Genomic DNA, 57,671 nt, shown 5'->3' with positions numbered 1-57,671 from the left:
CCGCTGGCATGTCCGGCGTCTTTAAACTTGAGGTTCGGCACATAGCCCACAATACGGGCATCGAGGCTAAATTTCCCTTCCAAGGCCAACATTGCAGCCAGCTCGGCAGCAAAAGTCTTCGACACCGACGCCAGACGAAAAACAGTCGCGCTATTGACAGGAAGGTCGGCGTCTACCGCACGTGTGCCCATCGTCTTCAGCGCAACAACACGGCCATCCTTTACAATTGCATAAGCTGCACCCGGGACTTTGTTCTTACTGAATTCCTCAGTAAACTCTTTATCAAACGCCTGCACAACAGCATCGTTCGCCCCCGTTGAACCAGCGGAGAAAAGCGAGAAAATCAAAACGGAAAATAAGATACGCATAACTTTAGAACGCTGTGGCCCTTTATAAATCGTTGGAAAGAAAGCGGTTGATCAATCTTGCTACAAGTTCCGGTTTCTCAGCATGCAGCCAATGACCGGTTCCTTCAACCGTTCGCACTGTAGCCTTTGGAAACAATGCCAAAATTGCCTCCCTATGCTCGGGCTTGATATAATCCGACAAGCTACCGCGCAAAAAAAGTGTTGGGATATCAACGGCTAAACCTGTATTCTCTGCACTGATCTCGCTATATCCGCCGATGATCGCATCAAGGCCAATACGCCAATGGCCTTTGCCATTATTGCCGCGGCGCCAGTTGGTCAGGAGGAAACTGAGTACATCAGGCTCATTGACAAAGTCTGCCAGTATAGCCTCTGCATCAGTACGGCTGACGGCATCACTTTCAGCCACTGTGCGCAAGCCTTGCAAAATGTCACTATGATGATTGCCATAAGACACTGGTGCAATATCGCCTACCACCAGCCGAGAAATCCTGTCGGGTGCGTCAAGCGCCAGCTGCATGGCTGTCTTGCCACCCATAGAGTGGCCAAAAACATGGCACTTCCCTATGTCCAGCTTGTCAAGTATGAGCTTTACGTCTGCCGCCATGGCAGTATAGCTCATTCCCTCCACGTGCGGGCTGCGGCCGTGATTACGAAGGTCAAGGCTGATCACCTTGTAATCAGCCTCAAGATTGCGGGCAATCGCACCCAGATTATCGGCGGAACCAAACAATCCGTGCAGCAGTAAAAGCGGTGGCCCTTCCCCACGTTCCCGAACGAATAGATCCATCAGCCTCGCTCCATGTGAACACGAGCATGACCGAGGGGCCCATGCCCGGCCCCAAATCCTGGCGCAGCCTTGATCGCACGGTGTACAAAGTCGTGGCTGTGCTCCAGCGCTTCCTCTAGAGACTTCCCGCAGGAAAGATATGCTGCCATGGCACTCGCCAGCGTGCAACCTGTGCCATGAGTGTGCAGCGTATCGATGCGGCTGCTTGTAACGATACACTCCCCTTTCAGGTTCACGAGTATATCACTGACATCGGGCCCCACCAGATGGCCACCTTTGACAAGCACAGCCTCCACGCCCGTATCCAGCAGGTCGTAGGCCGCAGCTTTCATCGCATCAAGCCCGGTAATTTTACGCCCGGTCAATGCCTCGGCTTCCGGAATGTTTGGTGTCACGAGGCTAGCATGCGCGATCAATGTTCTAAGCGCATCCACACCATCGTCGCTTAGCAATTTCGCACCCGATGTAGACATCATTACAGGATCAACGACCAAATCACCGCCAAACGCCACGTCATCAATCACAGCCAACACAGTTTCGATCACCGCCGCGTCATGCAGCATGCCGGTTTTGATGACATCTGCACCAATATCGCTGAGCACTGCCCGCATCTGGGCAGCAACCACCCCGGCGGGAACTGTCTCGATACCGCTAACGCCTCGCGTATTTTGCACAGTAACCGCCGTGATCGCAGTTGCCGCATATTGCCCAAGCATCGTAACAGTTTTAATATCTGCCTGAATGCCGGCACCTCCCGAGCTATCAGAACCTGCGACGATCAGGACACGGCCCATGTCTGGCTCCCTCGTCATCGTCCCGCCGCCTCGATTTCGCTGCAGATCGTGTCAACCAGACCGGTGATTTTGCCTTCGTCATCGCCTTCGGCCATCACTCGGATAACCGGCTCGGTTCCCGATTTACGTATAACAAGTCGACCTGATCCGTCCAAAGCACGCTCCGCAGAACGAATACTGGATTTTACTTTTTCATTGTTCAACGGCTCGCCGCCGCCAAAGCGGACATTTTTGAGAAGCTGTGGCACCGGCTCAAACTGACGGCAAACAGCAGATGCTGTCTGTCCTGACTGTTGGATTTCCGTCAAGACCTGCAAGGCAGCTATAAGGCCATCCCCGGTTGTCGAGAAATCACTCAAGACAATATGCCCTGACTGCTCACCTCCGATATTGAAGCCCGTTTTGCGCATGCGCTCAACCACATAACGGTCCCCAACCTTTGTACGTTCAAGCTTAAGCCCATCGCTGACAAGCAACCGTTCCAGACCCAAATTCGACATAACCGTGCTAACAAGCCCACCACCCTTTAGCATACCGCGTTTATGCCAATTGCGCGTTACCAGCGCCATGATCTGATCGCCGTCAACAATGGTACCATGCTCATCACAAAGGATCAGCCGATCTGCGTCACCGTCAAGCGCGATGCCAATATCGGCACCTTCTTCGACAACCCGCGCACACATGGTCTCAGGGTGAGTTGATCCGCATGCCTCGTTGATATTGAATCCATTTGGCGACACCCCGATCGCGATCACCTCAGCTCCCAGTTCCCACAACACAGTTGGGGCCACCTTGTATGCTGCGCCATGTGCGCAATCGAGCACAATCTTCAGTCCATCAAACGTCAGTCCGTTTGGCACTGTTGCTTTCGCGAACTCAACATATCTGCCGCTCGCGTCTTCCAGGCGTGTCGCCCGTCCCAAATCATCCGACGTCACCAGAGCGGCCTGCATGCCACTGTCGACGAGGCCTTCAATTTCCAGTTCCTTCTCATCGGAAAGCTTGAATCCGTCTGGACCGAAAAACTTGATGCCATTGTCATAGTGCGGATTGTGGCTGGCGGAAATCATCACGCCAAGATCCGCGCGCAGGGATTTAACCAGCATGGCTATCGCCGGCGTAGGCATCGGCCCCACCATGATCACGTCCATACCTGCCGCCACAAAACCTGACGCCAAGGCTGGTTCATACATATAACCTGAACGCCGGGTATCCTTTCCAATGACCACACGGTGCACATGGTCACCGCGGATAAATGATTTACCCGCAGCCAGACCGACCCGCATAGCAATATCAGGGGTCATGAACCCTTCGTTGACGCGCCCGCGCATGCCGTCGGTGCCAAAATATTTACGGCTCATATTGCTTCCCCAGAATCAACCTAATAAATTACGTTAAATTGTAACGAGTTCAGAACGCCCCGTCCATAATTGCTGCATCATGAAACGCCTGGTGCAACTTCAACGCTTGCAATGTCTCGGCCACATCATGGACCCTGACGATGTGCGCGCCCAGTTCTGCACATTTAACAGCGGCGGCGACTGATCCGCTGACCCGTTTTTCCGCCTGTTCCTCACCTGTTACAGCACCAATAAAACGTTTCCGCGAAACACCTAGCAGCAACGGACACCCAAGCGTGAGAAACAAGGGCAGGCCATTGATCAATGACAGATTATCCTGCACTACACGCTTACCAAAACCGATTCCCGGGTCCAAAATAAGACGTGCCCGAGATATACCAGCCGCCTCGCACTCGGCCACCCGCTGCGCGAGGTAATCATACACATCATAAAGCACATGGGCGTATGACGGGCGATCCTGCATTGTCTCTGGTGTTCCTTGTGCGTGCATCAGTACAACAGGAGCATCACACGAGGCCACAAACGGCACGCTATCCCCATCATAAGTAAGTGCTGAAACGTCATTGATGATGTGGGCACCGCTATTCAGGGCTTTTTTCATAACAAACGAGTGGCGCGTATCAATTGATAGCGGCACTCCATCACCTCGCAGTGCCTCGATCACGGGCACGACCCGGTCTGCTTCCTCGCCTTCCCACACCGGCGTCGCTCCCGGTCGGGTGCTTTCTCCGCCAATATCAATAATATCGGCACCCTCGGCAACCATCTGCCGCGCACGTATAATTGCCGCAGCAACATCAAGAAACTTGCCCCCGTCGGAGAAACTGTCCGGGGTAACATTCAGCACGCCCATGATACGCGGTCGCGAAAAGGAAAGAGGCAGGTCACGCCCGGGTAAGGCTATGCCCTGAACCGGCATCGATAGGGCCTGCAATTGCTGTTGCAACTGCAACCGCAGTGGCTGAGGAAATTCCTGAATATTTCTCTCCACCTCAGAGGCAGGAATAGTTGACTGCGCAACAATTCCATCATCATTGCGCACCACGATTTTTGCAGCCAAAAACCGCCTTCCGGGCACCCCGATTGGCAACCCAAGAATGCCGCCAGAAACGGAACCGACGGGCACAAGATATGCTCTTGCCCCGTCGGTAAGGTTCTCTAGAAGGTCGTTTGTCACCAACGCCTAGCCTTCTGGCTGAGGTTCACCATGGTCAATCCCTGAAGTCGGCACAGCACTTGGTGCGGCAGGCGGCACATTTGGTGTATTGCCCGGTTTCTTGGGTGTCACGCGAATTGGCTCACCCTTTAGAAGGGCCTTAATCTCATCACCAGAAAGCGTCTCATACTCAAGCAGAGCTCCGGCAAGCGTATGCAGGTCGTCAATGTTATCCTGAAGAATATTTTTCGCCCGGTCATTTGCGCCTTCGACAAAAGCCTTCACTTCTTGGTCAATCATCCGCGATGTGTCTTCTGACACATTTTGCTGACGCGATACCGAGTGCCCAAGGAAGACCTCTTCCTCATTGGCCGCATACTGAAGCGGACCAAGTTTGTCGGACATACCCCAACGAGTTACCATATTGCGCGCAAGGTTCGTCGCATACTGAATATCCGATGACGCACCCGACGTGACCTTCTCATGGCCGAAAATGATTTCCTCAGCCACACGACCACCCATCGCAATGGCGAGGTTGTCGTGCATTTTCTCTCGGCTTTGCGAGTATTCATCCCGCTCCGGCAGACGCATCACCATGCCAAGGGCACGGCCACGCGGAATGATTGTCGCCTTGTGGATAGGGTCAGACGACTTGCAATGCAGCGACACAAGGGCGTGACCGCCTTCGTGATATGCTGTCAGTTTCTTCTCGTCTTCCGTCATCACCATCGAGCGACGCTCAGAGCCCATCATCACCTTGTCTTTTGCCGCTTCAAACTCAGACATCGCCACGATCTTTTTGCCACGACGGGCTGCCAGAAGCGCTGCCTCGTTCACAAGGTTCATCAGGTCAGCACCAGAGAAACCCGGCGTACCCCGTGCAATGGTGTTTATATCCACATCCGGGGCCAAAGGTACTTTCTTGACGTGAACGCCAAGGATTTTCTCCCGGCCGTTAATGTCCGGATTAGGCACGACTACCTGACGGTCGAAACGGCCCGGGCGCAGGAGCGCTGGGTCAAGAACATCTGGACGGTTGGTTGCTGCGAGAATAATAATACCCTCATTGGCCTCGAAGCCGTCCATCTCCACCAGCAACTGGTTGAGTGTTTGTTCACGCTCATCATTGCCACCGCCAAGACCTGCACCACGGTGACGGCCGACGGCATCAATCTCATCAATGAAGATGATGCAGGGAGCGTTTTTCTTCGCCTGTTCAAACATATCGCGAACGCGGCTTGCGCCCACGCCGACAAACATCTCAACAAAGTCTGAACCCGAGATGGTAAAGAACGGCACATTGGCTTCACCCGCGATTGCGCGCGCTAACAATGTCTTACCTGTACCAGGAGGGCCAACAAGAAGCGCTCCTTTAGGGATCTTGCCGCCAAGACGCTGGAATTTTTGAGGGTCTTTGAGAAAATCCACGATTTCCTCGAGTTCTTCCTTGGCTTCTTCAATACCGGCAACGTCGTCAAATGTCACACGGCCCTGCTTTTCCGTCAGCAGACGCGCACGGCTTTTGCCGAAGCCCATCGCGCCACCGCCACCAGAACGGCCCTGCATCTGACGCATGAAGAATATCCAGACACCAATGAGCAACAGAAACGGCAACCAAGAGATGAGTGCACCCATCAGGAAACCTTCATCCTGTTTCTTCACCTGATAAGTGACGTTGTGTTCTTTCAGCGTACGGGTCAGTTCATCGTCATATATAGGTGCGACAACATGGAAACTCTCTCCGGTAGTGAAAACACCGCTGAGGTCTTGCCCTTGTTTCTCGACACGGGCAACTTTGTTCTTTTCAACCTCTTCAATGAATTGGCTGTACGGGAGTTCGGGCGTTTTGCTCGCACCACCCTGGAACATATTGAAAAGCGCCACAAGCAACAGGATGATCAACACCCACACAAGCGCATTCCGCATAAATCCGTTCACTTTTTTGCCTTTCTCAGGTTATCTCCCTAGCGGGTTGTAACCATATTATATGCACTATCCCCTTGGCATGCTTCCCCAAGAGATAAGCTCAAGCGCCGCCCATGCAAGAGGTCAATCGCTTCCAGCCCTATTTTTCGACCGAATAAGCGGTTTCCGCGACAGGTGCAACGTGACATCCTTGAGATCACTATATCCCATCAATGGAAGTGCCCGCAATTGTTGTGCGTCAAAAATACCTGGCTGCACCAGCCGAGCAATATGTGGAACAGATATTCCACGAAGATCAGGCCATTTTGTGACCGCCTGTTTCCAGCCGTCATCACCAAGAACCCCGATTTCAAGGCCCCTAGTATCACCAATGGCCGAAATTTCAAACCGGTTATCCCAATCGCTTCCATCCTGAACATTTGAACGCTCAACACAACTTGACAATTCGCGGCAGATAATTACCCCCTCCGCATCAGGCTTGAAAACGGTTCCAGACAACGTTGCGCCGGCAAAGGCGTCATCCCGCATAGCGTCCAGAAGACGCTCAAGCTTCTCCATCCGGGGCGTATAGTCTGCGCCTGCGAACTGCCGGCAAATGGCTGCCAACCCTCTTAGGACAACATCCTCGGGCGCGGCCGCAAGTGAGGCATAGGAGAGAAAACAGTAAGCTGGCTCTCGTTCCATCACCGACACGCACAACCACTGCCGTTCATAGAACTCCAGCGCTTCACGAGACCGCCGCATCCGCCGTGCTGTTGCTGCCAACCTTTCGACCGAATACCCATCCAGCGGTGGAGATTGCAGAAATTGCCGCACTTTGACCCGCTCGAAGCTACTGTTGAGGTTGCTTGGGTCCTCGACCCATTCCACGCCTGCATTCAGCAGATAGTTGCGAAGCAATGCTTTCGATATCGCGAGCAGAGGCCTCACAAGTGCTATGTCCTCATAGCCCGGCACCTCTGAAATTTCCGGCATGGCGGCAAGGCCATAGACACCACTTCCACGGCCCAACCGCAGCAGAAGGGTTTCAGCCTGATCTTCCTGGTGGTGAGCCGTCAAAAGATAAGATACTTCATTCTCTCGGCACCAGTCCGCCATAAGTCGGTACCGCGCAACCCGTGCTTCGGCCTGTAAATTAGCATTCGGCTTATCGCCGTGCCAGCGCAAGGTCTCGTGACGAAACCCAGCCCTCATCGAAAGTCCAGCGACGTATTCTGCTTCGTGTGAAGATTCTGCTCGCAACCCATGGTCCACTGTCAAGGCGGTCATCAACGGGCAGTCTTTGAGCAGAAGAGCTAACGCCAGACTATCCGGGCCGCCTGACACTGCAACTGCAAGCGGCCCATCAAGAGAAACACCAAGAGCCTGAAGGCGACCCCCAAGCTCTTGTGTCAGGTATGCGGCGATATCGGCCATGTCAATCAGTCGGCGCAACCAGCCGTCTTGGCTGTACGCTGTGCGCGCGCCTTCAGACGTTCGCTGGCTTTGTCCTCGCTACGGCGAAACTCAGACAGAGCATTGCAAGCGTCCTGCGCACTATCCAATGCAATCAGGACGTCTGCAAGATCAAGCAGGGCGTCGGGCCGCTTGTCATGGTTGGGGTGTTCTTCGATCAGCGCGAGCAACTGTTGCGCAGCCTGCGGCATACGTCCCTGCAAGAGATGAATACGCCCAAGCCAGAATTTTGCGTTACCGACCCGTTCATCATCAGGGTTTGCCTTGAGAAACATATCCATCGCTTTGAAGCCGTTTTCCAGATCATTCTTCTGAATGAAATTAAAAGCATAACGATACTGCATAGCAGGATCACCGTCCGGCAATGAGACAAATACCGCCGCATCGTCCGGTACGGACGCGCCGGGGTCCTTGGGAGGAACCGTTCCACCGGATGGTGTGTTGATCTGCGCTTTCATTTCCGCCTGAGCCTGAGCCGTCTCCCGCGCCTGAAGCTGCATTTCTTTCCGGATCAACTCCAAAGCCTCATCCTGCTTGCGTTGCCTGTACTCAAGCTCTTCGAGGCGGCCGTTCATCGCACGGACCTGACGTTCAAGCGTGCCAAATTTGGCGACCAGATCACTCAGTAGTTGAGCATCACCAGCCTGAGGTGCGACACCAGTGACAACTCCACTACCGCCTTGACTATTTCGCAGCCGGTTCTCAAGCGCGACCATCTCCCGCTCAAGACGTTCTACCTTGAGGGCGATTTCTGCACGGCTTTGTGCGCTTGCAGGCGCAGCAAGCAGAAACACCATAAACACAAGAGCCGATAATGCTTTTGTCATCTGTCACACTCCTTCCCTGTTGGTATAATACCGACAAGGTCTACTCTGAAAATCCGCTAAAAAAAGGGCCCCGTCCCGAAATCCCGGGAACGGGGCCACCTGTCCATAATGCGCCGTCAGTATTTACTGAACGACCAAAACCCCGCGACGGTTCTGGCTCCAGGTGCTTTCACCATTGCCAACTACAGCCGGACGTTCCTTACCATAGGAAATTGTCTTCAGACGCGATGCTGGAACACCGCGTGCAATAAGGTAGTTTTTAACTGCTGTCGCGCGACGCTCGCCAAGGGCGAGGTTGTATTCACGGGTACCGCGCTCATCACAGTGACCTTCAACCGCCACGTCAACCCGCGGAAAGTTCTTCAGCCACTCAGCTTGCTTTGCGAGTGTACCACGCGCCTGCGCCGAAAGTTCCGAGCTGTCATACGCAAAGAATATCCTGTCACCGGCATAGTTCATCAGATTGGCTTGCGTCGGAGCCGAACCCATTTTCTGAGCTTCGAGTTCCTCAGCGGTCATCGATGGCGTCGTCGGACGATCAGGCCGGCCGGAAGCGCCGGAGTCCTCAACCTCAGTTGCGGGCGTTGATTTTTCTTCAACAACTTTATCGTTGTTTGAACACGCTGCCAGCATCAGTGCGACAGCAGAAACTATGGCAATATTTTTGCCCAGGCGCTTGGACGTCATTTTCGCTCCCTCCAACGGAATGGGGTTCCCCCGGCTTACATATATAACGCGCCGCCCGTCTCGTGAAATATCTCGAAACTGACAACGTTTGTTCGCGGCAACTATAGAACGCGAATTTCCGATGATCAAGCAATCAAAATAAGGCAAATGTTTGTTATGTCGTGAATTTTTCGTGAATAGGGGCCTGAAACCGGCGTATTTAAAATTTTAGCCAAAGACTGACAATTGTACCCACTGCAAAAAGCCCGATGAGCGCTGCGGAGAAATGGTTAATGAGAACCAGAAATTTATCGTTAACCTTGTCACGCAAATATCGCCCGAAACCGGTCAGGCCTGCCCACCAGAGACACGACCCGAGAAAGACCCCGCTAACAAGGGCAATGGCGTCAGCGTGGGCATGTCCACTTCCTCGCCCAAGGTCGCCAATACCAGCGAGCGCGTAAAGGCCCAAGAAGCCCAAAAAAACGCCGGGGTTGGTTAAGGTCAGAATCAGAGAGCCAACCATGCCACGCTTTACGCCGCCCTCCTGGGGCGTCTGGTCTATATGAGGGTGACTACGCCAGATGTGGACGGCGAAAGCAAACATGATAAGTGCACCAATAACGCGAAGCTCCGTATCATAGCTGTGGATCACGGAGACGAAAGCCTTCAGGCCCAGTGCGGCCAGGCCCGCATAAAATGCGTCACCCATGGCCGCACCAATGCCGATCATGAAACCGTCCCGAGCGCGACCAAAAAGGCTTCGCCTGAGGCATATGATATTTACGGGACCAATAGGCGCCGACAAGGCAAACCCGAAAGCCAGCCCCCAAAATACATATGCAATCTCATTAATCACTATATGTTCAGCCCCATGGCTTAGTCAGCCTTGTCCTGAATAGCGACAAAGCGCCACGAAAGCGTTTCCCCCGCATGGAACGGTGCGATGTGCAACCCTGGAGCTTCAAGTACATCCGGCACGACTGTGTCTTCACGTTCTAGCACCACATAACGCTTATTAAGAGGCAAGCCGTAAAAATTCGGTCCATTTTCGGAGGCAAAGGCCTCCAGATGCTCAAGCGCGCCCTCTTCCTCAAAGGTCTTGGCGTAACTCTCAAGCGCGTATGGTGCGTTGAATATGCCCGCGCAGCCACATGCGGTTTCCTTGCGTTCCACGGTATGAGGTGCGGAATCAGTGCCAAGGAAAAATTTGTTCGAGCCGGACGTTGCTGCGGCGCGCAGCGCAAGCCGGTGCTGCTCACGCTTGATAACCGGCAGGCAATAGAAGTGCGGCTTTATACCACCCACCAGCATTGCATTTCGGTTGTGCACAAGGTGTTGCGGCGTAATGGTAGCCCCCACATTTGGTCCGCAAGCCTCAACGAACGCGGTAGCCTCGGCCGTTGTGATATGCTCAAAAACAATCTTCAGCTCAGGGAAATCGGCTACCACCTGCGCCATGGTGCGCTCGATAAACACAGCTTCCCGGTCGAAAATGTCTACATCATGGTCTGTCACCTCACCGTGTACCAGAAACGGCATGCCGATACGCTGCATCACTTCCAGCACCGGATAGACATTTTTGATATCACTCACCCCATGTGCCGAATTGGTGGTCGCGTTCGCCGGGTACAGCTTGCAAGCGGTGAACACACCTGATTTGAAACCGCTCTCCACCTCAGCAGCTTCAATCGAATCTGTCAGGTAACATGTCATCAGCGGCGTGAAATCCAAGCCCTTGGGCACAGCTTTCAGGATTCGGCCCCGGTACGCCTCACCTGCTGCAACAGTTGTTATCGGCGGCGTCAGGTTTGGCATGACAATCGCCCGCGCGAACTGCCGGGCAGTATAGCCCACAACAGCGTCCAGCATTGCACCGTCACGCAGGTGCACATGCCAATCATCAGGCTGTCGGATCACAAGACGGTTAGGGCTCGCGGCTTTAGGTGTCATTTGGTCAACTCTGTTTCTGGCCTATAAATCTTATGTCCGCAGTTGTAACGGGCTTGGGGCGCGCTTACAACTTGAAAGCCTTCGGTTTATGGTTATCTGTGGGCCATGGAAAACATGTTTTTAAGGAAGTTTTATGACTGATCAGGCTCTAAAGCTCGACACCCGTGCCGTTCTGCGACTCTCCGGCCACGATGCGTGCAATTTTCTGCAAGGGCTTGTGACCAATGACGTGACTAAAGTAGCGGCAGGCCAAGCCGTCTACGCAGCCCTCCTCACGCCGCAGGGCAAATTTCTTTATGATATGATTATCATGGCAGAGGGCGAAGACCTGTTGCTTGATGTGGAAGCTGCGCGCAAGGACGAGCTGTTGCGCCGCTTGATGATGTACAAGCTGCGGGCCGATGTAACAATCACCGACGAGACCAGCCTGTCAGTCTGGGCGGTGTGGGGCAGAACTGACACCGCAAGTGGGCAGGCCCCTGACCCGCGTGACGCGGCACTTGGCACAAGGTTGATCTCGGACAAAAAGCCAGATGCAGAAGACCTCACTACCGAAGACTATGAGGCGAAACGGTTGCGCCTTGGGGTGCCGGACAGCAGTCGCGATATGGCTGTGGAAAAATACTTCTGGCTGGAAACGGATGCCGAACGACTGAACGGAGTATCTTTTACCAAGGGTTGCTTCATTGGGCAGGAACTCACTGCGCGCATGAAACACCGCACCGCGCTCAAGAAAAAACTGGTAGCGGTCACGGCCAAGAAAGGAACGCTTCGCACGGGCCAGTCTCTCACAACGGATGAGGGCAAAACCGCCGGAGAAATCCGCACGACGGATGGCACCCATGCTATTGCCTATTTCCGGCTTGAATTTGCTGACGCTTCCCTTAATGCTGACGGGGTGCCTGTTCAGCTGGCATAACCGGGGGACATTATGACCAAATCTAAAAAACAACGTGAAAAAGAAGCAAACGCTGAGCATGAACGTAACAACCTGTTCACGCTTGGCATTATTGTAGCGGGTGTCCTGATCACCGTACTGGTGCTCGCCAGCTAGACTTTTGGTAACACCTTCTGCGGATGGAAGCCTCCAGCGTGCCCCATGAACGGCGGAAGGATGTTATAGCCAAGCAGCGTTTGCATTTCTTCCGGCATTGTTGCGACAGTTTCCTGAGGAATAGACAGATAAAAGTTTTCCTGTGTCCGCGCCCACGATGCGCAATATTGCGGAAAAAGACCTAGCCGGGAGCCATTTGACCTATTGCCCCCTGCTCGGTGCCACAGGTTACCCAGGAATATCAGCACTGACCCGCGCGGCATCTCCGCTTTAACGATTTCTGCGTTCGCAGGTGAATGCCAACCATCAGCCTGCCCCGGTTCATGCCGCGTGAAAGCGTCGTCCAGGGTCAGCACCCCCTCCGGAGTCTCCTCCTCCGCCCACTTGTGACTATAGGGGATTAACTCCGTCGCGCCATTTTCTGCGGTAAAATCATCCATCGCCCATATAGCGCCAACAGAGAACGCAGGCCGCGGTCGCGGAATGGGGTAAAAGCCGTCATCCACGTGGAAAGCCTGGGGCTGTTCGCCCGGCAATACGTTGGCAGCGAGAGCGGCGGTGATCAGGCAGTCGTCCCACAAAAGCGGGCGGATGATCTTCAGCACATCAGGGTTGGAGAAAAACGGCCACAGGGCCGGGCCTAATTTCGGCAAGGAATAGATGCGCTGGGTCTTAAACCCCTCAAACTGATTCCGCCCAGTGCGCTGGGAGGTAAAGATCGGGTCTAGTATTTCGCGCGCCGCCTGAATGGTCTCATCCGGCAGCAGGTTTTCGATGATGAAATAACCGCGATCCTTGATCGTCTCGATAATATCCTGATGATCCATGCTTGCCTCCCCTACTCACGTGAGAATAGGGCACCGAACACAAAAGAAAAGCCCCGCACGTGCGGGGCTTTGATCTCTAGCCCTTGAGGGCTGCTTGCGCTGCCGCCAGCCGCGCAATTGGCACGCGGTAAGGCGAGCAGGATACATAATCAAGCCCCGTGCGGTGGCAGAACTCAACGCTTGCAGGGTCTCCGCCGTGTTCACCACAGATACCAAGCTTGAGATCAGGTTTGGTCGAACGGCCACGCTCAGCACCCATCTTCACAAGTTCACCCACACCTTCCTGATCGATGGAAACAAACGGGTCCTGCGCGAAGATGTCCTGCTTAACATATTGGTCAAGGAAGCGACCCGCATCATCACGGCTGATGCCGATGGTGGTTTGCGTCAGATCATTGGTGCCAAAGCTGAAAAAGTCAGCCGCGACTGCGATACGGTCCGCGCAGATTGCAGCGCGCGGCAGCTCAATCATTGTACCCACCAGATATTCAACCCGGTGACCGGTTTCCGTGAATACTTCTTCCGCAACTGTTTCCACGTACGCGCGCAGGGTCTCAAGCTCCTTACGGGTGGCAACCAGTGGGATCATGATCTCCGGCACAACAGTGTCACCAGTTTTTTGTTCGACAGTGATCGCCGCTTCAAATATCGCCCTAGCCTGCATCTCGTATATTTCAGGGTAAGTAATACCAAGTCGGCAGCCCCGGTGACCCAACATCGGATTAAATTCGTGCAACTCAGCAGCGCGGCGTTTCAGATGCTCGACATCGGCACCAATTGATTTGGCGACATCTTCAAACTCGTCTTCCTCGCGCGGCAGAAACTCGTGCAGCGGTGGGTCTAGCAGGCGAATAGTCACAGGTAGGCCACGCATGATTTTGAAAATCTCCTCAAAATCGCTACGTTGCATCGGCAAAAGCTTGGCAAGTGCCGATTTCCGGCCTTCAAGGTCATCCGCCAGAATCATCTCGCGCACAGCGACAATACGCTCACCCTCGAAGAACATATGCTCCGTGCGGCAAAGTCCGATGCCTTCCGCGCCAAATTCACGGGCAGTTTGAGTATCATGCGGCGTATCGGCGTTGGTGCGCACCTTCAGCTTGCGGTAGGTATCAGCCCACTTCATCAGTGTGGCAAAATCGCCCGCGAGTTCAGGCTGCAATGTTTTCACCTCGCCCACCATCACTTCACCGGATGCCCCGTCAATCGTAATCGTGTCACCCGCCTTCACTTCACGGCCCGTTGCAGACATGACGCCATTTTTGGCATCAATCCGCAGTTGACCGGCACCGGACACACAAGGACGGCCCATGCCACGCGCCACGACAGCAGCGTGGCTGGTCATGCCACCACGCGCGGTCAGGATACCCTTGGCAGCGTGCATACCGTGGATGTCCTCCGGGCTGGTCTCAACCCGGCACAGGATCACGGCTTTGCCTTCCTTGGCCATTTCTTCGGCAGTGTCTGCATCAAACACCACGATACCTGATGCAGCACCCGGGGATGCGGGCAATCCGCGCGTAAAAATGTCACGCGGCGCATCGGGATCGAGTGTCGGGTGCAAAAGCTGGTCCAAAGCCCCAGGCTCAACACGCAGCACCGCAGTTTTCTCGTCAATCAGCCCCTCTGCTGCCATGTCAACGGCAATTTTGAGTGCAGCTTTAGCTGTGCGTTTGCCCGAGCGGGTTTGCAGCATCCAGAGCTTTCCATGCTGAACGGTAAACTCAATGTCCTGCATGTCACAGTAATGACGCTCAAGCTTGTCAAACACATCGGCAAGTTGGCCAAACACTGCAGGCATGCTCTCTTCCATCGAAGGCGCTGTTGCACCAGCTTCCTCGCGCGCCATTTTAGTCAGATACTGCGGTGTGCGGATACCCGCCACCACGTCTTCGCCTTGCGCGTCAATGAGGTATTCGCCGTAATATTCCTTGTCGCCCGTTGAAGGGTTCCGCGTAAACGCCACGCCGGTTGCCGACGTCTCACCCATATTGCCGAATACCATTGCCTGTACGTTAACGGCCGTTCCCCAGTCTTCCGGGATATTATTCAGCTTACGGTAAACCTTCGCGCGCTCAATGTGCCAACTGGAAAATACAGCGCCGATCGCACCCCATAGCTGCTCTTTCACGTCCTGGGGGAACGGATAGCCCAGCTCTTCCTGCGCCTTCGCTTTAAAGCCCTCGGCGATTTGGCGCCAGTCTTCAGCGTCAAGCTCGGTGTCAAGGTCGACACCTTTTTCTTCCTTGTGCAGCTCAATCAGTTCCTCGAAGTGATAGTGGTCAACACCCAGTACCACGTCGGAATACATCTGGATAAAACGGCGGTAGCTGTCCCATGCAAAACGCGCGTTATCGCTTTGCTTGGCCAAGGCTTCAACCGTCTTGTCGTTCAGGCCAAGATTGAGGACCGTGTCCATCATGCCGGGCATTGAGACCCGCGCGCCGGAGCGCACCGATACAAGCAAGGGGTTCTCTTCGTCGCCAAATCTGGCCCCAACACTTTTTTCAATCGCCGCTACCGCTTGGTTAACTTCGCTTTCCAGCGTATCGGGGTAAGTACGGCCATTGGCGTAATAATAGGTGCAGACTTCGGTGGTAATGGTCAGTCCCGGTGGTACCGGCAGGCCTAGAGAGGCCATTTCTGCCAAGTTTGCGCCCTTGCCACCAAGGAGGTTTTTCATGTCGGCGCGGCCTTCAGCAGCACCGTCTCCAAATCTGTATACCCATTTGCTCATATCAAGCAGTCCTTTACCGCGCCGCCCGTGTCCCCTTGAGACAGCACTGAGTTAGGTCTTAAAAAACCGGGCCCGTATATTGCTTTTGTAGCCCGACACGTTAAATAGTCAGCCTTCAATAAGGCTAAAGTCGGCCACGGTATTGACCGCAGCCCGAATGGAAGCGAGAAGCGCAAGGCGATTAGCCCTGAGCGCCATATCGTCGGCATTAACTGTTACTTTCTCGAAAAAGGCATCAATGGGTGCACGCAGGGAAGACAGAGCAGCCATCGCCTTTTCAAAATCCTCCACCTGCAGTGCAGCTTCCGCATTCTCGGCAGCAGCCTCAAGAGCCTGAGCCAGTGCCTTTTCTTCCACGTCTGCCAGCACGCTGGCGTCTATGTTCTGATCATATGCACGGTCGTCCTTCTTCTCCTCGATACGGAGAATATTGGCCGCACGCTTGTAACCTGCAAGCAGGTTGCTGCCGTCTTCCGTATCTAGGAAAGCCGAAAGCGCAGAGACCCGTGCCAGTACGCGTACAAGATCATCATCACCCTTCACGAACACCGCATCAATGAGGTCATGGCGCATGCCGACATCACGCTGCTGTACCTTCAGGCGATCCGCGAAAAAAGGCAGGAGATGGTCTTCAATTGTCGCCGTCACGTGATGCAGAATGGCCTCTTGCCGGGCATCTTCAGCCACATCGGCAACCATGAGACCAAGATAGGGCTTGAGAGGCTTTGCAGCCATAATCAGCGTACCTGCGAGTTCAAGCCGGATATTATTTTCGGTAATCAGGCGAATGATGCCGAGCGCTGCACGGCGCAGAGCAAACGGATCTTTGGAGCCTGTCGGTCGTTTGTCGATGGCGAAGAATCCCATAAGAGTATCGAGCTTTTCCGCCAGCGCAACAGCCACCGACACCGGCGCCGTTGGACAATCATCATTAGGCCCCGCTGGTGCATAATGATCCCGGATTGCATCGGCGACTGCGTCACTTTCGCCCTGCTCTTTTGCGTAGTAACGGCCCATCACTCCCTGAACTTCCGGGAATTCAAACACCATGCCTGAGACAAGATCGGCTTTCGCCAGCTCAGCCGCACGCTCCGCCTCATCAGCATCACAACCTGGAATAAACTGCGCAAGGTAGCGTGCCAGCGCCTTCATCCGGGCTACCCGATCGGACACGCGGCCAAGCTCAATATGAAATACAATGTCAGCAAGCGCAGGCAGGTTATCCTCAAGCTTATGCTTAAGGTCCTGTTCCCAGAAAAATTTTGCGTCCGACAAACGGGCCGAGAGAACACGTTCGTTACCAGCGGCAACCATAGCACCGCCGTCAGACGGTTCAATATTAGACACTGTAATGAAATATGGTGCTAGCTTCCCGGTCTTTTTATCCCGCGTGACGAAGTATTTCTGATCCTTCTTCATGGTCAGGATCAACACCTCTTCAGGCACAGCCATGAAGGCCGGGTCAAACGAGCCCATCAGTGGCACCGGCCACTCAACCAAGCCCGCCACTTCCGCAAGCAGGCCCTTATCTTCGACCCACTCAACGCCCTTTTGAGACGCCAATTCCCGCGCGCGGTCCGCGATCAGTTTCATGCGCTGAACGGGCGATAGCATAACCTTATGCGCTTCAAGCTTGTTCCGGTAATCCTCAAAGCTCGAGACTTCAAAACTATCAGACGCCAGAAAGCGATGCCCCTTGGTGGAGTTGCCCACCTTAAAGCCATCTAGTTCAAGATCAACAATCCTATCCCCTAAAATACAAAGAATGCTCTGCAGCGGGCGAACCCAGCGAAGGCTGCCCACCCCCCAGCGTTGAGACTTCGGCCACGGGAAGTTACGAATGGTTTGTTCAAGGACCTCAGCAACAACTTCCGCCGTCGGGCGGCCCTTTTTTTCAATGACAGCAAAAAGGAATTTGCCTTTGGCTTCTTCGCGTTCTTCACATTGGTGGCGCGCAACCCTGGCGCCGCGCAAGAACCCCTCAATGGCCTTTTCAGGCGCATCAACGCGTGGGCCGCGACGTTCCTCCCGCACATCGGGAGTAGCCTCAGGCAAACCAGAAAGCGCGAACACAAGGCGGCGCGGCGTGGAGAAGGTTTGAGCCAACTCGCCTTCAAGCCCAGCATCCCCCAGCCCCTTCAGCATCATGGCTTGCAGGTCTTCGGACGCTTTTTTCTGCATGCCTGCCGGAATTTCTTCAGAGAAAAGTTCAATGAGAAGATCAGCCATGACTTATTCCTCCCACCCGTTTTTCTTAATCCAGGCGCTACAGCATCCTTTGGCAAGGTCACGTACCCGGCCGATATAAGCCTGACGTTCCGTTACCGAAATAACTCCGCGCGCATCCAGCAGGTTAAAAGTGTGGCTCGCTTTGATGCATTGCTCATACGCCGGGAGCGGCAGTTCTGCCTCCAGAAGGCTAGCACATTCATCCTGCGCCTTTTTGAAATCGTCAAATAGTTTATCAGTATTCGCAATTTCAAAATTGTAAGCAGATTGCTCACGTTCATTTTCAAGGTAAACGTCGCCGTATGTGGCGCCAGCACCATTGAAGTCGAGGTCATACACATTGTCCACGCCCTGGACAAACATGGCGAGACGTTCCAGCCCGTAGGTCAGTTCACCAGCGACAGGCCGACAGTCATAGCCGCCGACTTGCTGAAAATAGGTGTACTGGCTAACTTCCATGCCGTCACACCAGACTTCCCAGCCCAGCCCCCAAGCGCCAAGCGTCGGGCTTTCCCAGTCGTCTTCCACGAAGCGGATATCATGTAACTTACTATCAATGCCAATTGCTTTGAGGCTACCAAGGTAGAGTTCCTGCATTTCGGCCGGGCTTGGTTTCAGGATTACCTGAAACTGGTAATAGTGCTGAAGTCGGTTCGGGTTTTCACCATACCGGCCGTCCGTTGGGCGGCGACAGGGCTGTACATAGGCAGCCTTCCAGTGGTCAGGACCCAGTGCGCGCAAAGTGGTCGCAGGGTGAAACGTGCCCGCGCCCATTTCCATGTCATACGGCTGCAAAATCACGCAACCCTGATCTGCCCAGTAATTCTGGAGGGCCAGAATGATTTTCTGGAACGGCATCGCGCCGCTTTTGGAGGATGACATTATTGTTGACCAACTCTTAAAAAGGCGAATCTGATACTCTGAAATATTGCGCTGCAACCTAACCGCCGGACCCTTGGCGGTCAAGCAAGAGAATACTGGTTAGGCCGTTAGAACAATTGGTACACCTTTGGTAACAACAAAGGTGTGTTCAAACTGAGCGCCAAATCCTCCGTTGGCAAGCCTCAAGGTCCACCCGTCCGCGTCTTCAACGTATGTACGACTGCAGGTAGCCAGAAATGGTTCTATCGTCATAACCTGACCTTCTTTCAGTTTTTGACGATCTCTGGGATGATAAAGGTTCGGCACAGTCGGTTCTTCATGTATCCAACCACCAACACCGTGACCATTCAGCCCTTCAATAATATTAAAACCATACTTCCGTGCCTCTTTTTCCACAGTGCGTCCCACCACATTGAGTGGCTGCCCGGCACGCGCGGCGAACATAGCCTTGCGCTGTGCCGCCTTGGTTGCTTCCAGAAGCTGCAAGAGCTCTGGCGCCACCTTGCCCACAGGAAAGCTGGCACCAGTGTCACCGAAGAAGCCGTCCTTCTCGGCAGAGACATCTATGTTAACAAGGTCTCCGTCCACGAGCGGTACATCGTCAGGTATACCGTGAGCAATCGCGGAACCAACTGAAATGCATGTATAGCCGGGGAAGTCATAAGCAAGCATTGGGGCGGATTTCGCACCGCGTTCCTCAAGCATTTTGCCCCCCATCAGGTCCAGCTCACGCGGCGTAACACCCGGCCTAACAGCAGCCCCCATTGCGCGCAACACATCGCGGCATATCGCGCCGATTTCTTTCAGCTTTTCAAGCTCATCCGGCCCGTCGACTGTCATAATTCACCTTTTTCACGAATGCGCTCATGGTGCTGAATAACTTCCCGGATCACAAACTGCAGGAACTTCTCACTAAATTCAGGATCCAGATTGGCTAACTTGGCCAGTTCACGCAGGCGTTCAATTTGTGCTTTCTCCCGGCTTGGGTCAGCAGGAGGCAGGTCATGCTCTTTTTTATAAAAACCCACCGCTTTGGTGATCTTGAAACGTTCCGCCAGCATAAACACCAGTGACGCATCAATATTATCAATGCTCTCGCGGTAAGCGGTTAGCTGAGCCTCGTGATTAGGAGCATCTGCCACATAGTCCTCCATAATAGCTATAGACCAAACCGGTCCCAGAAAAGCCGTTCTTCAATCGCAGACAGAAGCCCGCCCGGCAGATCAGCCACCTTGCCTGAGGCATACTCTTCCATCCCATGCCTCAGGCCAAGTAGCGCACCAAAACGAGGCTTCTTTTCATCGACAAGACGCGTTCGCACCTTGGCGCCGAACCGGTCGCGAAGCACCCCCCGCATGTCACCAACACCGTCAACCAGCCCCTGCTTGACGGCATCGGTGCCCGTGAACACGTCTCCCGAAAAAATATGCGCCCGCAACCCTTTGAGACGCTTGCCCCGACGCTCCCGCACCAGAGCCTTGAAATGCTCGTGAATATCGGCCTGGATAGCTTTCAGCCGTTCCACATCCTCTGCTTTCTCTTCAGAGAAAGCGTCAAGCATCGCCTTGCTTTCACCTGCAGTATACAGTCGGCGTTCGATACCCAGCTTTTTAATTGCTTCAGTAAAACCGAACCCGCTTGAGACAACGCCAATACTGCCGACGATCGAGCTTTCATTAGCAAAAATCTCATCGCCCGCAAGCGCAAGCATATAACCGCCCGATGCCGCAACGTCTTCAGCGAAAGCCAATACAGGTACGTGCTTTTCGCGCGCCAGATCGCGGATACGCTTGGTGATCAGCGCTGACTGTACCGGTGAGCCACCCGGTGAATTGACCTGCAAGGCAACAGCGGCCAGCCCCGGAATAGAAAAAGCACGTTCAAGCTGCGGCGCGACGGAAGCCAAATTCAGGCCCGAGCGGAAACGCTTACCGGGAGCAATGACACCATAAAGCCGCACCACTGCCACAACCGGTGGCGGGTCGCCAAATACAGCACACCGAACCGCGTGCAAAGTTTTTGATATTGTCCGTCGCATATATGCCGCTTTATTATTGATCCGCTTTCAATAACGGCTTTACCGCGCCTGCGCAAAGCCTTTCAGGTCAAGCGCAGCACCGTCGCGCAAAATTGCCTCTGCTTCGTGGGTGTATCGCGCCACCTCGCCATGCAGCGCCAACCCGGGCAAAATTGAAGCTGTACCATGCACGCCCTTTCTGCCCTGAATGATCACCCGCTTGGCCGGCACACCTTCACGCGGCCACAAAGGCATGATTTTCAATTCTCCCACACGGCGGTATAGGTGTGCGATTACCTCGTCAACCCTGTCCGCTCTGTAGATGATTGATACCGTCCCCCGGTTTCTGACCTTATATATGCAAAACCGCACCCAATCCTTCAACGCGGCACTCGAGTCCATATGAGCCAGCCCCTTGTTGGCAACCGGAGGCCGGATAGCTTTGCCATCTGCCAGATACGGCGGGTTCACCATCACATGATCATACTCAGCCTCAAGACCGGAAAGGTCCGTAATACACCCCTTTGCCACCGTGACCTGCTTACCCAGATTATTGTAGGCTATATTCCGCTCAGCGTATCTAAGCATATCATCCTGAATATCTATGCCGTACACCATCGCGCCGGGGACCCGCTTGGCAAGACAGAGTGCTGCACCGGCCGACCCCACCCCACCTTCGATAATGCGGTCCCCGGGCTTCGCGGGCACCGAGGCCGCCAGCATGACCGTATCCATAGACACCCGGTAGCCGTCACGCGGCTGGATGAGCTTAATACTCCCCCCTAAAAAGTCATCAATACTCACCGCCTCGTCCGGCGCGGACGCCAGCGACTGCGGATTGGTATTCAGGGCTGTCTGTTCGGTCATCTAGGCCTGCCTGCGTAGCGGAGTTGCACACATGTTTACCATTTATTCATATTTATGACGCGATTGTACGTGGATTTTTCCTGCGGTCAAATAACGCAGGCAACTGCTCAGCTTGCCTTCTCTCCGCCTGAACGGTATTATGCGGAATAAAAATAACTCTACGAACAGCAACAGGGTCACCATGTCATCGAATGTCGTTTCAATAAGCGAGCGCCGCAACGCAGACGCTGCAACCAATCCGATTAAAACGCTACAGACACTTGTCTCTGACGACATGGGTCTGGTGAATGAGTTGATTCTCGATCGCATGCAAAGTCCAGTGGCCCTGATCCCGGAGCTTGCCGGCCACCTTATTTCATCTGGCGGTAAACGCCTCCGCCCGATGCTCACATTGGCATCGGCACAATTGCTGGGTTACCAAGGCAAGCGCCACATTGGCCTCGCCACGGCAGTTGAGTTCATTCACACCGCTACTCTGTTGCACGATGATGTCGTGGACGAAAGCAACATGCGGCGCGGCAAAAAGACCGCGAATCTTATTTGGGGCAACCAACCGACGGTCCTTGTCGGTGATTTCCTTTTCAGCCGCGCATTTGAATTGATGGTAGAAAGCGATTCTCTTCGCGTGTTGAAAATTCTCTCCAGCACCTCGGCCATCATCACTGAAGGTGAAGTGCTGCAGTTGACCACAGCAAATGACCTGACAACACCGGAAGAAAAATACCTTGAAGTCATCACAGCCAAAACTGCTGTGCTGTTTGCAGCCGCATGCGAGGTAGCAGGTGTGGTTTCGGAACAGGGCCGGAAGGTAGAGGAAGCGCTTGATGCGTACGGCAAATATCTGGGCATCGCATTCCAGCTTGTCGATGACGCACTAGATTATTCCGCGAAGCAGGCCACCTTGGGTAAGGAAATTGGTGACGATTTTCGGGAAGGGAAAGTTACATTGCCCGTTATCCTCGCCTACCGCCGCGGCACCGAAAGCGAGAGAAAATTTTGGAAACGCACTGTGGAGCGCCGCCGGCAGGAAGATGGGGACCTTGAAGAGGCCATCCAGATAATGACGCAGCACGGCACCTTGAATGCGACGGTTGAACGCGCCAGACATTATGGCGCCATGGCGAAAGATGCTTTGGCTATTTTCGGCGATAGCCCGGCCAAAACAGCACTAAGCGATATCGTCGACTTTTGTATAGAGCGCGCTTACTAAGGGCTCTTGCCTTCGCGCATCATACGCAACGGCGAATAATATCAGTCAGACAGCAGCGCAAGAGCCACCCGGCGCCTGACGTCCGGCAGCACATCTTTTGCAAACCATGTGTTTTTCCTGAACCATCTATTATTGCGAGGACTTGGGTGAGGCAACAATATCACCTCTCCTGTACCGCTGGACTCTGAGCCGACAACCTCCGTCAGCGTTTTATGTCGAAGCGATGGCAGGTGCCAGTTCCTCGCATATGTGCCGATCACAAGGGTCAATTCAATGTTCCTAGCATATGACAGTAGCCTCGCCCGCCATGCAGGGGCGCACTCGGGTCTGGGCGGAAGATCCCCAGATTTGCATGTACCCGGATAACAAAACCCCATGGGCAAGATGGCAATATACTCTGGGTCATAGAAGGTACTTCGATCAACTCCCATCCAATCCCGCAATCGCTCACCGCTTGCGTCACTGAAGGGAATACCGCTGTCATGAACTTTCCGTCCCGGCGCTTGCCCTGCCACCAATACCCGCGCCTTTTCCGAGAACTGAAGTACCGGGCGCGGCCCCAGGGGCAATACATCCGCGCAAATGGTGCACGCTCTGACCTCAGCCAATAATGCCTGCTCGTCAACCTTCATCTGAACACTACGCACCCTTTGTATATTAGTATTGCAGTGCTTCTGGCGCAACGACTTGATACCAGCACAGAAACGCCAGGACGCGCCTATTCTCGCAGTCCTCAAATACGCCCCACGGGCCCCGACAGAACAAAACAGCCTCAACATTAGCTCATCGGTTAATTAGCCCCGACTTTACCGGCAATCTCTCACATGTAATAGTCGGAGTTGCTTAATAACAGGACAAAAAACCTTGCGCCGCTTGCTGATTTTTTCATTTTCGCTGATTGCATTCTCGGCACACGCCGCTGAGAGCGAACGGGCGATAACAGTCTTTGCCGCATCCAGCTTGACCAACGTCCTACCTGACCTGACCCGTGCATGGGCTGAGAAAATAAACAGCCCCTTGCCCCGCCTGTCATTTGGCCCCAGCGCAATAATGGCCCGTCAGGTGATTGCTGGAGCGCCGGCAGATATTATAATATCTGCACATCCTGACTGGATCACTTTTCTCAAAGAGCAGCAACAGCTGACAGGCAAGGCCGTGATTGTTGCAGAGAACAGATTGATTCTGGTGCAGCCAGGCAGTGGATTGATGGTGAATATACCGTTGACCAGGGAGTTACTTATAAAAACCATCGGCCGCGGACGTCTCGCCATCGCAGATCCCTCGATTGCGCCTGCCGGTGTCTATGCGCGTAGTTATCTGAGGCACCTGCAACTATGGGAGAGATTCCAGCACCGGATCGCCATGGGTTCAAGCGTGCGACAAACCCTTCTCCTTGTGGAACGCGGCGGCATGACCGGGTTTGTATATGCCACCGATGCCCGGCTCAGCAGCAGCGTGGATATCGTCGGTGTTGTTCCCACGGATAAGGCACCACAAATCCTCTACGCCGCAGGACGTACAAAAAGGAAGGGGGCGGATGCAGACAAGTTATACGCATTCCTGACGTCTGACGTAGCGGCTGCTATCTGGCGGCGGCATGGATTTTTTAACCCGACCCAAAGTGAAACACTCAATACTGTATCAAAACAGAACATCGCCGTATCCAATTGATACACCGGCACGCCGCCACACCCATAAACTATTGATATTTAATGATTTATTACTTGGCATATTGATTGCTAACCATAAAGCGTACCCGGCGCTCCGGCTGCCACCTGATCCCGGGTCTCCAAGTTTAAGGATCGCATCCAGCTGCCACTGATTGTGATCCGAGGAATCGAAGCCCGACTGCACCTCAATGCCCCACCTCAATCCGCTGGTGTTGTCGGGCTTCGACCCATTTTCCTTTTCTCTTCACATAATTCGGTTTAGGCCTTAAGCAATGCATCTTCTATCGTTGCAAGAGGAATCTCATGGGCCCCGAGTTTATCCAGGATTACAGAGCCCCGTACGGTGACGCAGAAAAACTAAGCCCTCTCGTCACCCGGGTACTTTGCAATAACCCCAGCCCATTCACCTATACGGGAACAGGCACATATCTTGTTGGACGCAAGCAACTTGCCGTTATCGATCCCGGTCCAGATATGCAGGCGCACGGTGAGGCTATTCTTAAAGCAACCGGTAATCGCAAGGTAACCCACATCCTTGTAACCCATACCCATATTGACCACTCGCCGTTGGCGGCATGGCTCTCCGACCATACGGGCGCGCCCATTCTTGCATTTGGAAAGCACGGCGCCGGGCGCAAGGGCGGACTTGCCGGCGAGGATGTAGAAGCTGGAGCTGATTGGGATTTCAATTATGACGAGTTGCTACGGGACGGCGAAAGCGTAAAAGGGGACGGGTGGACGCTCCGGGCCCATCATACGCCCGGCCACACCGCTAACCACCTCTGCTTTATGCTTGAGGAAGAGAGAGCACTTTTTGTTGGCGATCATGTCATGGGATGGGCGACCACAGTCATCGCTCCACCGGACGGTGACATGCGGGACTATCTGGCCAGCTTGAAAAAGGTGATCAATCTTGAACCCGACCGCCTTTATCCCACACACGGCCCCTTTATCGACAGCCCTAAATCATTCGTTCGGGGTATTATAACACACCGGCGCATGCGAGAGGGGCAGATACTAAAACACCTTGAAGCAGGACCCATGAATATCGATATGATGGTCGAGCGGATGTACAAGAGCATTGATAAACGCCTATATCCTGCTGCTGCCCGCTCTGTGCTCGGGCATCTCATTGCTCTTGTGGACGAAAAGCGGGTGAAGTGTGTCGGGAAGGCGAATTTATACGCACAGTATGAACTTGAGCAATAGCGCAGAAATCCTTGATTGCCTTTAAGGCGTAGGGTCGGTATTTATGCCGCAACATGACGTTATCGAGTAGCGCGCAGGAGATAAGAATGAACCTAGTATCGCACCCCGCTGTGGACCCCACCCTCGACTTGGTGGCGGAAATAAAGCGCCTGCGCGAAGAAAAAAACGCAGTTATACTGGCGCACTATTATCAAGCTGGCGAAATTCAGGATATTGCAGATTTTGTCGGCGATAGCTTGGACCTTTCCCGCAAAGCTGCAGAAACTGATGCGGATATGATCGTCTTTTGCGGTGTCCGGTTTATGGCTGAAGTCGCCAAGATTTTAAGCCCTGGAAAAAAGGTCGTCTTGCCAGACCTTGCTGCGGGTTGCAGCTTGGAAGACAGTTGCCCGCCCGATGAATTCGAAAAATTCGTCAAGGCCAATCCAGATCATATGGTTCTCAGCTACATTAATTGTTCGGCCGCGGTTAAAGCTCTCACAGACATAATTGTTACCAGTTCAAACGCCGAGCATATCGTTCGCCAGATTCCGGAAGATCAGAAAATCATCTTCGCACCAGACCGTCATCTTGGCGGTTTCCTTTCACGCAAACTGGGGCGTGACATGTTATTGTGGCAGGGCACCTGCATTGTGCATGAGTTGTTCAGCGAAAAAGAACTCGTAAAGCTTAAGGCCCGGCACCCCGATGCGCCGGTCGCCGCACATCCAGAATGCCCCGACAATATTGTCCAGCACGCGGATCACGTTGGTTCCACCAGTTCTATACTCAAATTCGCCACCGAATCTGATGCGGATACGATAATCGTCGCGACTGAACCCGGCATTATCCACCAGATGGAAAAAGCTGCTCCTCACAAAACTTTCATTGGCGCGCCCGGTGCGGACGGCAACTGCAGTTGCAACACCTGCCCCTTCATGGCGCTGAACACGATGGAAAAGCTCTATCTTTGCCTGCGCAATGAGGGGCCAGAAATTGAACTGGACGAAGAGATTCGTCTCGCTGCGGAAACGCCTCTCAGAAAAATGTTGGAAATGAGCCCCGGCGCGCTACCCGCGACGGACGTCTCCGCCATCGCCACATAAAAGCCAATCGGACGGGAAAATCCTGATGAGTCCCTTTCCCCTGACGGAACAAGAAATTGATGCCTTTATCGACATGGCGTTTGCTGAGGATATTGGCCCCGGTGACGTTACCTGTAGCACGGTAATTCCCGCTGATGCCAGCCTGACTGCGACCATGAACGCTCGTGAGGCTACTGTTGTGGCTGGCTTGCCGCTCGTAGCACCGATCTTTCGCCGCCTTGACCCAGCCTGCACAGTCACTGCCCATACCACGGACGGGGAATGGCTGCAGCCCGGTGATAAATTGATTACTATTGAAGGCAAGGCGCGAGCCTTGTTAAGCGCCGAACGCACAGCACTTAACATCGTGCAACATCTTTCAGGCATAGCAACCTTAACCCGGCAATATGTCGACATGATCGACGGCACGGACGCTAGATTGCTAGACACCCGGAAGACCATACCTGGGCTTAGGAAGCTCGGCAAATATGCCACTGGCATGGGCGGCGCAAAAAACCATCGCATGGGCCTGTTTGATGCCGTGATGATCAAAGATAATCATATTGCCGTCGCCGGTTCCATCAGTAAAGCTGTCCGGAGTGCGAAGGCCGCTGGCAGGACAGACATTCAGGTGGAATGTGATACTCTGGAACAGGTCCATGAGGCGCTGCAAGCTGGGGCCCACAGCCTTTTGTTGGATAACATGCCGCCGGCTGTGCTGCGTTCTGCGCTTGATATCGTGAACAGCGCCATACCGTGCGAAGCGTCTGGAGGTGTTAACCTCGACACCATTCTGGCCATTGCTGAAACCGGGGTAGATTATATATCCGTGGGCCGACTTACACAGTCAGCCCCTGCCGTAGATATCGGACTGGATTATAGTGCCTAAAAGCTAAACCAAAGGTCACTGCCCCAGGATATAGCGCCTGAGCCTCTCGATTCTCTGCTGATCTGCCGCATTTGCTGTTTTACTGAATTCGGTACGGAATACATGGTCTCTTGGCACATTTTCCCCAACGTCCGAAAGTATTTTCCTGTAACTACTGTCTTCGCCGTCCCGTAAAATATCTTCATAGCAAAAACTACTGGCTGTTCTGGCTTCCAGTTGTTCTGCATAAATTGCCTCCCACGCAGCCTGCTGAGCGAGATAATTCAGTATTTGATAATCTTGGACGTTGCGCCACTTCTCCGCTCGCTCAGGCGTGGGTTTGACATGAGAGGTCCAAACATCGGTAGCGATCGCTTTGGCATAGGAATAGACTTGGGCCAGCTTGTCGCGCCGGTAAATATAATAAACTTTGTCCACACCTATCAGATCAAGCAGGTCAACCCCATTGTCTTTGGCCGTTGCATACTGATGCACATGAATGTTTACACCAAAGATGCCGTTGGAACTTGCGGTACGAAGAATGACGTCCCGTGTATACTGCTCAAATGCTAGTCGTTTTATGCCTTTAGCCTTGGCATAGGCTTTAATGTAACGCAGATTGAACCACTCCATCGGGTTACCGAGCACCCCCGTTTTGTGCAACTTGTCACAAAACATTGTTGAACCACATCTCGGCGTAGAGATCACCGCATATTTTGCTTTAAGCTTTTCCGGCGGCAGAGCTGGGGAAGCAGCCATTTTCGCGACCTTCAAATTTAACCAGTCGGTCGTCTCGCTTATCGAGGCCTCTGTTTTTTCGCTATTGGAATCATGCTCGGCGCACACGTGCCACTCCCGGTTTTATTCAGCTCTCACAATATTCACGCCGCTTATATCAATCATTTAGGCAACAGGTGTCCAGCAGACAATTGTGTTTTTTCCCAGAGCAAGCCGATGTCGATGAGAGGTGGGACGTCTGGTTCGATTTCGCAACTTCACACGAACATATCCGCTGCACGAGACTCAGTCGCTGAGGCCACCTGAAACCATGTCAGCAGGACAGGAATGCTGAAGAACCGCGCCGTGTCGCGCCCGAATAGCCGGCAGTTCCTCAGCCAACCTGAGCCATGAATGTTCATGCAATGCGTTTTTCCAGACACAAGACAGCGCCACACAAAAGTTTGAATTCTCACGCGCGGCTTCCAGCAATACCCCAAGAACATCGTCGCTATGAAAATTAATCAGGTCTTCCAGCGGACCTGACCCCAGGAATGACAAGGCCCGATTGTTATCAGCCTCGATCATATTGACGATAACCCAAATTACGCGAAAGGCGAGCTTGGCGTCCTCCCGGCACAGTCGCCACATGGTTTCAACTGCCCGAAACTCCTGCGCATTGATTGCCCCTTTATTCATGAAGTAGGAAAGGTAGTTTTTCGCGAGTTCCTGTATCTCACGTTCTGTCATAAGCGCCCCCTGCCACGTAAAATCGTGACGCCCCAATTGCTTACTTGCGCCGATGTGTGTGCATCACTTGGCGGCAATGTGCAATTTACGCTCTTAATTTACCTAAAACTTTAACGTCCCTGATACTCGGATAGGTATTGGCCCATTTTGGATTCCAGCCGGGCAATCCGTTTGTCATCTGTGGGATGGGTAGAAAGGAAGGCGGGCTGTCCACCGCCGCCGTCCTTCATGGCCTTCATTTTCTTCCATAGGCGAACAGCGGCACGGGGGTCATAGCCAGCGCGCGCCATATAGACCGTGCCCACATCATCAGCCTCCAGTTCCATTGCGCGGCTATGTGGCAGTTGCACAAAGCCTTGCGCCGCAAGTGCACCAAGGGTTACGGCCATTTGCGCCATTTCGCCGTTCTCTGTTGTTGCTCCTACCGCAGCGCCTACACCCACGATCGCAAGATTCTGCACCTGCGCCCGGCTCATTTGTTCGGCACCGTGCCGCAAAATCGCATGGGCAATTTCATGGCCGATCACCGCGGCAAGTTCTTCATCGGTGTCGAAACTGTCAACCATCTTCTGGTAAACCGCTATCTTGCCACCAGGCAACGCCCACGCGTTCAGTACATCTTCGTCGATCACAACGAATTCCCAAGCCATGTCAGGGTTATCTGATATAGCCGCTATGCGTTTGCCGATACGCTGAACCCGCCGCGCGTCCGCAGAATTGGTTTCCACATCGGCAGTCTTTTTAACCTCATTCATGGCTTCAAGACCAAGGGCTGCGTCCTGACTGGGCGGAATCGTAATGAATTGGGATCGACCGGTGACCTCGTTTGTGGTCACGCAGGCTGTCAATGTCATTGCGGCAAAAAAAGCTATTAAGTGGCGTAGGCGCATCGTCATGTCCCTATTCTTGTCAACCGAGATACCCAGCATAGCAAACATGGTGGCAACCGAAAGGCGAAACTACACAAAGAAAAACCGGCCTCCGCAAAGAGGCCGGTTTTCTGAATTTTGGAAGACCGAAGCTTAAGGCTTAATAATCGCCTTTTGGCTCCAGAACCTGCTTACCACGATACATGCCTGTCTTCAGGTCAATGTGGTGACGCAGCTTGAATTCGCCTGTGTGCGAGTCTTCTTGATAGTTTACGGCCTTCAGGGCATCGTGCGAACGACGCATACCACGGCGAGAGCCAGTTACTTTTCTCTTAGGTACTGCCATTTTTCTAACCTTTTCGCTCGCCGGGGTCCGCCATAAGCGCCTCCGGGCAACACTACAGGGCCCGCAAACACGCGAACCCCCTGATTCGAGGCGCGAACCATAAGGGGAGGCCTCTTAAATTGCAAGGAAAACTGTCACACATGTGTGCAGCTGTCCGGTTGGGCGCACAGATAATTGATTCCTCGCGGCTTTTCAAGCAGACATTTCATAAAAGCGCTCTATCTTCCGCAGACATGTAGAACCTATGAACAACAGATGAGCGAACACAAGGGGCCTTCATGACACGTATACTATTCTATCTTGAAGACTACAGCCACGATATCTGGCGCGAGGCGCTGCTAAAGATTGACCCCACGGTCGAGTTCAGGAGCTATCCCGATTGGGGCAGCCCAGACGATGGTCCTGCCTATGCCTTTGTTTGGGAGCCAAAACCTCGCCTGCTGGCACAGTATCACAATATCAAGGCCATCTTCTCTCTCGGAGCCGGTGTAGACCACCTTACCCGGGACCCAGCGCTGCCGAAAGACGTACCAATCATTCGCATGGGGGACGACGGCCTGAAGGAAGGCATGGCCGAGTTCGTGACCATGAGCGTCCTGATGCATCATCGCGGCATGCCAGCCCTGCTTGCCAAGCAGAGGCAAAAAGACTGGGGACGTTTCTTCGCCCGCGCTGCCAGAGACGTCCGTGTGGGAATTCTTGGCTTCGGCGCGTTAGGTCAGGTATCGGCTGCAACACTATTGCCCTTCGGGTATGATGTTGCCGCATGGTCGCGCACAGAGAAGCTGCCCCGCAACGGCATAAGCCTATATCATGGCACCGGCAGTCTTGATGCCTTCCTCGCTCGCACCGACATACTTGTTGGTCTGTTACCCAGTACCAGCGAAACATCCGGACTGATGAACTCCGATCGCCTCGCTCGCCTGCCCAGGGGAGCCAGCATCATCAATGCGGGTCGTGGAAGCCTTGTCGTACTGGATGACCTGGTCGAACTTTTGCACAGTGGCCACCTGGGCGCCGCTTCCCTTGATGTTTTTCCCGAAGAACCTTTGCCGATGGATCATGCGCTTTGGGGGCTAGACAATGTGATCATCACACCCCATATCGCAGCGATAACGCGCCCAGACACCGCGGCTGAATATGTCCTGCGGAATATAAAAAAACTCGAGCGCGGCGAGACAGCGGAAAACCAGTTGGATATGAAGCGCGGCTACTGACTTTGCTTTTCGCGTCCTCAATCCCTATATAAGCGTCAAGAGGCACTTGGGGCCCGAAGTATAACAAGGACACGATCACCATATGGCATACATTCAAGTTGTCGCCGGAATAGTATTATTAGTTGTTGCCGGCGACTTTCTGGTTCGTGGGTCAGTTTCGCTCGCTCTGCGCGCCGGGCTTTCAAAACTTGTTATTGGTTTGACTATTGTCGCCTTCGGCACATCTGCGCCTGAGATGCTTGTCGGCATTGATGCCGTTTTGAAGGGAGCCCCGACCCTTGCGTTGGGGAATGTGGTCGGGTCCAATATCGCGAATGCACTTCTTGTGGTTGGTGTTCCTGCGCTACTGGCTCCCGTTGCATGCTGCGCGCCGAAAGTCGGCCGCAACCTCGCAATGATGCTAATAGCCAGTGTGCTTTTTATAGCCCTTGCGTATGACGGCCAATTTGCCTGGCAGGAAGGGTTGATCCTCTTGACCGGCCTTACTTGCTTTCTTGCCTATTCCGCGACAGCCCGGAAAGCATGTCCCGCCGAGACAGCCGCACAAATGGTTGAAATGGAAGAGCTCGACCGTAAGCCGGACGGCTACGGCATCGCCCTCCTCTGCCTTGCGGGCGGCATTATCGGCCTGGCGCTTGGCGCCGACCTGCTTGTTATCGGGTCAGTTGAAATTGCGCGCGAGTTTGGCATCTCCGAAGCTGTTATAGGACTGACCCTCGTCGCCCTCGGTACGAGCCTGCCAGAGTTAGTCGCTTGTGTGATGGCCGCCGTGCGCGGGCACAGCGAGGTTGCTATTGGCAATGTCATCGGATCCAACATATTTAACCTGTTGGCTATCATGGGCGTCGCGCCACTCTTCGGTGCCATTCCGGTTCCTGATAGCTTCCTCCGGGTTGACCTTTGGGTGATGCTTGGCTCTTCCCTCCTGTTGATACCCTTCGTTAAGATCAGGAAGCAGGTTGGCCGCGTGGGCGGAGCTGCGATGGTTGCACTGTACCTTGGCTATATGATCTATCTGGCGAATTCAGCGGAAAGTGCTGCTGTCATGGGGCTGCCGCTGTGACCCAAGCACAAAAAGCTGTGCTTGTAACCGGCGCGGCGCGCCGTATCGGCAGGGCCATTGCAACGGACCTAGCGGCGCAGGGGTGGCTGGTTGCCATCCATTATCATGGCTCCTCAGCGGAGGCTGAGCTTGTGATAGAGGAGATCGAAGCGTTCGACGGAAAAGCTTTAGCCTTCCAGGCGGATCTGTCCTGTCCGGAGGAAACTCAAGCCCTTATTCCGGCAATCTCCAAGGCGATCAATAGCCCTCTCACTGCCCTGATCAATAACGCATCGGTTTTTGAGGATGACAGGGTAGAAAATTTCAGTGCCACGCGGTGGCAACATCATATGAATGTGAACCTACTGGCACCAGCGTTGCTGACCCGGCAATTTTCGGCCCAACTGCCCGATGGCACCAAGGGGTCAATCATCAACATGATTGATCAGCGCGTCCTGAAATTGAATCCGCAGTATTTTTCCTACACCACGTCAAAGGCTGCGCTCCAGACGGTAACACGGACGACGGCTCAAGCTCTCGCACCCCGTATCAGGGTCAACGCGATCGGACCCGGCCCAACTCTTGCTAACCATATGCAGGATAACGATATGTTCTCTCAGGAAGCGGCATCTGTCCCCATGGGATACGGTCCAAGTCTCGCGGAAATATGTGCTGCCGTGCGTTTTCTGCTTGAGAGTCCGTCGCTCACCGGGCAAATGATTGCCTTGGACGGAGGCCAGCATCTTGCCTGGCGCACCGCTGATATTCTGGAGGACTAAGGCATGTCATACGATGACGCGACACCAAAATCGAACATTCTGCATATGCCCTATGCCGATGCCACGCGTTCTGTACGCCATGTGTTTGTAAGAGACTATGAAACCGTCGCAAAGATCGGCGTGTGGGACCATGAAAAAGATACGCGCCAAAAAATTCGCATCAGCGTAGACCTGTCAGTGCTCGAAGGCGGTGACCATCACGATGATCAACTCGCAAAGGTTGTCTGTTACAACGACGTTGTGATCGGCATTCAAAAAATTCTTGCCGAAGGTCACATTAATCTCGTCGAAACGCTGGCGGAAAGAATCGCTCAAATGACACTTGAAGATATTCGTGTTGTTGGAACACGGGTTAAAGTAGAAAAGCTCGAGGCAATACGGGAAGCTGCAAGTGTAGGCGTTGAGATAGAACGCCACCGACGCACTTAACCGACTAGTAACAATTGGCTTTTTACTGCTTTCCACCATGATATCGGTGCGCAAGTTGTGCACATCGAATCAACGCCTGCCATAACGGGTTTCTTTGGACAAGACAGCAAAGTACGACCTTAAAAAAATATCGCCTTGACTGTGCGTGACCTCATATAAATCAATGACTTAGGTTTATTGCATAAAAATTGGGCAATCCGTAAAAAACCTAGTGTTACAGCGATGTTGCAATCACAACTCCGAACTTTCCCACAAGGTTATCCACAGGATTCGTGGAAATCTTTTTCCCGAATCAAAAGTTAAAATTCGTCCATTGATTCTACTGTCCCAATCCGGCACAAGTTGAATGGAACCAGAAGAGGAATTTGGCTGTGACCGAAGCGTCACTTGATACCGGCATCGACATTATCAAAGCGCATGTGAAGACCGCCCCAACTGCCCCGGGTGTCTATCGCATGCTCAGCAAGCACGGTGATGTACTCTATGTCGGTAAAGCCAAGAGTATCAAAAAGCGCATCGTCGCCTACACCCAACCTAAACGATTACCCAATCGGCTGTTGCGTATGGTGTCCGCCACAGCGTCAATGGTGTTTGTTACCACACGCACCGAAGCGGAAGCCTTGCTTCTGGAAGCATCGCTCATCAAACGCTTCCGACCCGCCTACAATGTTCTGCTGAAAGATGACAAATCCTTTCCCTATATCATGTTGCGGGAAGACCATGACTGGGCACAAATCAGCAAGCACCGTGGGGCGCGTCGTCATAAAGGTCAGTATTATGGGCCATTCGCCAGTGTTTCTGCCGTAAATCGCACCCTGAACACCTTGCAGAAAATTTTCCAGCTTCGCTCCTGCTCGGACAGTACACTGGAAACCCGCACTCGTGCATGCCTTCTGTATCAGATCAAGCGCTGTTCCGGCCCCTGTGTAGGGCATGTGTCAAAGTCGGACTATACAGATATGGTCAGTGAAGCACGCGCGTTCCTCGAAGGCCGCACTTCCAGTATTCAGAAAAAACTGGCCGGGGCCATGCAAACCGCCAGCGACGAACTGGAGTTTGAAGTAGCCGCAGTATTTCGTGACCGCCTCAATGCCCTTACCCACATCCAAAGTCACCAGAGCATGGTCAATGCGATGGTTGATGAGGCCGATGTAATCGCTGCAGCCGAAGTGGGGGGACAGGTCGGAGTACAAGTCTTCTTCTTTCGCGCCGGACAAAACTGGGGCCACCGGGCGTATTTTCCCAAGCACGACAAAACGGACAGCCTCGACGAGGTTTTAGGTGCGTTTCTGAGCCAGTTTTATGACAATAAGCCTGCACCCAAATTGGTATTGCTGTCCCACGGCGTACCCGAGCAGCCTTTGCTCTCTGATGCCTTGTCTGAGCGCATGGGCCGCAAGGTCTCGATTGCAGTACCGGAACGCGGCAAAAAGGCCGATGTGGTCAAAGAAGCAGCACGTAACGCCAAGGAAGCCATTGAGCGTCGCCTGGCAGAAAGCGCGAGCCAGACCAAGCTGCTGCAAGGGCTGGCAGAAGTCTTTCATCTTGCTGAACCACCAAAACGCATCGAGGTATATGATAACAGTCACATTCAGGGGTCAAACGCAGTTGGGGGCATGGTCGTTGCCGGACCTGAAGGTTTCGTCAAAAATGCCTACCGTAAATTCAATATCAAGTCTGAAGAGCTTACCCCAGGCGATGACTTTGGCATGATGAAAGAGGTGCTGGAACGCCGTTTCAAACGCCTGATCAAGGAAGATGCAGACAGGGAACGTGGCCATTGGCCTGATCTGTTGCTGATTGATGGAGGTAAAGGCCAGCTTTCGAGCGTAATGGAGATCATGCGCGACCTGGGCGTTTCCGACGTAAAGGTCGTCGGAATATCAAAAGGACCTGATCGCCATGCCGGCCGCGAGCAATTTCACATCACAGGCCATGACAGCTTCACCCTGCCACTGACGGACCCTGTGCTCTATTATTTACAGAGACTGCGAGATGAAGCGCACCGATTTGCCATCGGCACTCACCGCAGCAAACGCTCAAGCGACATTAAGAAGTCCCCTCTTGACGGGGTGGATGGCATCGGCCCTAAACGCAAGAAAGCACTACTGCACCACTTCGGATCAGCCAAAGCGGTCGCCGACGCCGACGTACGGGACCTGGCGGACGTAGACGGAATTTCAAGTGCGATGGCCAAACACATTTATGACCATTTCCGCAGTTAAGCTTATTGCAAGTGTTCCGGAGTGATTGACGCCCCCGGCAATTGCGCTATGGTGGCGGCACAAGCTCGACGAGGGTTCTATTATGTGGACAATACCAAATATTCTGACCTTATCCCGGATTCTTGTAATCCCGGTACTGGTGGCGTCTTTCTTTCTGGAGCAGCCGCTTGGAAGCCACATCGCGTTCATTACATTCGCCCTGGCCGGCATTACAGACTTTTTTGACGGATACCTCGCTCGTGTAACAAGCTCTGTTTCCAAGATCGGCGTATTTCTCGACCCTATCGCTGACAAACTCATGGTAGCCGCAGTAATTATCATGGTGGTCCATGCTCAGTGGGTCTCCGGTGTGCATGTGGTTGCGGCTGTGATCATCATGTGCCGTGAGCTTCTCGTGTCCGGCCTAAGAGAATTTCTCGCCGGAGCCCAGGTCAGTGTGCCGGTGACGGTACTGGCCAAATGGAAAACAACTGTTCAGATGCTTGCCTTGGGAATGCTTGTATGGTCCCGGGGCGCCGTGGAGTTTGGCCTACCGGCACAAGAGCTTGGGATTGCCGCTCTCTGGATCGCCGCAGTACTGACCCTCTACACAGGCTATGACTATCTGCGCGCTGGCCTGAAACACATGGTATGACCATGGTTCATCTACTCTATTTCTCTTGGGTACGCGAGCGTGTCGGTAAATCTGAGGAGATGCGCGACCTGCCTTCTGACGTTGCGACGGTCGCCGGACTTATCGATTACCTCAAGTCACAAGGGGACCAATATGCCGCAGCGCTGGAAGATATTCAGCACATCCGCGTCGCTGTGAACCAGACCCATTCCAGTGCAGAACATCCCGTTACTGATGGCGATGAAGTGGCCTTTTTCCCTCCGGTAACCGGAGGATAAACATGCCTGCTGTTTCAGTTCAAACAGAAGATTTTGACATCTCACAGGAAATTGCTGCTCTGAAACGGGGATGCCACGATGTAGGGGCGGTTGTGACATTTACCGGCACTGTGCGTGACATGGATGGCTGCCTCAAGGCGATGACGCTTGAGCATTATCCCGGCATGACGGAAAAGCAGTTGAAGGCTATCGTGGGTGAGGCGAATATGCGTTGGCCACTTCAGGCATGCCGCGTCATTCACCGCTATGGCAGGCTGGAGCCAGGTGAAAATATAGTACTGGTGGTTACAATGAGTGCCCATCGCCACGCCGCTTTTCAGGCGGCTGAATTTTTGATGGATTTCCTCAAGTCCCGCGCGCCATTCTGGAAAAATGAAGAGACCAAGACCGGGACCAAATGGGTCGATGCGAGAGAAAGCGACACGAAGGCGCTTGACCGTTGGCAACAGTGAAACTGTTGCCCCTCGTGAACTCTCGTTATATCTGAAAGAAACAGAGCGTGATCCGTCGCAAGGAACTTGCCATGAATGATGATCAGGTTATTACCCAACTCAGTGCGTTGGCCCAAACGACGCGTTTTGGGGTATTTAAATTACTAATGCGCCAAGGTGAACATGGCATGTCGGCGGGATCGATCGCTGAACAACTAAACGTTCCGCAGAACACACTTTCAACTCATCTGAATATTCTTTCCAATGCAGGGCTTGTTGTTTCCCGTCGCGAAGGGAGAAGCCTGATCTATTCTGTCGCAATCGAGCAAACGCGTAACTTCTTAAACTACCTGACCAATGACTGTTGCGAGGGACATCCCGAACTATGTGATCTATCAGTCGACGAACCAGGGTGCCGCTGAAACTTTCTCGTTCAGGCGCCACATAAAAAAGCCGGACACTCAAGCCCGGCTTTTAACGCTGAAACAGCCCAACTGTGGTTATATGTGACTAGTTCTGCTGGCGCTTAAGGAAGCTTGGTATTTCCAGCTGGTCTTTCCCCGGAGTCACGGAGGGACGTTCGTCCGGTGTCACTCCACCCAAGGTCGGTTCTTTTTTGCCAGAGTCGTTGGATGGTGTCTGCCTTGCCGTTGGCGCTTCCGCCTCTCCGCTTCGCAGGCCCGCCGTCATCAATTGAAACAGGCTACGTTTTTGCGGTTGCGCATCCGCCGCCTCTTCCTCGTGTGGGGCCTGAATTTCAGGCTTTTCCGGGGAACCGCTGGCGTAAGCAGCTTCCTGAAACGGGTTAGCTTCGCCCAACGAGGTCTGGTTTGCCTTAGGTGTCATCGGAGCATCAGCAATGAAACTGTCGCCGCCCTGCGCAGCAACTGCACGGGCTTCAAGGTCATCCTCGACCTTCGCGGCTGGAGACACTTCATCTACTTCATGGTCTGCCTGATGTATTTCCTCGGCGGTTACCTCTTCAGCTTCTGTGCTCTCAGTGATGTCCTCCTCAGGGTCCTCCAGCGCATTTTGCAAGGCAGCCATCGCAGACATCAAGTCATCAGCGTTGTCGGCGGGGGGAAGACTTTCGCCTTTCTCCAAACCTGTAACAGCCTCAACGCTCCCCATTTCTACTGCCGCAACTGGAACTTCAATTGCAGGCTCTTCACGCTGCTGTCTTTTCTCTGATACAGATGGCGTTTCAATCTTGTCACGCCGCGGCATTGGCATCTGTACGTTCCCCGTACCCCCTTCAATACCTGTCGCCACAACAGAGACCCGCAAGCGACCCTCCAGATCCTGATTAAAGGCCGAGCCAAAGACAATCAGGGCGTCGGGATCAACCTGATCACGGACCATATTCACTGCTTCATCAACCTCATACAGCGTCATATCCATGCCGCCGGTCACATTGATGATCACACCTTTCGCTCCCTTGAGCGACGCTTCTTCCAAAAGGGGATTCGATATGGCAGCAGCGGCGGCATCACGAGCCCGCGTTTCGCCTTCAGCCTCCCCTGTACCCATCATGGCCTTACCCATTTCGGACATAACAGTACGCACATCGGCAAAATCGAGGTTGATAAGACCCGGCATCACCATAAGATCCGTAATGCCCCGCACACCCGAATGCAGGACCTCATCTGCCATATTGAAGGCATCTGCAAAGGTTGTGCGCTCGTTCGCAACACGGAACAGGTTCTGGTTCGGAATGATAATCAGCGTATCAACATGGTTGGCCAGCTCTTGAATACCGGCATCCGCAATCTTCATGCGGCGGCCACCCTCAAACTGAAACGGCTTCGTGACCACACCAACTGTAAGAATGCCTTTTTCCCGTGCCCTGCGCGCGATAACAGGTGCTGCGCCGGTGCCCGTTCCGCCGCCCATACCTGCAGTAATGAAAGCCATATGGCAGCCGCTTAGGATACTGTCGATTGTATCCACAGCTTCTTCCGCTGCCGCCTCTCCAATTTTAGGCTGCGCGCCTGCACCCAATCCCTGGGTTATCTCTACGCCCAATTGAATACGATTGTCGGCCGCAGCATTCGCAAGTGCCTGCGCATCCGTATTCGCCACCACAAAATCGACACCCTGCAATTGAGCAGCGATCATATTGTTGACTGCGTTACAGCCCGCTCCGCCAACGCCAATTACCGAAATTTTCGGTGTCAACTCAGTCAGTTCCGTATTTCCAAAATCTATAGACATTGCCCAATACCTCCGTTTGATCTCTTTTATATCGCCCTTGGTGCCGATACCAGCGCCATGAATCCGCCCGTTAAAAGTTTTCCCTTACCCAGCGCGACAGACGGCTCAGCGCGTTTGCTGGGGGTGGGGTTCGTTTATTTTTACCCTTATTCTGAACAGCATCTTCCACCGGTCGCTTCGCGGCATATATCAGCAACCCTACCGCAGCCGCAAAGGTTGGCGCCTGCGCAGCCTGCGGAAGGCCATTAACCAGCTCCGGCTTACCAATCCGCACCTGCCTGCCCATGACGCGGGTTGCAAGGTCCCTTACACCCTCGGCCTGCGCCACACCGCCTGTCAGCACCACCCGGCGGCCTGCAACGCCTGCAAAGCCACATGCCTCAAATCGTTCCGTGATCGTCGTAAAGAGCAGTTCCAGTTCTTTCTGTATGACGCTCGTAAGCGCGCTCCGCGGCATGCGTAAAACCGCGTCTTCCTTTTCTTCGCCGAGCTGTGGGACCTCGATCTCTAGCCGCTCATCCAGCGAGTCCACCATTGCCGCCCCATTGAAGGTCTTCAGACGTTCCGCATGTTCGAATGGCGTCAAAAGCTTGCGGGCGACCTGTTCCGTAATCTGGCCTCCGCCGATGGGAAGAACCTCTGCATGAACGAGGGCCCCTTGCGCAAATATAGCAATGGAGGTGGTTCCCGCACCAATATCGATACAAGCGGCTCCCATCTTGGCCTCGTCCTCAACGAGAGTTGCCAGGCCTGCCGCAAATGGGGTCACCACGGCGCCTGCAACATTCAAGTGTGCGCGGCGGACACAGGCCTGCAAGTTCTGGAGCGGACCGGCAGAACATGTCACGACATGCAATGCGACACTGAGTTTCTTGCCATACATGCCAAGCGGTGCTTTCACACCAAAATTGCCATCGACCGCATAGGCCGCAGGAAACGCGTGCAACAACCCGTCTTCGGCAAAATCGACCTGCTCTTTCGCGAGAGTGATTGCCTTGTCCAGATCAGACTGGCTGACCGCATGTCCCGCGATGTCTACATTGACTTCAACGATACGGCTTTTGGGCTCTCCGCCGGAGAAGGTAAGATACACATCACTGACTGTCTCGCCCGCCATTTTCTCTGCCTGGTCAACAGAAGCACGGATAGCTTTTTCCGTCATCTCCATATCAACGATGGCACCGCCTGAGACACCGCCCTCGCAGGTACGGTTGCCAACACCCCGGACGCGGATCAGGCCGTCTGACTGAATTTCTGCGATGAGGCACGCCACTTTCGCCGACCCGACGTCAAGCGCCGCGACAAGTCCTTCGGGTGTGCCATTAACTGTTTTCATGTTATAAACTCGACACTTTCCTAAGTTGCCCAACCAGTTCCGTCCATCAGGCGATGGCCTTCAGGGGAAACCCTCAGAATCATTCGGTCTGGCAAGCGCATATCAATGACACTCACCTCACGCTCCAACAAGCGATACTCGGCCTGAAGATTGGCAAATTTTTGCCATGCCGCCGCTGCGTCATAAGCCGACGGGGCAGCTTCGGGCAACTTCAACCGTACGCCGTTATCAAAAACCAGATCCCAACGCCGCCCACCCACTCGGACCGCCGTCTTGACACGCCCGGCAATGACCGGGACGGCCTCAAGCAATGCATACAAACTTGCAGCCTCAACGTCTGCCCCGTGACCCACTACCATTAGCAAGTGCGAAAAATTACTGAGGCCGCGATTGGTGATAATGTGCCCGGTATCGTCTATCAAGCGGACCTGCCCGTCCTGTTGCCAAAGCGCAAATGGCTCGCGCTCCTGCAACTTAACCTTCAGCTTGCCAGGCAAAATACGTGTAACTTCCGCTTTTTGAACCCACGGCAGAAGCTCCAACTGCGCTCGAATGCGCTCGAGGTCAATAGACAGGAGCGGCACGCCCTTATCCACATCCAGAGCGGCGAGAACGTCGCTGCGATTAGTCCGCACAAGTCCAGCGAGTTCCAAGTCATCCAGCACAAAGCCAGCATCACGTGATCGCTCCACAAACCAAGCATCAACACTTGGCGCGAGCCATGTGCCATAGGCGATGCCGCTTGTAAGCAACGCAAGCGTAAGAACCAGGCCGCGCTTATGTCGAATAACACTCAGCATCAAACCGCTTCCACTTCCGGCTTACGGCCAATAATGGCAATTTCCCATTCAAGGAAAACACCCGTTCTATCTTTCACACGTTCGCGCACCGTTTCACCCAGTGTTTCGATATCAGTCGCTGTTGCAGCGCCATGATTTATGATGAAGTTGCAATGCTTTTCTGAGACCTCTGCATCGCCGACCCGCATACCGCGACAGCCAGCAGCATCAATCAGCTCCCAAGCCTTTTTCCCTGCCGGATTCTTGAAGGTACTACCGCCCGTGCGGGTGCCTATTGGCTGACTTTCCTGCCGTTCAGCAGATATCTCATTCATCCGTTTCCGGATCGCGGCTTCATCGTCGGTCTTGCCCTGAAAGGACGCGCGTAGAAAAATGAGGTCTCGACCAACTGCGGAGGACCGATAACCGAAGCCAAAATCGTCAGACCGCAATTCATGAACATGGCCATAACGATCCACTGCATGTGCGTGAATCAACACATCGCTGATTTCGCGGCCATAAGCGCCGGCGTTCATACGCAGAGCACCGCCAACCGTGCCCGGGACACCGACCATGAACTCGAGACCGCCAACGCCTGCCTTGGCCGCTTCGCGTGCCACATGAACATCCATGGCCCCTGCACCGGCCTTTATGACACCAGCTCTAACCTGTATATCTGAGAAGGCACGTCCAAGGCGGATAACTACACCTTCGACGCCACCATCACGAACGAGCAGATTCGAGCCAACGCCAATGACAGTCAGCGGAATATCGCTCGGCACATGGCGTAGGAACGAAACCAGATCATCCTCGTCTATGGGTTCAAAAAGCACATCCGCCGGCCCCCCTGTTTTGAACCAACTCAGTCGTGAAAGCGGCGCCTGTTCAACCAACCGCCCTCTGACATGCGGCAAACGGTCTATAAAAGCGTAATGTTTGGATGCCGTCATCATTGTTTGCTCTCCATGGCCTCCAGAGCGGCAGGCAGGTCGTTTGCCCACTTGCTGATTGAACCGGCTCCAAGACAGACCACAACGTCGCCCGGGCCAGCATGCCGGTAAACGGTCTCTGCGAGATCTGTTTCGCCGTAGATAGCGTCAACCTGGCGATGGCCATGATCCCTCAGCCCAGCCACCAAACCATCACGGTCCGCGCCCTCTATAGGAGTTTCTCCCGCCTCATAGACCGGCGCCACGATGACAGTGTCCGCATCATTAAAGCAGGTACAGAATTCTTCGAACAAGGTCTTTAGTCGGGTGTACCGGTGTGGCTGCACTACAGCAATGACGCGCTGGTCAAAACTGTCGCGAGCAGCCTTGAGAACGGCAGCAATCTCTACTGGATGGTGACCATAGTCATCAATAATCGTGATATCATTGACCACGCCAGTTTTGGTAAAACGCCGTTTTACACCACCAAAACTGGCAAACGCGGATTTGAGTGTTTCGTCGTCAACTTTCATCTCAAGGCCAACGGCGATAGCCGCAAGCGCGTTCTGCACATTGTGAGAGCCCGGCATCGGCAGGCTAACACCCTCGATAACATGGTCTTCACCAGCGACACGGGCGCGAACCGCCACATCAAAGGTGACCGTTCCCTGTCTTGAGATGATGTTTATCGCCCGGACATCTGCTTGCGCAGACATGCCGTATGTAATGAATTTCCGACCCTTCAGGTGGCGCATCAACCCCTGAACTTCCGGGTGGTCAACGCAAAGAATTGCTGCACCATAAAACGGAATACGATCCAGAAACGCTTTGAACGCCTCTTTTTCCGCCTCGAAGGTGCCATAGAAATCAAGGTGTTCAGCGTCCATATTGGTAACCACTGCGATGGTAGCTGGCAGCTTGACGAAGGTGCCGTCACTTTCATCGGCTTCCACCACCATCCAGTCACCCTCGCCAAGGCGGGCATTGGTGCCGTAGCTGTTGATAATACCGCCGTTAATCACAGTCGGATCAATGTTAGCCGCCTCAAGCACTGCGGCAACCATTGATGTCGTCGTCGTTTTGCCGTGCGTTCCCGCAACAGAAACACACCACTTGAGACGCATCAACTCCGCCAGCATTTCCGCCCGGCGCACCACAGGGATAAGTGCCTCCCGTGCCGCGAGGACTTCCGGGTTGTCAGCCTGTATTGCCGAGGATACCACCAACACCTGCGCGTTACCAAGGTTGTCGGCACGTTGGCCGATCTTGACATCGATACCCAGCCCTTGAAGACGAAGTACATTGGCGTTTTCGGTCATATCCGAACCCTGAACTTTATAGCCAAGGTTATGCATTACCTCTGCAATACCGGACATGCCGATGCCACCGATCCCCACAAAATGCACTGTACCAATATCAAATGGGATACCCTTCATCAGGCTTCGGCCTCCTCTAAAGCAACACTCTCAATGATCGCGGCAAGACGCTCAGCAGCGTCGAGACAAGCGATGCCACGCATTGCATCAGATGCATCGCGCAGCATGGACGGGTCAGTCAGCAGGAGTTGTAGTTTCTCCGAAAGCGTCTCTTGCGTAAAATTTTCTTCTTGCATAACCCAACCACCACCAGCGCGTTCGATCACACCCGCATTGGCGCTTTGGTGATCATCTGCGGCAATCGCCAACGGCACCATGATAGCAGGCCGCCCCATGGCGGAAAGTTCGGCTACGGTCGAGGCTCCTGACCGGCAAATCACCAGCTGGCAGCGTAACAAAAGCGCACCAACATCATCGAAATAGGACTGAACAGTATGCGCAATTCCCGACGCGGCATAGGCGGCTTTCACACGTTCGACGTCTTCGTCACGCGCCTGATGTGTGATCTCAATTCGGGACCGCAGATCCTCCGGCAGTGACGCCAATGCCGCAGGAACCACGTCTGAGAGGATGCGTGCTCCCTGACTGCCGCCGATCACCAGCAAGCGAATATCACCAAAGCCAAACGGCACCGAATAGGCAATATTCGACAACTTCGAGATGAGATGCCGGACGGGATTACCTGTTACTTCGGTATACGCTGCTTTCGGGACGCGCTGGCTATGCTCAAGTGACAACGCGAGAACCCGCGCATTCTCCGCCATTAATCGGTTTACACGACCCAGCACTGCATTTTGCTCATGCAGGACATAGGGCACTCCGAGGCTCCGGGCGGCCAAAACGACAGGGAGTGACGGATACCCGCCAAAACCCACAACGACCGCCGGGCGACGCTTATTGAACAGCGCACGCACCTGCAGCGTGCTTTTGATGACGGAGTATAGCGAACCCACCTTCGCAGCAAGGCCCCCGCCCATATGACTTGACGCCTTAAGCACATGGCGGTTCGCGTCCACCATGGCATTGCGAATAGCATCACCCCGGCTGTCGGTAATCAGCAGCACATCATGGTCATGCCCCGTCAGAACATCCGACACGGCTTCGGCGGGCATCATATGACCGCCGGTTCCACCAGCAGCCAGCACGATATGCAGCTTACTGCTCATTCAGCGGCCCTCCAACCCAAGGGATCAATGCCCGGATTGATAAAACGGTTCCGCCGTGTAAGAGCGAGGACCATTCCCATACCGATCGCAAGGGCAAGCATTGAGGAGCCGCCGTATGAAATGAACGGCAAGGTCATGCCTTTTGAAGGTAGCAAGGCCAAATTCACACCAACATTGATCAGCGTCTGCATGCCCAGTTGCATGATAAGGCCTGACGCTGCGAGCAGACGAAAGGGATTTTCTTCCTCCAGAAGGTGCGCAAGTCCGCGCACCACAAGGCCTGCGAATAAAATGAGCAACATTACGCATGCGATGGCTCCAAACTCTTCCCCGACCACGGCAAAGATATAATCGGTATGCGCATCGGGCAGGTGCAGCTTGACAGCACCCTCGCCTGGCCCCTTGCCAAGAAGCCCACCACTTTCAAAAGCCTGCATGGCTTTATCCATCTGGTAGGTATCCCCACTTTCCGGGTTGATAAAGCGGTCAATTCGACTTGCCACGTGCGGCAAAAGTGCATACCCAAGACCGAGCCCCAGAATCCCGACTACACCCGCCAGCATCAGCCACATAAGTGGCAGGCCCGCAAGAGCCATCTGTGCCATCCAAACAGCGCTGATCAGAATGGTTTGGCCAAAGTCAGGCTGCAACACCAGAAGCATCACGACCAAAAGGTAAAGACCAAACGAAACTCGCTTCGCGGGAATTTTTTCGTCGGTGAAATGAGACGAAAGAACCCAAGCCGTCGTCACTATGAAAAAAGGCTTCAAAAACTCGCTGGGCTGCAAGGTGAAGCTCCCAATTTGCAGCCACCGCGTCGCGCCCTTTATCTCAGGTCCTATCAATAAGGTCAGAGCCATCAGGCCCATCATAACCGGCAGGCCAAGTACGGCCATGCGCCGTACCATCGCCGTGGACATCATGGAAATACCCAGCACCGTTACCAGTGCTGCAGAAAGAAAAAATGCCTGCCGCTTGACAAAATGCAACACATCGAGACCAAGTCTTTCAGCGACCGCCGGGCTGGCGGTCAGCGTCAGCCAGATGCCAACCGTAATCAACACCAACACCAAAGCAAGCATCCAGCGGTCGACGGTCCACCACCAACGAGACAGGACCGAATTATCGCTTCTGGAAAAAGCAATCATGCCGCGTCCCCTTCAATCGATTCAACCAGTTTACGGAAAGCCGCACCGCGCACCTCGAAATCCGCAAATTGATCAAAGGCCGTACAGGCAGGGGAAAGCAGGATCACGTCCCCTTCAACCGCGTTGGCAAAAGCACGCTCCAGCGCCTGCGACAGATCACTACAGTCTGTAATGCCGACATGCGCGCCAACGTCGTGCGCAATCGCGTCCGCCGCTTCGCCAATCAAATACGCTTGTTTCACTCGCTCCATCAAGGGTGCGAGGGCCGAAAAATTCTTCTCCTTCGGACGCCCCCCTGCAATCCAGTGGATATCCTTGAACGCCCGCAGTGCCCGGGATGCGGCGTCCACATTTGTGGCTTTGCTATCATTTACGAATCGCACACCGCGGATAAAGCCTATGGTTTCTTGCCTATGTGCCAAGCCCGGGAAGTTGCCGAAAGCTTGTAAAATGCGTTCGCCCGTGAAACCAAGAAGTCGCCCCGCTGCATAGGCGGCTGCCATATTCTGCCAGTTATGACTGCCCAACAGCATCGGAGCATGTGCGCCAAGGTCGCCATAGGACACCGGGTCACCGTCGAGGCCGTCAAAAAGCTCTCCGTTCGAAATATAAATGCCGCCCACAACGGCCCTCTCAACAGAGATCGGCACCACACGGCCTTGCACCATCGGGATGAGCGCCGCACAATGATCATCATCCACACTGACAACAGCCGCACTTGAGTCCATCTGCATGTCAAATAGACGTTTTTTCGCTCGAACATATCCCGCCACGTCGCCATGACGGTCAAGGTGATCGGGCGTGACATTCAGCAGAATACCGATATCGGCACTGAAAGATTTCGTCAAATCCAGTTGGAAAGACGACATTTCAAGCACATACACGCCGCCCTCAACAAGAGGGTCCAGCGCCAAAATTCCGGTGCCAATATTACCACCAATCGCCACCGGCTTGCCACACTCGGCAACCATATGGCCAACAAGTGCTGTCGTCGTAGACTTGCCGTTGGTGCCCGTAATGGCAACCACCTTGTGGGAGGGCAGGTCCTGACGAGCCGCCTCAAACACATCAAAATCACTGATGATCTGCGTATTCGATGCGATACATTTTTTTACCAATGAGTGAGGCTCTGGATGCGTGAGCGGCACGCCCGGCGCCAGCATCACTGCGTCTAGGGTGTTGAAGTCCACATCATAAAGATTGTGAACGGCGTTCGCACTCACTGCCGAACGCCGTACTTCGCTATCGTCCCAGGCATACACGCCGGCGCCGGAGGCTTCGAGAGCTCGCACCGCCGCAACGCCGGTACGCGCAAGGCCGAACACGCCGATTTTTTTACCCCTATATGCCTGTGCCGTAATCAATGCAGCTTACCTCAACTTCAACGTGGCGAGGCCCACAAGCGCCAGTATCACCGCAATGATCCAGAAGCGGATCACAATCGTCGGTTCCGCCCAGCCCTTTTGTTCATAGTGATGATGCAACGGCGCCATGCGAAAAACGCGCTTGCCTGTCAGCTTGAAGGAGAGCACCTGTACGATCACCGAGATCGTCTCCAGCCAGAACAGGCCGCCAATGATCGCCAGCGCGACTTCATGTTTGGTTACAATAGCCATTGTGCCCAGAGCACCGCCCAAAGCCAGCGATCCGGTGTCGCCCATAAATACCATAGCCGGAGGTGCATTAAACCAGAGAAACCCAAGGCCTGCGCCAATTATCGCACCAGCGAGAACGGCAAGTTCACCCGCTCCGGCGACATAGGGTACGCCCAAATAGCCGCTATAGACGCTACTGCCAACGAGATAGGCGATAAAGCCAAATGCGCCGGCCGCTATAATCACCGGCACCGTTGCAAGTCCGTCCAGCCCATCGGTAAGGTTCACCGCATTGCCACACCAGACCACCACCAGCATCGCAAAGGGGATGTATAGAAAACCAAGATCAATCAACAAGTTTTTGGCGAAGGGTAACGCAAGTGTCGGGCTCTCGAGATCGGCAACAAGCCAAGCAGCCGCACCCGCTATCGCGAATTCAAGCAATAACCTGACCTTCCCCGACACCCCGTCGGATGTCCGTTTCGTGACCTTAAGATAATCATCAACGAAACCTATCGCACCAAAACCTAAGGTCACGGCCATCACCGCCCAGACATATGGGTTAGAAAGGTCTGCCCACAAGAAAGTTGAAACACCAAGCCCTAGCAAAATCATAAAACCACCCATCGTCGGAGTGCCCGCTTTGTTTATAATATGACTTTGTGGACCGTCTTCGCGAATTGGCTGGCCTTTTTTCTGCTTTGTCTTAAGCCAACGAATGATCATCGGACCAAAAATAAAGCAGATAACAAGTGCCGTCAGCACCGCACCGCCGGTACGGAACGTCAAATACCGAAACAGATTGAAAATGCTGTACTGGTCCGCAAGCGGAGCCAGAAGATTATAAAGCATGGCGCACTCCTAACATTCCGTCAGCGCTGTCATCGGCCATTTCCCGGTCAGCGATATCGAGCAATTCGCGGACAAGTGAAGCCAAACCTGCACTGTTGGCCCCTTTTACCATTATTGCATCGCCGTCGCGCAGTAATTCTGCAAGATTTCTGGCTGTAAACTTATCCAGCTCCCAATATTCGGTATTCACCCCGGCGCGGCGCCCCACTTTGGTCATGCAGGGGCCCAATGCGATCAGCTTGTCGACATTGAACCGCTCAAGATCCCGCGCCAGCTTCTGGTGAATTTCCTCGCTACGCTCACCCAGTTCCTTCATATCCGACAAGACCGCAATACGTCTCCCAACACCTTTGGTTGTTGCGAGCGAAAGGCGCCGGAGGGCTGCTGTCATGCTGAGCGGATTGGCGTTATAGCTGTCATCAATCAGCGTACAGCCTGCGCGGCCCATCTGTAAGGCATGGATACGTCCGCGACCCGGCTCCGCCTGCAACCGCGATAAAGCAAGGGCCGCATGTCCCAGGTCGCCGCCAACGGCTTTCACTGCTGCCAGAACCAGCAAGCTGTTGAGCACCCACTCTCGGCCAGGCTGGCCAACCTTGTAGGTAATTGTGGTCCCGGCGATATCCGCTGTCAGGCACGAGCAAGTGCCGTGCTCGGTCATGCGCAAAGGACGCACGTCGGCATTCCCCGTGACAGACACCGTCATATAATCTCGCCCGCAGGATTTGGCTTCAGCCCTCAAAGTCTCCGCCCAATCGTGGTCCATACCCAGGATGGCCAACCCATCAGGTTTTAAGCCGTCAAAAATCTCAGCTTTTGCCCGGGCAATATCCGACAGTTTTTCGAAGCCCGCCGCATGGGCGGCCCCAACAGCCGTAACTACTGCCACGTCGGGGGCAATCAAACGCGCCGAATGCGCTATCTCTCCGGGCATGTTCATGCCCAGCTCAAACACCCCAAAGCGGCTATGACGCGGCATTCTTGCCAACGAAAGAGGCACGCCAATATAGTTGTTGAAGCTCTTCATACTGGCGTGTGTAGCTTCCGTGCGTCCGAGCGCCTGGCGCAGCGCCTGAACCACACTGGTTTTCCCGGCGCTGCCCGTCACGCCCACGACGCGCGCGGGAGCGCGGTTGCGAGCGTGAGCAGCCATGCGCCTCAAAGCTTCCAGTGTATCATTAACATGCACAAGCCTGAGCGCAGACGCTTCAGCGACAGCAATATCTTCACTCACAAGCGCGGCCACTGCCCCACGAGAAAATGCGTCGGCCACGTAATCATGGCCATTGAGCTTCGCGCCATTCAGGGCAATGAACATATCGCCGGGCATGACCTCACGACTGTCAGTATGCACGCCGTCTGCATACCATGGCTGGGCGCCCACTCCCCCACAGGTCGCCAACAGCTCGGCTGATGTCCATAATGGTTCTTCAAAGTCCACCGCTCACCCCCTGTTTCGCTCGTTACAGCAGCCCAGTATTTCCCGAACGACTTCGACATCCGAAAAAGGCAACACGTGTCCGCCAGCAGTCTGGCCCTCTTCATGCCCTTTTCCGGCGACGATCAACATGTCGCCGGCCTTCAGCGCCGTCACAGCAGCCTCGATGGCGGTACGGCGGTCCCCTACATTCCGTGCAGACGGACATGCCTTCAGGATTTCCGCGCGAATTGCAGCAGGAGGTTCACTGCGCGGGTTGTCATCTGTCACATATACATGGTCAGCCAGATCAGATGCGATCTGACCCATTTGCGGGCGCTTGCCCGCATCCCGGTCGCCGCCGCAGCCAAACACGACATGCAGGCTGTTGGGGTTATGAGCTCGCGCGGCAGCCAAGACGGTTTTCAAACCATCAGGTGTATGGGCGTAATCGACAAACACGACACCGCCTGTATCTGTGGTGCCGATCAGTTCCATACGCCCAGACACGCCCCTGAGGAGCGCAAGCGCCTGAAAGACTGCAGCAGGCTGTCCACCTGTCGCAAGGACAAGGCCAGCTGCGGCAAGCGCGTTATGTGCCTGAAATTCCCCTACAAGCGGCAAGTCAATGTGGTAACGCGCACCCCCATATGCCACGTCAAGCATTTGGCCTCTCGGGGTAACTGACTGATCCAAAAGACGTAATACTGCACGCTCATGCCGACCCACGGTAATGAGGGAAAGACCACGTGCCCATGCGATATCTTCCAGAATACAGCCCCAGCGGTCATCCACATTAATTACAGCCGTGGCGTCCGGGCCCAGCAAGTCACCAAATAATCGCGCTTTGGCATAAAAATAGCCCTGCTCTGTTTTGTGATAATCCAGATGGTCGCGGGTCAAATTGGTGAAAGCTGCTGCCTGCAGGCGCATCCCGTCCAGACGGAACTGGTCAAGGCCATGGCTTGATGCCTCTACCGCCACATGGCCAATGCCGGCTGTTGCCAGTTTATGCAAAGCACTGTGCAAAATCATAGGATCAGGCGTTGTGAGCCCTCCCGGCTCCTGATAACTTTCTGACTTAACGCCAAGCGTCCCCACGCTCGCGGCCAGGCGCCCCGTAATCTGCCAAAGTTGGCGGGTAAAATCAGCAACGGATGTTTTTCCGTTAGTTCCGGTAACAGCCACCTGAATGGCTGGTTGCTGACCGCAGAAGCGCGCCGCCAACTGTGCGTAACGACGCCGGGGGTTCGCGTCTTCAATAAAAGGGACATCTGTTCCTGCCGGCCGCGCATTCTCGGTTGTCAGGATAGCCGAAGCACCGGCAGCTATGGCATCACCAATAAAATGGCGACCATCAAGCTTGCTTCCCGGCAGGGCGGCGAAGAGAACACCTTTTTTAACGGCACGACTATCAGCCGTCATGCCAGAGATCATAATATCCCCGGTGTCGGTCGTCCCGCCCAGAAGCTGTGCCAGTGCCACCGCCATTTAAGCCACGTTCGCCTTCCTAGTCTTTTTCAATCATCAATGCGACCCGTTGGTAAAGGCCATCATCTTCGCGCCGCGGTGCCACACCGAGAAGCGGTGCGGTGCGCAGCACCACATTTTTCACAACAGGAGCCGCAACCCAGCCCCCGCCACGGAAACCAAAGGTCTCTTTGGTGCCGCGAGGTTCATCCAACAGGGCAAAAACCACATACCGTGGATCATCCATTGGATACGCGCCGACAAACGAGGAAATCAGCGCGCGGGTGTCATAGCCGCCCGCTACAGCTTTCTCTGCTGTACCCGTCTTGCCACCGATCCGGTAGCCCACGGCGTCAGCGCGACCACCTGTACCTTTTTTTACCGTCAAGCGTAGAAGCTGACGAATTTTACGGCTGGTCGATTGTGAGATAACCTGTTTACCGGCTGGCCATTCCTGAGAATTCTCGATAAGCGTGGCGGTGTTAAGGCGACCACCGTTCACCATTGCAGAAATTCCGGATGCTAACTGCAACGGACTGACAGCAATGCCGTGCCCATAGGAAATTGTCATTGTGGAAATCTTGCGCCACGTATCCGGATAAAGAGGCGCCCCCACCTCTGGCAACTCAATCGTCGCAGGCTGCAACAGGCCGATCTGGCTGAGAAAAGCCTGCTGACGCTCAGTCCCGAGATCCAATGCCAATTGCGCTGTACCAATGTTCGACGAATAGGCGAAAATCTCCGGCAGGCTCATGTAGCGTGCCTTCGGGTGATCGTCCTGAATAGTAAACCGTGCGATACGCAAGGGTTTTGTCGCATCATATCCATCGTCAAGCGTCGCTACGCCACTATCCAGTGCCGCTGCAAAGGTGAACGTTTTGAAAGTAGACCCCAGCTCGTACACACCTTGAGTAACACGGTTGAAGCGCTCCTTGCCTCCTGCCCCATTGACACTGTTGGGGTCGAAGTCCGGCAATGAGACCATGGCAATGACCTCGCCGCTGTTGACATCCATAACAAGTCCGGCAGCGCCGCTCGCCTGATGGGCACTCATAGCCGCTTCAAGCTCGTCGGTCAGCGCATATTGCACCCGCGCATCAAGGGAAAGCCGAATTGGTTCGTTTGTCAGTGCCTTGTCGGACAGTCTGTCATTGAAATATCGCTCGACCCCACCGAGGCCGTTTCCATCGACATCAACAAAACCAAGCGCGTGAGCTGCAAGACGACCATGTGGGTAAACACGCTCTTCTTCACGCTGGAAATAGAAAGCCGGAATGCCAAGCGCATTAACCTGCCACTTTTCACGCGGGCTGAGTTTACGCTTAAGCCACACAAAACGGCGACTGGAGCTCAGCTTCTCCTCCACATCGGCCAACGACAGGTCCGAGAGAACAGAAACAAGCTGCACCGCCGCTTCATGAGGGTCTTTTATCTCCTGCGGATTGGCGTACAGCGAAGCGCTTTCAAGGTTGGTTGCCAGCACTTCGCCATTTCGGTCCCGAATATCGGCACGAGAGAAGACGACAGGTGGCACAACAATCTGGCGCGCTGCAACCTGAGTGTTTTCCGGTGTCGACAGGCCAAGCTCTATCGTGCGCACCATCATCACCACAAACGCCGCAAAAAATAGCAAGACCGCAACCATCAAGCGGTTGCGGGCTACTTCAAGTGCGCTCTTTTGCTGCCCCTGAAAGGAGAGCCCTGCAACTGACGACGCCGACTTCACAAGCTTGTCCCTCTCTCTTTTTCCGGCTTCTGGCCGACACCCTCACGCTCACTGGCTGGCAGTAGTACACCAGGGTCTTCCTCGGCTTCCACGCCGCGAGGCCGGAAAGGAATGCGTGTCGGTTCCTCCAGGATTTGCTCGGCGGTGGGTGGCATCAACGCCAAAAAGCGGATCGACTTTTCCTGCAGGGACCGGGGCGTGGTAAGAAAAGCCCACTCAGCCTCCAGCACCCTGATAGCCTCCCGGTCTTCATGAATTATATTTGCCAGTGCCCTGACCTCATCTGCCTTTTCTTGAACGGCCAACTTCAGCTGCAATACCGCCGCACCCGCAAGAATTGCCGTGAAAGCCGCCAAGATAGTAAACAACCGCCTCATCAGCCCCTCCTCTTCCGGACAGACGACCAAGCCGGAGCGCCGGTCCGCACTGCCGCACGAAGCCGTGAGGAGCGAGACCGCGGGTTACGGTCCATCTCTTCATCACCGGGTTTCACAGCACCCTTGCTCTTCAATGAAAAGGATGCCTTCGGCCCAGCATCAATGGGCCCAGGCAGATGACGGCTACCGCCTGCTGCACGTCCTGCGCGTTCGGCCATAAAGTTCTTAACAATGCGGTCTTCAAGAGAATGAAAACTCACAACCACAAGACGCCCCTCAGGCTTCAGCATTGCTTCCGCACCCATCAGGCCGCGCCTCAGTTCGCCAAGCTCGTCGTTCACATGGATACGCAGCGCCTGAAAGGTGCGCGTTGCCGGGTGCACCGCACGCTGGCCTTTCTTCACCGGCGGACGACCAAGAATGCGCTCAATCAAACCGGATAGATCTTTGGTACGTTCAAACGGCTTATCTGCGCGGTCTTTCGCAATGGCGGCCGCAATACGACGTGATTTACGCTCTTCGCCATATTCATAAATGATGTTGGCAAGCCGCCCTTCCTCGTATGTATTCACGACATCTGCCGCACTCTCACCCGAACGAGCCATGCGCATATCAAGGGGTCCGTCCCCCTGGAATGAGAAGCCACGATCCGCCTCGTCGATCTGGAAGGAGGAAACGCCAATATCCAGCATGACACCGTCAACGGCGTCATGCCCGACACCGTGCAATAACGCCGCCATGTCGCCAAAACAGCCCTCCAGCATGACAAACCGCTCACCGAACTCTCGCTTGAGCGGCTCTGCGCGCTTGATGGCATCAGGATCACGGTCAATAGCAATCACCTGACAGTCGGCAGCCTCCAGCACCGCGCGGGTATAACCGCCCGCACCGAACGTCCCATCCACATAGACTTCGCCAGCCTTCGGCTCGAGCGCGGCGACAACCTCATCCAACAGGACCGGGATGTGCGCACCTGAATTTTGGGGCTCTTGAGACATACTCATGTCGCACCCCCACCGCCGAAAGGCGGCAGCTTGGGCGCAGCCTCCGCAGCGTGTGCCAACTGATCTTCACGATGGGCCGCATAAGCGTCCGCGCCCCAAATCTGGAACTTGCGGCCGAGACCTACAAAAGTTGCGTGACTGTCGATCGCGGCGAACTCTCGAAGCTCCCCCGGCAGCATGACGCGCCCTTCCGGATCAAAACCAAGCTGGCTGGCGCCGGCGAGAATGGCGGTAGCAACGGACATCTGGTCGGGGTTGAACGGTCCAAAATCGCCGTAAAGCCGGTCTGAAAGCTGCTCAAGAAAAGTTATGTCCGCGCCTTCAATGCACGGAAGGTTAAAGGGCCGGTAGACAACAATGCCGGGGAAGTGGCTGGAGGACACGGCAGTACGAAAGGAGGCCGGCACAGAGACCCGCCCCTTCTTGTCTACCTTGTTTGTGAATGTGGACAGGAAAAACGCCATTGCCCAACAGTCCCCCGAATTTGCTACCCGCCCTTGCCGCGAAACAAGGCGCGGTCATCCAGAACGTCTTCTGGACCTATTTGGGATACCATGGTTTTTCATGGGTGGTCAATGGGAGCTTATGGGAAAATATGCACCAGCATGGGTGAGGAAAAGTCACAGAGCTTCCATTATAAATAATATAAAACAATGGTTTAACATCGTTTGTTTTCTTTATGTTCTCAATATTTGGGCGAAATTTATATTCGGGAAAACTGCATTCTTATGGGAGCGCATGGGAGATACGAACAGCCAACATGCATCAAGGCCAGAACGGCCCTTACTGCACCGAACACCAGCAACGAAAGGAAAGACATTTATCCGCATGCCTGAAGGTACACCGGCTACTCCCGGCGTATGTGCATGACACGGATTCTAAAGGTTTGTGTGACGGCCGAACTCCGGTGGAGTTCGGCCCACGGGAACAGCCCAATGGTCTACAGCAGGAGGCGGAACTTGAGATTACCGCTTATGTATCTTTTCTTGTCGGCCCACCAAGATCAAGCCGACGGTGCGTCATCCACATCAACCGCCATAAGGTTCTGGTAAGGCGCTGTCTGTCTCAACGCCACCGTATTGGCGGGCGTATCGGCCAGATACACCGTTTCAGGCCCGCTTGTGAAGCTGTCATTGTGGATGGTATTCGGCCGGATTGTAAGCGCAGAACCATCTGCCGGCACCCTGAAAATGGTGAAGTGATAAGCGGGTACATAAGGCTGATGTTTATGAGCGTCTTCGATCAAGCGGCCCAGCAGTATTTTCGAAGAGGTTGCGGGCTGACCGTCCATCGCAGGCTGCGGCAGAAAAATATGAGGGAAAGGATGATGCTCCACGAACAAGCCCCCGCCACCAAAGGGCTGAAGGGCATAACCTGAAATATAGTCAGGCAGGCGGCCATCATATTGCATGCCATAGAGAATTTCATCAAACCCCATGAAGAATTTCTCGCGAGGCTTCAACAGCTTGCCACCATAATACGCAAGGGTCTCCTCATAGTGGGGGTGAGTGGTGTCAAGAACAGGAAACTGAAGCATCGGATCGTTGACAAGAAGCGAACCGGTGCCCCCAAATACGTTGGCTGAACCGCCAAGACCGGGGATGGCGCCACCATCCTTTACCGAAATCCATTTGGCATTGACACAGACCGCGCTACCTTCCCGCACCGAGGTATGGGTGTGATATTTCTCTTCCAGTTCATCGATCAGACTGCGACCAGCGCATTTTTCCTCCAAGACTTCGACACCAGCCCCCTCTCCCGGTGTCAGCCGTACCTTCTGACCCGGCTCAATGGCACCAAATATGCCCGATGTAGTCATCAAGGGCACACCTTCCCTGCCTGAGCGAAGGACCACGGCAGTGTTGAGGAATGTAAAGTGCTCCTTCAGAAAGGCATCGCTGACCTTGACGTTAACCGTCCGCCACCGGACCTGCCGCATCTGTTGTTCAATATTTCCCTGAATCTGGGCGCCCTGCGGCCTCAACTGGGTAATGGATGTCATGCTTTCCCCCCTACCTGAAAACGAGTGAACAATCTACCGTCGGTAGTATTTATATGTATATCAAACACCATGGCTTTTTGAAGAGAAATTATCCTCCGGCCCAAGCGGGGCCGGAGCTGTCACACCGACAACGTTTCGGCTCTGATACGGCGACGTGAATCCTTCTCAAGATCTTATCCTGCTCAAGCCACAAGCAAGCGGGTCAACTTATTGATATCCCCTGCCGGGAAATTCGTTACTATTCAGTGTGATATACCTACAATCGGGCGCTCGGGACCGCAGGAGGAATATGTGACCGGACTATTGATACTGGCCGTCATCACCATAATCGTAGCCACAGTGGCCAAACGCATGGCATCGACCATGGTCACGATTCCCATGGTTTTCATTGGTCTTGGGGTTGTGTTGTCCTACTCAGGCCTACTGCCAAAGGAGGGTGCACAGGAAGGCCTGCACTTTATTGCCGAGATCGCTCTCGTTATCCTGCTTTTCCTTGATGCCGCCAAAGTAAACCTTGGCGAACTGATACGCGAACGCAATATCCCATTACGCATGCTGCTGATTGGCCTACCACTCAGCGTTCTTTTGGGTACGCTGGCGGCTGGGGCTCTTTTGCCCGACTGGCCCATTTTTACTCTCGCCTTGGTCGCCGCC

General features: G+C 54.2%; 57 protein-coding genes (1 of these 57 running past the window's edge). 17 read left to right on the top strand and 40 right to left on the bottom strand.

Annotation, left to right across the window (positions count from 1 at the left end):
- The 11 genes from ACN0VM_RS08985 to pyrC all read right to left on the bottom strand — a co-directional run.
- On the bottom strand, positions 1 to 368 hold the beginning of the coding sequence (locus ACN0VM_RS08985; RefSeq protein ID WP_417450537.1) for a serine hydrolase domain-containing protein. The gene continues 790 nt to the left of window position 1, outside the view; only the first 368 of its 1,158 coding nucleotides appear in the window; the start codon lies at positions 366 to 368; its stop codon lies beyond the left edge, outside the window.
- A gap of 22 nt (positions 369 to 390) precedes the next feature.
- Positions 391 to 1,158: an alpha/beta fold hydrolase gene (locus tag ACN0VM_RS08980; RefSeq protein WP_417450536.1), complete on the bottom strand. Its 768-nt coding sequence runs from the start codon at positions 1,156 to 1,158 to the stop codon at positions 391 to 393.
- Complete coding sequence (thiD, locus tag ACN0VM_RS08975) at positions 1,158 to 1,970, bottom strand: bifunctional hydroxymethylpyrimidine kinase/phosphomethylpyrimidine kinase (protein ID WP_417450535.1); 813 nt, start codon at positions 1,968 to 1,970, stop codon at positions 1,158 to 1,160. The genes ACN0VM_RS08980 and thiD overlap by 1 nt, the downstream gene beginning before the upstream one ends.
- Positions 1,967 to 3,313, bottom strand: coding sequence for a phosphoglucosamine mutase (gene glmM / locus ACN0VM_RS08970; RefSeq protein ID WP_417450534.1), 1,347 nt, complete (start codon positions 3,311 to 3,313; stop codon positions 1,967 to 1,969). The genes thiD and glmM overlap by 4 nt, the downstream gene beginning before the upstream one ends.
- 49 nt (positions 3,314 to 3,362) lie before the next feature.
- On the bottom strand, positions 3,363 to 4,490 hold the full coding sequence (folP, locus tag ACN0VM_RS08965) for a dihydropteroate synthase (protein ID WP_417450533.1): 1,128 nt from the start codon (positions 4,488 to 4,490) through the stop codon (positions 3,363 to 3,365).
- A gap of 6 nt (positions 4,491 to 4,496) precedes the next feature.
- Entirely contained in the window at positions 4,497 to 6,407 is a 1,911-nt protein-coding gene (gene ftsH, locus ACN0VM_RS08960; protein ID WP_417450532.1) for an ATP-dependent zinc metalloprotease FtsH, read from the bottom strand.
- A gap of 111 nt (positions 6,408 to 6,518) precedes the next feature.
- Positions 6,519 to 7,829 (bottom strand): tRNA lysidine(34) synthetase TilS, encoded by a 1,311-nt coding sequence (gene tilS / locus ACN0VM_RS08955; protein WP_417450531.1) that lies wholly within the window; start codon positions 7,827 to 7,829, stop codon positions 6,519 to 6,521.
- Positions 7,817 to 8,677: a tetratricopeptide repeat protein gene (locus ACN0VM_RS08950; RefSeq protein WP_417450530.1), complete on the bottom strand. Its 861-nt coding sequence runs from the start codon at positions 8,675 to 8,677 to the stop codon at positions 7,817 to 7,819. Before ACN0VM_RS08950 ends, tilS begins: the two co-directional genes overlap by 13 nt.
- A 123-nt stretch (positions 8,678 to 8,800) precedes the next feature.
- The gene (gene pal / locus ACN0VM_RS08945; protein ID WP_417450529.1) at positions 8,801 to 9,364 is read right to left on the bottom strand and encodes a peptidoglycan-associated lipoprotein Pal; all 564 of its coding nucleotides are present in this window, start codon (positions 9,362 to 9,364) and stop codon (positions 8,801 to 8,803) included.
- A gap of 199 nt (positions 9,365 to 9,563) precedes the next feature.
- On the bottom strand, positions 9,564 to 10,202 hold the full coding sequence (locus tag ACN0VM_RS08940) for a LysE/ArgO family amino acid transporter (protein WP_417450528.1): 639 nt from the start codon (positions 10,200 to 10,202) through the stop codon (positions 9,564 to 9,566).
- A 20-nt stretch (positions 10,203 to 10,222) separates the two neighbouring features.
- Positions 10,223 to 11,296: a dihydroorotase gene (gene pyrC / locus ACN0VM_RS08935; RefSeq protein WP_417450527.1), complete on the bottom strand. Its 1,074-nt coding sequence runs from the start codon at positions 11,294 to 11,296 to the stop codon at positions 10,223 to 10,225.
- Positions 11,297 to 11,429: 133 nt separating this feature from the next.
- Between pyrC and ACN0VM_RS08930 the strand changes: the two genes are divergently transcribed.
- Both ACN0VM_RS08930 and ACN0VM_RS08925 read left to right on the top strand, forming a co-directional pair.
- The gene (locus ACN0VM_RS08930; protein WP_417450526.1) at positions 11,430 to 12,215 is read left to right on the top strand and encodes a YgfZ/GcvT domain-containing protein; all 786 of its coding nucleotides are present in this window, start codon (positions 11,430 to 11,432) and stop codon (positions 12,213 to 12,215) included.
- 12 nt (positions 12,216 to 12,227) lie between these two features.
- Positions 12,228 to 12,350, top strand: a complete 123-nt coding sequence (locus tag ACN0VM_RS08925; protein WP_417450525.1) for a hypothetical protein — start codon at positions 12,228 to 12,230, stop codon at positions 12,348 to 12,350.
- Here the strand turns inward: ACN0VM_RS08925 and ACN0VM_RS08920 are convergent.
- The 8 genes from ACN0VM_RS08920 to ACN0VM_RS08885 form a co-directional block, all read right to left on the bottom strand.
- On the bottom strand, positions 12,347 to 13,177 hold the full coding sequence (locus tag ACN0VM_RS08920; RefSeq protein ID WP_417450524.1) for a phytanoyl-CoA dioxygenase family protein: 831 nt from the start codon (positions 13,175 to 13,177) through the stop codon (positions 12,347 to 12,349). The two genes, ACN0VM_RS08925 and ACN0VM_RS08920, sit on opposite strands and share 4 nt — an antisense overlap.
- Positions 13,178 to 13,253: 76 nt before the next feature.
- Entirely contained in the window at positions 13,254 to 15,914 is a 2,661-nt protein-coding gene (ppdK, locus tag ACN0VM_RS08915; RefSeq protein WP_417450523.1) for a pyruvate, phosphate dikinase, read from the bottom strand.
- A gap of 108 nt (positions 15,915 to 16,022) precedes the next feature.
- The gene (glyS, locus tag ACN0VM_RS08910) at positions 16,023 to 18,143 is read right to left on the bottom strand and encodes a glycine--tRNA ligase subunit beta (protein ID WP_417450522.1); all 2,121 of its coding nucleotides are present in this window, start codon (positions 18,141 to 18,143) and stop codon (positions 16,023 to 16,025) included.
- A gap of 3 nt (positions 18,144 to 18,146) precedes the next feature.
- Positions 18,147 to 19,025 carry a glycine--tRNA ligase subunit alpha gene (locus ACN0VM_RS08905; RefSeq protein ID WP_417450521.1) on the bottom strand — a complete coding sequence of 293 codons (879 nt, stop codon included), beginning with the start codon at positions 19,023 to 19,025 and terminating at the stop codon, positions 18,147 to 18,149.
- Positions 19,026 to 19,124: 99 nt separating this feature from the next.
- Entirely contained in the window at positions 19,125 to 19,865 is a 741-nt protein-coding gene (map, locus tag ACN0VM_RS08900) for a type I methionyl aminopeptidase (RefSeq protein ID WP_417450520.1), read from the bottom strand.
- On the bottom strand, positions 19,862 to 20,179 hold the full coding sequence (locus ACN0VM_RS08895) for a chorismate mutase (RefSeq protein WP_417450519.1): 318 nt from the start codon (positions 20,177 to 20,179) through the stop codon (positions 19,862 to 19,864). Before ACN0VM_RS08895 ends, map begins: the two co-directional genes overlap by 4 nt.
- A gap of 5 nt (positions 20,180 to 20,184) precedes the next feature.
- Positions 20,185 to 21,063 (bottom strand): S49 family peptidase, encoded by an 879-nt coding sequence (locus ACN0VM_RS08890; protein ID WP_417450518.1) that lies wholly within the window; start codon positions 21,061 to 21,063, stop codon positions 20,185 to 20,187.
- Between the two features lie 39 nt (positions 21,064 to 21,102).
- Positions 21,103 to 21,909, bottom strand: a complete 807-nt coding sequence (locus ACN0VM_RS08885; RefSeq protein ID WP_417450517.1) for a tRNA1(Val) (adenine(37)-N6)-methyltransferase — start codon at positions 21,907 to 21,909, stop codon at positions 21,103 to 21,105.
- Between the two features lie 181 nt (positions 21,910 to 22,090).
- Here ACN0VM_RS08885 and ACN0VM_RS08880 point away from each other — a divergent pair, with 181 nt between their 5' ends.
- Positions 22,091 to 23,119, top strand: a complete 1,029-nt coding sequence (locus tag ACN0VM_RS08880; protein ID WP_417450516.1) for a polyprenyl synthetase family protein — start codon at positions 22,091 to 22,093, stop codon at positions 23,117 to 23,119.
- A gap of 41 nt (positions 23,120 to 23,160) precedes the next feature.
- Here ACN0VM_RS08880 and ACN0VM_RS08875 read toward each other — a convergent pair whose 3' ends face one another.
- A complete protein-coding gene (locus tag ACN0VM_RS08875) occupies positions 23,161 to 23,751 on the bottom strand; it encodes a uracil-DNA glycosylase family protein (protein WP_417450515.1) in 591 nt (196 codons plus the stop codon).
- 232 nt (positions 23,752 to 23,983) lie between these two features.
- Here ACN0VM_RS08875 and modA point away from each other — a divergent pair, with 232 nt between their 5' ends.
- From modA to nadC, 4 genes are all read left to right on the top strand, one after another.
- The gene (gene modA / locus ACN0VM_RS08870; protein WP_417450514.1) at positions 23,984 to 24,790 is read left to right on the top strand and encodes a molybdate ABC transporter substrate-binding protein; all 807 of its coding nucleotides are present in this window, start codon (positions 23,984 to 23,986) and stop codon (positions 24,788 to 24,790) included.
- A 302-nt stretch (positions 24,791 to 25,092) separates the two neighbouring features.
- On the top strand, positions 25,093 to 25,998 hold the full coding sequence (locus ACN0VM_RS08865; RefSeq protein WP_417450513.1) for an MBL fold metallo-hydrolase: 906 nt from the start codon (positions 25,093 to 25,095) through the stop codon (positions 25,996 to 25,998).
- An 86-nt stretch (positions 25,999 to 26,084) separates the two neighbouring features.
- On the top strand, positions 26,085 to 27,083 hold the full coding sequence (nadA, locus tag ACN0VM_RS08860; protein WP_417450512.1) for a quinolinate synthase NadA: 999 nt from the start codon (positions 26,085 to 26,087) through the stop codon (positions 27,081 to 27,083).
- A gap of 25 nt (positions 27,084 to 27,108) precedes the next feature.
- Complete coding sequence (gene nadC, locus ACN0VM_RS08855) at positions 27,109 to 27,951, top strand: carboxylating nicotinate-nucleotide diphosphorylase (RefSeq protein WP_417450511.1); 843 nt, start codon at positions 27,109 to 27,111, stop codon at positions 27,949 to 27,951.
- A gap of 15 nt (positions 27,952 to 27,966) precedes the next feature.
- Here nadC and ACN0VM_RS08850 read toward each other — a convergent pair whose 3' ends face one another.
- From ACN0VM_RS08850 to rpmF, 4 genes are all read right to left on the bottom strand, one after another.
- Positions 27,967 to 28,776, bottom strand: coding sequence for a Stf0 family sulfotransferase (locus ACN0VM_RS08850; protein WP_417450510.1), 810 nt, complete (start codon positions 28,774 to 28,776; stop codon positions 27,967 to 27,969).
- A 177-nt stretch (positions 28,777 to 28,953) separates the two neighbouring features.
- Positions 28,954 to 29,397 carry a DUF6869 domain-containing protein gene (locus ACN0VM_RS08845; protein WP_417450509.1) on the bottom strand — a complete coding sequence of 148 codons (444 nt, stop codon included), beginning with the start codon at positions 29,395 to 29,397 and terminating at the stop codon, positions 28,954 to 28,956.
- A gap of 110 nt (positions 29,398 to 29,507) precedes the next feature.
- Entirely contained in the window at positions 29,508 to 30,233 is a 726-nt protein-coding gene (locus tag ACN0VM_RS08840; RefSeq protein ID WP_417450508.1) for a M48 family metallopeptidase, read from the bottom strand.
- 193 nt (positions 30,234 to 30,426) lie between these two features.
- Positions 30,427 to 30,612, bottom strand: a complete 186-nt coding sequence (rpmF, locus tag ACN0VM_RS08835; RefSeq protein WP_262691017.1) for a 50S ribosomal protein L32 — start codon at positions 30,610 to 30,612, stop codon at positions 30,427 to 30,429.
- Positions 30,613 to 30,890: 278 nt separating this feature from the next.
- On the opposite strand from rpmF, the gene ACN0VM_RS08830 reads away from it, so the two are divergent.
- The 9 genes from ACN0VM_RS08830 (at position 30,891) to ACN0VM_RS08790 (ending at position 38,048) form a co-directional block, all read left to right on the top strand.
- Positions 30,891 to 31,829 carry a 2-hydroxyacid dehydrogenase gene (locus ACN0VM_RS08830; protein WP_417450507.1) on the top strand — a complete coding sequence of 313 codons (939 nt, stop codon included), beginning with the start codon at positions 30,891 to 30,893 and terminating at the stop codon, positions 31,827 to 31,829.
- Positions 31,830 to 31,911: 82 nt separating this feature from the next.
- On the top strand, positions 31,912 to 32,892 hold the full coding sequence (locus ACN0VM_RS08825; protein ID WP_417450506.1) for a calcium/sodium antiporter: 981 nt from the start codon (positions 31,912 to 31,914) through the stop codon (positions 32,890 to 32,892).
- A complete protein-coding gene (locus ACN0VM_RS08820; protein ID WP_417450505.1) occupies positions 32,889 to 33,650 on the top strand; it encodes an SDR family oxidoreductase in 762 nt (253 codons plus the stop codon). The genes ACN0VM_RS08825 and ACN0VM_RS08820 overlap by 4 nt, the downstream gene beginning before the upstream one ends.
- A 3-nt stretch (positions 33,651 to 33,653) precedes the next feature.
- Positions 33,654 to 34,079 carry a dihydroneopterin aldolase gene (folB, locus tag ACN0VM_RS08815; RefSeq protein ID WP_417450504.1) on the top strand — a complete coding sequence of 142 codons (426 nt, stop codon included), beginning with the start codon at positions 33,654 to 33,656 and terminating at the stop codon, positions 34,077 to 34,079.
- Between the two features lie 371 nt (positions 34,080 to 34,450).
- Positions 34,451 to 36,304, top strand: coding sequence for an excinuclease ABC subunit UvrC (uvrC, locus tag ACN0VM_RS08810; RefSeq protein ID WP_417450503.1), 1,854 nt, complete (start codon positions 34,451 to 34,453; stop codon positions 36,302 to 36,304).
- A gap of 82 nt (positions 36,305 to 36,386) precedes the next feature.
- Positions 36,387 to 36,938, top strand: a complete 552-nt coding sequence (gene pgsA, locus ACN0VM_RS08805; RefSeq protein ID WP_417450502.1) for a CDP-diacylglycerol--glycerol-3-phosphate 3-phosphatidyltransferase — start codon at positions 36,387 to 36,389, stop codon at positions 36,936 to 36,938.
- Positions 36,935 to 37,195, top strand: coding sequence for a molybdopterin converting factor subunit 1 (gene moaD, locus ACN0VM_RS08800; protein ID WP_417450501.1), 261 nt, complete (start codon positions 36,935 to 36,937; stop codon positions 37,193 to 37,195). The genes pgsA and moaD overlap by 4 nt, the downstream gene beginning before the upstream one ends.
- 2 nt (positions 37,196 to 37,197) lie before the next feature.
- Positions 37,198 to 37,647: a molybdopterin synthase catalytic subunit MoaE gene (gene moaE, locus ACN0VM_RS08795; protein WP_417450500.1), complete on the top strand. Its 450-nt coding sequence runs from the start codon at positions 37,198 to 37,200 to the stop codon at positions 37,645 to 37,647.
- 71 nt (positions 37,648 to 37,718) lie between these two features.
- Complete coding sequence (locus ACN0VM_RS08790) at positions 37,719 to 38,048, top strand: ArsR/SmtB family transcription factor (protein WP_417450499.1); 330 nt, start codon at positions 37,719 to 37,721, stop codon at positions 38,046 to 38,048.
- Between the two features lie 88 nt (positions 38,049 to 38,136).
- On the opposite strand, the gene ftsZ is transcribed toward ACN0VM_RS08790, so the two are convergent.
- From ftsZ to ACN0VM_RS08710, 16 genes are all read right to left on the bottom strand, one after another.
- On the bottom strand, positions 38,137 to 39,840 hold the full coding sequence (gene ftsZ, locus ACN0VM_RS08785) for a cell division protein FtsZ (protein ID WP_417450498.1): 1,704 nt from the start codon (positions 39,838 to 39,840) through the stop codon (positions 38,137 to 38,139).
- A 70-nt stretch (positions 39,841 to 39,910) separates the two neighbouring features.
- On the bottom strand, positions 39,911 to 41,176 hold the full coding sequence (gene ftsA / locus ACN0VM_RS08780) for a cell division protein FtsA (RefSeq protein ID WP_417450497.1): 1,266 nt from the start codon (positions 41,174 to 41,176) through the stop codon (positions 39,911 to 39,913).
- Positions 41,177 to 41,196: 20 nt separating this feature from the next.
- Entirely contained in the window at positions 41,197 to 41,976 is a 780-nt protein-coding gene (locus ACN0VM_RS08775) for a cell division protein FtsQ/DivIB (RefSeq protein ID WP_417450496.1), read from the bottom strand.
- A complete protein-coding gene (gene murB / locus ACN0VM_RS08770; RefSeq protein ID WP_417450495.1) occupies positions 41,976 to 42,908 on the bottom strand; it encodes a UDP-N-acetylmuramate dehydrogenase in 933 nt (310 codons plus the stop codon). The genes ACN0VM_RS08775 and murB overlap by 1 nt, the downstream gene beginning before the upstream one ends.
- Entirely contained in the window at positions 42,905 to 44,320 is a 1,416-nt protein-coding gene (gene murC, locus ACN0VM_RS08765) for a UDP-N-acetylmuramate--L-alanine ligase (protein WP_417450494.1), read from the bottom strand. The genes murB and murC overlap by 4 nt, the downstream gene beginning before the upstream one ends.
- Positions 44,320 to 45,426, bottom strand: coding sequence for an undecaprenyldiphospho-muramoylpentapeptide beta-N-acetylglucosaminyltransferase (gene murG, locus ACN0VM_RS08760; protein ID WP_417450493.1), 1,107 nt, complete (start codon positions 45,424 to 45,426; stop codon positions 44,320 to 44,322). The genes murC and murG overlap by 1 nt, the downstream gene beginning before the upstream one ends.
- On the bottom strand, positions 45,423 to 46,574 hold the full coding sequence (gene ftsW / locus ACN0VM_RS08755) for a putative lipid II flippase FtsW (protein WP_417450492.1): 1,152 nt from the start codon (positions 46,572 to 46,574) through the stop codon (positions 45,423 to 45,425). Before ftsW ends, murG begins: the two co-directional genes overlap by 4 nt.
- Positions 46,571 to 47,938: a UDP-N-acetylmuramoyl-L-alanine--D-glutamate ligase gene (murD, locus tag ACN0VM_RS08750; RefSeq protein ID WP_417450491.1), complete on the bottom strand. Its 1,368-nt coding sequence runs from the start codon at positions 47,936 to 47,938 to the stop codon at positions 46,571 to 46,573. Before murD ends, ftsW begins: the two co-directional genes overlap by 4 nt.
- Before the next feature lie 6 nt (positions 47,939 to 47,944).
- Complete coding sequence (gene mraY, locus ACN0VM_RS08745; protein ID WP_417450490.1) at positions 47,945 to 49,021, bottom strand: phospho-N-acetylmuramoyl-pentapeptide-transferase; 1,077 nt, start codon at positions 49,019 to 49,021, stop codon at positions 47,945 to 47,947.
- Positions 49,011 to 50,462, bottom strand: coding sequence for a UDP-N-acetylmuramoyl-tripeptide--D-alanyl-D-alanine ligase (locus tag ACN0VM_RS08740; protein WP_417450489.1), 1,452 nt, complete (start codon positions 50,460 to 50,462; stop codon positions 49,011 to 49,013). Before ACN0VM_RS08740 ends, mraY begins: the two co-directional genes overlap by 11 nt.
- 3 nt (positions 50,463 to 50,465) lie before the next feature.
- Positions 50,466 to 51,929 (bottom strand): UDP-N-acetylmuramoyl-L-alanyl-D-glutamate--2,6-diaminopimelate ligase, encoded by a 1,464-nt coding sequence (locus tag ACN0VM_RS08735; RefSeq protein ID WP_417450488.1) that lies wholly within the window; start codon positions 51,927 to 51,929, stop codon positions 50,466 to 50,468.
- Positions 51,930 to 51,948: 19 nt separating this feature from the next.
- Positions 51,949 to 53,634: a peptidoglycan D,D-transpeptidase FtsI family protein gene (locus ACN0VM_RS08730; protein ID WP_417450487.1), complete on the bottom strand. Its 1,686-nt coding sequence runs from the start codon at positions 53,632 to 53,634 to the stop codon at positions 51,949 to 51,951.
- Entirely contained in the window at positions 53,631 to 54,011 is a 381-nt protein-coding gene (ftsL, locus tag ACN0VM_RS08725; protein ID WP_417450486.1) for a cell division protein FtsL, read from the bottom strand. Before ftsL ends, ACN0VM_RS08730 begins: the two co-directional genes overlap by 4 nt.
- Positions 54,011 to 55,009, bottom strand: coding sequence for a 16S rRNA (cytosine(1402)-N(4))-methyltransferase RsmH (gene rsmH, locus ACN0VM_RS08720; RefSeq protein WP_417450571.1), 999 nt, complete (start codon positions 55,007 to 55,009; stop codon positions 54,011 to 54,013). Before rsmH ends, ftsL begins: the two co-directional genes overlap by 1 nt.
- 2 nt (positions 55,010 to 55,011) lie before the next feature.
- A complete protein-coding gene (locus ACN0VM_RS08715) occupies positions 55,012 to 55,479 on the bottom strand; it encodes a division/cell wall cluster transcriptional repressor MraZ (protein WP_417450485.1) in 468 nt (155 codons plus the stop codon).
- A gap of 539 nt (positions 55,480 to 56,018) precedes the next feature.
- Positions 56,019 to 57,017, bottom strand: a complete 999-nt coding sequence (locus ACN0VM_RS08710; RefSeq protein WP_417450484.1) for a hypothetical protein — start codon at positions 57,015 to 57,017, stop codon at positions 56,019 to 56,021.
- A 291-nt stretch (positions 57,018 to 57,308) separates the two neighbouring features.
- Between ACN0VM_RS08710 and ACN0VM_RS08705 the strand changes: the two genes are divergently transcribed.
- Positions 57,309 to 57,671 (top strand): cation:proton antiporter (locus ACN0VM_RS08705; protein WP_417450483.1); only part of this gene is annotated, 363 nt, incomplete at its 3' end.

Source organism: Kordiimonas sp. (genome assembly GCF_048260245.1).
In the GTDB taxonomy this organism is placed as follows: Bacteria; Pseudomonadota; Alphaproteobacteria; order Sphingomonadales; family Kordiimonadaceae; genus Kordiimonas.
The sequence above is the reverse complement of the archived record's forward strand: the minus strand, read 5'-3'. Positions and strand labels throughout refer to the sequence as shown.

What these genes read in the sequence shown, in the direction of transcription:
- ACN0VM_RS08980 (WP_417450536.1), bottom strand. Translation starts at nt 1,158, where the DNA reads ATGGATCTATTCGTTCGGGAACGTGGGGAAGGGCCACCGCTTTTACTG.
- thiD (WP_417450535.1), bottom strand. Translation starts at nt 1,970, where the DNA reads ATGACGAGGGAGCCAGACATGGGCCGTGTCCTGATCGTCGCAGGTTCT.
- glmM (WP_417450534.1), bottom strand. Translation starts at nt 3,313, where the DNA reads ATGAGCCGTAAATATTTTGGCACCGACGGCATGCGCGGGCGCGTCAAC.
- ACN0VM_RS08950 (WP_417450530.1), bottom strand. Translation starts at nt 8,677, where the DNA reads ATGACAAAAGCATTATCGGCTCTTGTGTTTATGGTGTTTCTGCTTGCT.
- pal (WP_417450529.1), bottom strand. Translation starts at nt 9,364, where the DNA reads ATGACGTCCAAGCGCCTGGGCAAAAATATTGCCATAGTTTCTGCTGTC.
- pyrC (WP_417450527.1), bottom strand. Translation starts at nt 11,296, where the DNA reads ATGACACCTAAAGCCGCGAGCCCTAACCGTCTTGTGATCCGACAGCCT.
- ACN0VM_RS08930 (WP_417450526.1), top strand. Translation starts at nt 11,430, where the DNA reads ATGACTGATCAGGCTCTAAAGCTCGACACCCGTGCCGTTCTGCGACTC.
- ACN0VM_RS08925 (WP_417450525.1), top strand. Translation starts at nt 12,228, where the DNA reads ATGACCAAATCTAAAAAACAACGTGAAAAAGAAGCAAACGCTGAGCAT.
- ACN0VM_RS08920 (WP_417450524.1), bottom strand. Translation starts at nt 13,177, where the DNA reads ATGGATCATCAGGATATTATCGAGACGATCAAGGATCGCGGTTATTTC.
- ppdK (WP_417450523.1), bottom strand. Translation starts at nt 15,914, where the DNA reads ATGAGCAAATGGGTATACAGATTTGGAGACGGTGCTGCTGAAGGCCGC.
- glyS (WP_417450522.1), bottom strand. Translation starts at nt 18,143, where the DNA reads ATGGCTGATCTTCTCATTGAACTTTTCTCTGAAGAAATTCCGGCAGGC.
- ACN0VM_RS08905 (WP_417450521.1), bottom strand. Translation starts at nt 19,025, where the DNA reads ATGTCATCCTCCAAAAGCGGCGCGATGCCGTTCCAGAAAATCATTCTG.
- map (WP_417450520.1), bottom strand. Translation starts at nt 19,865, where the DNA reads ATGACAGTCGACGGGCCGGATGAGCTTGAAAAGCTGAAAGAAATCGGC.
- ACN0VM_RS08895 (WP_417450519.1), bottom strand. Translation starts at nt 20,179, where the DNA reads ATGGAGGACTATGTGGCAGATGCTCCTAATCACGAGGCTCAGCTAACC.
- ACN0VM_RS08890 (WP_417450518.1), bottom strand. Translation starts at nt 21,063, where the DNA reads ATGCGACGGACAATATCAAAAACTTTGCACGCGGTTCGGTGTGCTGTA.
- ACN0VM_RS08885 (WP_417450517.1), bottom strand. Translation starts at nt 21,909, where the DNA reads ATGACCGAACAGACAGCCCTGAATACCAATCCGCAGTCGCTGGCGTCC.
- ACN0VM_RS08880 (WP_417450516.1), top strand. Translation starts at nt 22,091, where the DNA reads ATGTCATCGAATGTCGTTTCAATAAGCGAGCGCCGCAACGCAGACGCT.
- ACN0VM_RS08875 (WP_417450515.1), bottom strand. Translation starts at nt 23,751, where the DNA reads ATGAAGGTTGACGAGCAGGCATTATTGGCTGAGGTCAGAGCGTGCACC.
- ACN0VM_RS08865 (WP_417450513.1), top strand. Translation starts at nt 25,093, where the DNA reads ATGGGCCCCGAGTTTATCCAGGATTACAGAGCCCCGTACGGTGACGCA.
- nadA (WP_417450512.1), top strand. Translation starts at nt 26,085, where the DNA reads ATGAACCTAGTATCGCACCCCGCTGTGGACCCCACCCTCGACTTGGTG.
- nadC (WP_417450511.1), top strand. Translation starts at nt 27,109, where the DNA reads ATGAGTCCCTTTCCCCTGACGGAACAAGAAATTGATGCCTTTATCGAC.
- ACN0VM_RS08845 (WP_417450509.1), bottom strand. Translation starts at nt 29,397, where the DNA reads ATGACAGAACGTGAGATACAGGAACTCGCGAAAAACTACCTTTCCTAC.
- rpmF (WP_262691017.1), bottom strand. Translation starts at nt 30,612, where the DNA reads ATGGCAGTACCTAAGAGAAAAGTAACTGGCTCTCGCCGTGGTATGCGT.
- ACN0VM_RS08830 (WP_417450507.1), top strand. Translation starts at nt 30,891, where the DNA reads ATGACACGTATACTATTCTATCTTGAAGACTACAGCCACGATATCTGG.
- ACN0VM_RS08825 (WP_417450506.1), top strand. Translation starts at nt 31,912, where the DNA reads ATGGCATACATTCAAGTTGTCGCCGGAATAGTATTATTAGTTGTTGCC.
- folB (WP_417450504.1), top strand. Translation starts at nt 33,654, where the DNA reads ATGTCATACGATGACGCGACACCAAAATCGAACATTCTGCATATGCCC.
- pgsA (WP_417450502.1), top strand. Translation starts at nt 36,387, where the DNA reads ATGTGGACAATACCAAATATTCTGACCTTATCCCGGATTCTTGTAATC.
- moaD (WP_417450501.1), top strand. Translation starts at nt 36,935, where the DNA reads ATGACCATGGTTCATCTACTCTATTTCTCTTGGGTACGCGAGCGTGTC.
- moaE (WP_417450500.1), top strand. Translation starts at nt 37,198, where the DNA reads ATGCCTGCTGTTTCAGTTCAAACAGAAGATTTTGACATCTCACAGGAA.
- ACN0VM_RS08790 (WP_417450499.1), top strand. Translation starts at nt 37,719, where the DNA reads ATGAATGATGATCAGGTTATTACCCAACTCAGTGCGTTGGCCCAAACG.
- ftsZ (WP_417450498.1), bottom strand. Translation starts at nt 39,840, where the DNA reads ATGTCTATAGATTTTGGAAATACGGAACTGACTGAGTTGACACCGAAA.
- ftsA (WP_417450497.1), bottom strand. Translation starts at nt 41,176, where the DNA reads ATGAAAACAGTTAATGGCACACCCGAAGGACTTGTCGCGGCGCTTGAC.
- ACN0VM_RS08775 (WP_417450496.1), bottom strand. Translation starts at nt 41,976, where the DNA reads ATGCTGAGTGTTATTCGACATAAGCGCGGCCTGGTTCTTACGCTTGCG.
- murB (WP_417450495.1), bottom strand. Translation starts at nt 42,908, where the DNA reads ATGATGACGGCATCCAAACATTACGCTTTTATAGACCGTTTGCCGCAT.
- murC (WP_417450494.1), bottom strand. Translation starts at nt 44,320, where the DNA reads ATGAAGGGTATCCCATTTGATATTGGTACAGTGCATTTTGTGGGGATC.
- murG (WP_417450493.1), bottom strand. Translation starts at nt 45,426, where the DNA reads ATGAGCAGTAAGCTGCATATCGTGCTGGCTGCTGGTGGAACCGGCGGT.
- ftsW (WP_417450492.1), bottom strand. Translation starts at nt 46,574, where the DNA reads ATGATTGCTTTTTCCAGAAGCGATAATTCGGTCCTGTCTCGTTGGTGG.
- mraY (WP_417450490.1), bottom strand. Translation starts at nt 49,021, where the DNA reads ATGCTTTATAATCTTCTGGCTCCGCTTGCGGACCAGTACAGCATTTTC.
- ACN0VM_RS08735 (WP_417450488.1), bottom strand. Translation starts at nt 51,929, where the DNA reads ATGGCGGTGGCACTGGCACAGCTTCTGGGCGGGACGACCGACACCGGG.
- ftsL (WP_417450486.1), bottom strand. Translation starts at nt 54,011, where the DNA reads ATGAGGCGGTTGTTTACTATCTTGGCGGCTTTCACGGCAATTCTTGCG.
- rsmH (WP_417450571.1), bottom strand. Translation starts at nt 55,009, where the DNA reads ATGTCTCAAGAGCCCCAAAATTCAGGTGCGCACATCCCGGTCCTGTTG.
- ACN0VM_RS08715 (WP_417450485.1), bottom strand. Translation starts at nt 55,479, where the DNA reads ATGGCGTTTTTCCTGTCCACATTCACAAACAAGGTAGACAAGAAGGGG.
- ACN0VM_RS08710 (WP_417450484.1), bottom strand. Translation starts at nt 57,017, where the DNA reads ATGACATCCATTACCCAGTTGAGGCCGCAGGGCGCCCAGATTCAGGGA.